This is a genomic window from Citrobacter sp. VF227 (assembly GCF_052950715.1).
On record NZ_JBRFVF010000002.1, the window covers coordinates 56,879 to 113,580 of the forward strand.

The 56,702-nt window shown below is 45.6% G+C and carries 59 protein-coding genes, 1 tRNA gene and 4 other RNA genes (1 of these 64 cut by a window edge); 20 read left to right on the forward strand and 44 right to left on the reverse strand.

Translation table 11 applies throughout. The features are described from left to right. The first annotated feature begins 70 nt into the window (after nucleotides 1-70). From ACU8YC_RS07735 to ACU8YC_RS07745, 3 genes are all read left to right on the forward strand, one after another. Nucleotides 71-991 (forward strand): Kdo(2)-lipid IV(A) acyltransferase, encoded by a 921-nt coding sequence (locus ACU8YC_RS07735; protein WP_151219668.1) that lies wholly within the window; start codon nucleotides 71-73, stop codon nucleotides 989-991. Between the two features lie 155 nt (nucleotides 992-1,146). Further along, a complete protein-coding gene (gene mdtG / locus ACU8YC_RS07740) occupies nucleotides 1,147-2,367 on the forward strand; it encodes a multidrug efflux MFS transporter MdtG (RefSeq protein WP_446895181.1) in 1,221 nt (406 codons plus the stop codon). An 81-nt stretch (nucleotides 2,368-2,448) separates the two neighbouring features. Beyond that, the gene (locus ACU8YC_RS07745; protein ID WP_446895182.1) at nucleotides 2,449-2,826 is read left to right on the forward strand and encodes a MysB family protein; all 378 of its coding nucleotides are present in this window, start codon (nucleotides 2,449-2,451) and stop codon (nucleotides 2,824-2,826) included. Here the strand turns inward: ACU8YC_RS07745 and ACU8YC_RS07750 are convergent, their stop codons facing one another. From ACU8YC_RS07750 to mdoG, 3 genes are all read right to left on the reverse strand, one after another. Continuing rightward, nucleotides 2,827-3,054 (reverse strand): YceK/YidQ family lipoprotein, encoded by a 228-nt coding sequence (locus tag ACU8YC_RS07750; RefSeq protein WP_087052693.1) that lies wholly within the window; start codon nucleotides 3,052-3,054, stop codon nucleotides 2,827-2,829. 75 nt (nucleotides 3,055-3,129) lie between these two features. Further along, a complete protein-coding gene (mdoH, locus tag ACU8YC_RS07755; RefSeq protein ID WP_151219667.1) occupies nucleotides 3,130-5,658 on the reverse strand; it encodes a glucans biosynthesis glucosyltransferase MdoH in 2,529 nt (842 codons plus the stop codon). Further along, complete coding sequence (mdoG, locus tag ACU8YC_RS07760; RefSeq protein WP_151219666.1) at nucleotides 5,651-7,186, reverse strand: glucans biosynthesis protein MdoG; 1,536 nt, start codon at nucleotides 7,184-7,186, stop codon at nucleotides 5,651-5,653. Before mdoG ends, mdoH begins: the two co-directional genes overlap by 8 nt. A gap of 271 nt (nucleotides 7,187-7,457) precedes the next feature. Here mdoG and mdoC point away from each other — a divergent pair, with 271 nt between their 5' ends. Then, complete coding sequence (gene mdoC / locus ACU8YC_RS07765; RefSeq protein ID WP_151219665.1) at nucleotides 7,458-8,618, forward strand: glucans biosynthesis protein MdoC; 1,161 nt, start codon at nucleotides 7,458-7,460, stop codon at nucleotides 8,616-8,618. Between the two features lie 24 nt (nucleotides 8,619-8,642). Here the strand turns inward: mdoC and ACU8YC_RS07770 are convergent, their stop codons facing one another. The 6 genes from ACU8YC_RS07770 to csgB all read right to left on the reverse strand — a co-directional run bounded on the left by ACU8YC_RS07770 (nucleotide 8,643) and on the right by csgB (nucleotide 12,524). Beyond that, complete coding sequence (locus tag ACU8YC_RS07770) at nucleotides 8,643-10,082, reverse strand: phospholipase D family protein (RefSeq protein ID WP_151225222.1); 1,440 nt, start codon at nucleotides 10,080-10,082, stop codon at nucleotides 8,643-8,645. Then, nucleotides 10,066-10,608: an O-acetyl-ADP-ribose deacetylase gene (gene ymdB, locus ACU8YC_RS07775; protein WP_370618564.1), complete on the reverse strand. Its 543-nt coding sequence runs from the start codon at nucleotides 10,606-10,608 to the stop codon at nucleotides 10,066-10,068. The genes ACU8YC_RS07770 and ymdB overlap by 17 nt, the downstream gene beginning before the upstream one ends. A gap of 101 nt (nucleotides 10,609-10,709) precedes the next feature. Then, nucleotides 10,710-11,030 (reverse strand): type 1 fimbrial protein, encoded by a 321-nt coding sequence (locus ACU8YC_RS07780; protein WP_151219662.1) that lies wholly within the window; start codon nucleotides 11,028-11,030, stop codon nucleotides 10,710-10,712. A 152-nt stretch (nucleotides 11,031-11,182) separates the two neighbouring features. Next, a complete protein-coding gene (gene csgC, locus ACU8YC_RS07785; RefSeq protein WP_151219695.1) occupies nucleotides 11,183-11,515 on the reverse strand; it encodes a curli assembly chaperone CsgC in 333 nt (110 codons plus the stop codon). A gap of 60 nt (nucleotides 11,516-11,575) precedes the next feature. After that, the gene (csgA, locus tag ACU8YC_RS07790; protein WP_151219661.1) at nucleotides 11,576-12,025 is read right to left on the reverse strand and encodes a curli major subunit CsgA; all 450 of its coding nucleotides are present in this window, start codon (nucleotides 12,023-12,025) and stop codon (nucleotides 11,576-11,578) included. Nucleotides 12,026-12,065: 40 nt separating this feature from the next. Next, complete coding sequence (csgB, locus tag ACU8YC_RS07795) at nucleotides 12,066-12,524, reverse strand: curli minor subunit CsgB (RefSeq protein ID WP_151219660.1); 459 nt, start codon at nucleotides 12,522-12,524, stop codon at nucleotides 12,066-12,068. Nucleotides 12,525-13,285: 761 nt separating this feature from the next. Here csgB and csgD point away from each other — a divergent pair. The 4 genes from csgD to csgG are packed head-to-tail and all read left to right on the forward strand — an operon-like array spanning nucleotide 13,286 to nucleotide 15,631. Further along, complete coding sequence (gene csgD / locus ACU8YC_RS07800; RefSeq protein WP_151219659.1) at nucleotides 13,286-13,936, forward strand: biofilm master transcriptional regulator CsgD; 651 nt, start codon at nucleotides 13,286-13,288, stop codon at nucleotides 13,934-13,936. 4 nt (nucleotides 13,937-13,940) lie between these two features. Beyond that, complete coding sequence (gene csgE / locus ACU8YC_RS07805; RefSeq protein ID WP_016152600.1) at nucleotides 13,941-14,333, forward strand: curli production assembly/transport protein CsgE; 393 nt, start codon at nucleotides 13,941-13,943, stop codon at nucleotides 14,331-14,333. Nucleotides 14,334-14,358: 25 nt separating this feature from the next. After that, entirely contained in the window at nucleotides 14,359-14,772 is a 414-nt protein-coding gene (gene csgF / locus ACU8YC_RS07810) for a curli production assembly/transport protein CsgF (RefSeq protein ID WP_003036084.1), read from the forward strand. A gap of 25 nt (nucleotides 14,773-14,797) precedes the next feature. Next, nucleotides 14,798-15,631 (forward strand): curli production assembly/transport protein CsgG, encoded by an 834-nt coding sequence (gene csgG, locus ACU8YC_RS07815; protein WP_151219658.1) that lies wholly within the window; start codon nucleotides 14,798-14,800, stop codon nucleotides 15,629-15,631. Nucleotides 15,632-15,678: 47 nt separating this feature from the next. On the opposite strand, the gene ACU8YC_RS07820 is transcribed toward csgG, so the two are convergent. From ACU8YC_RS07820 to ghrA, 4 genes are all read right to left on the reverse strand, one after another. After that, a complete protein-coding gene (locus ACU8YC_RS07820; protein WP_151219657.1) occupies nucleotides 15,679-16,161 on the reverse strand; it encodes a DUF1097 domain-containing protein in 483 nt (160 codons plus the stop codon). A 101-nt stretch (nucleotides 16,162-16,262) separates the two neighbouring features. Then, nucleotides 16,263-16,817, reverse strand: coding sequence for a TorD/DmsD family molecular chaperone (locus ACU8YC_RS07825; RefSeq protein ID WP_151219656.1), 555 nt, complete (start codon nucleotides 16,815-16,817; stop codon nucleotides 16,263-16,265). A gap of 23 nt (nucleotides 16,818-16,840) precedes the next feature. Next, the gene (locus ACU8YC_RS07830) at nucleotides 16,841-17,578 is read right to left on the reverse strand and encodes a PHP domain-containing protein (RefSeq protein ID WP_446895183.1); all 738 of its coding nucleotides are present in this window, start codon (nucleotides 17,576-17,578) and stop codon (nucleotides 16,841-16,843) included. Nucleotides 17,579-17,788: 210 nt separating this feature from the next. Next, the gene (ghrA, locus tag ACU8YC_RS07835; protein WP_151219654.1) at nucleotides 17,789-18,727 is read right to left on the reverse strand and encodes a glyoxylate/hydroxypyruvate reductase GhrA; all 939 of its coding nucleotides are present in this window, start codon (nucleotides 18,725-18,727) and stop codon (nucleotides 17,789-17,791) included. A gap of 235 nt (nucleotides 18,728-18,962) precedes the next feature. Between ghrA and ACU8YC_RS07840 the strand changes: the two genes are divergently transcribed. The 5 genes from ACU8YC_RS07840 (at nucleotide 18,963) to ACU8YC_RS07860 (ending at nucleotide 19,774) form a co-directional block, all read left to right on the forward strand. Then, nucleotides 18,963-19,050 (forward strand) — tRNA-Ser (locus ACU8YC_RS07840). Nucleotides 19,051-19,094: 44 nt separating this feature from the next. Then, a non-coding RNA gene (locus tag ACU8YC_RS07845) (RtT sRNA) lies at nucleotides 19,095-19,231 on the forward strand. Between the two features lie 44 nt (nucleotides 19,232-19,275). Then, a non-coding RNA gene (locus tag ACU8YC_RS07850) (RtT sRNA) lies at nucleotides 19,276-19,412 on the forward strand. 44 nt (nucleotides 19,413-19,456) lie between these two features. Continuing rightward, nucleotides 19,457-19,593, forward strand: a non-coding RNA gene (locus tag ACU8YC_RS07855) — RtT sRNA. A gap of 44 nt (nucleotides 19,594-19,637) precedes the next feature. Next, a non-coding RNA gene (locus tag ACU8YC_RS07860) (RtT sRNA) lies at nucleotides 19,638-19,774 on the forward strand. A 22-nt stretch (nucleotides 19,775-19,796) separates the two neighbouring features. Here the strand turns inward: ACU8YC_RS07860 and ACU8YC_RS07865 are convergent. Further along, a complete protein-coding gene (locus ACU8YC_RS07865; RefSeq protein WP_373276863.1) occupies nucleotides 19,797-19,931 on the reverse strand; it encodes a DUF4942 domain-containing protein in 135 nt (44 codons plus the stop codon). 346 nt (nucleotides 19,932-20,277) lie between these two features. Between ACU8YC_RS07865 and rarD the strand changes: the two genes are divergently transcribed. Beyond that, complete coding sequence (gene rarD, locus ACU8YC_RS07870; RefSeq protein WP_187259664.1) at nucleotides 20,278-21,192, forward strand: EamA family transporter RarD; 915 nt, start codon at nucleotides 20,278-20,280, stop codon at nucleotides 21,190-21,192. 711 nt (nucleotides 21,193-21,903) lie between these two features. Further along, complete coding sequence (locus tag ACU8YC_RS07875) at nucleotides 21,904-22,818, forward strand: VirK/YbjX family protein (RefSeq protein ID WP_210904933.1); 915 nt, start codon at nucleotides 21,904-21,906, stop codon at nucleotides 22,816-22,818. Between the two features lie 209 nt (nucleotides 22,819-23,027). Here the strand turns inward: ACU8YC_RS07875 and ACU8YC_RS07880 are convergent, their stop codons facing one another. From ACU8YC_RS07880 to ACU8YC_RS07890, 3 genes are all read right to left on the reverse strand, one after another. Beyond that, entirely contained in the window at nucleotides 23,028-23,597 is a 570-nt protein-coding gene (locus tag ACU8YC_RS07880) for a YebB family permuted papain-like enzyme (RefSeq protein ID WP_286538833.1), read from the reverse strand. A gap of 89 nt (nucleotides 23,598-23,686) precedes the next feature. Further along, nucleotides 23,687-24,070 carry a hypothetical protein gene (locus ACU8YC_RS07885; RefSeq protein WP_187259666.1) on the reverse strand — a complete coding sequence of 128 codons (384 nt, stop codon included), beginning with the start codon at nucleotides 24,068-24,070 and terminating at the stop codon, nucleotides 23,687-23,689. Beyond that, entirely contained in the window at nucleotides 24,067-24,279 is a 213-nt protein-coding gene (locus ACU8YC_RS07890) for a hypothetical protein (protein WP_286538836.1), read from the reverse strand. Before ACU8YC_RS07890 ends, ACU8YC_RS07885 begins: the two co-directional genes overlap by 4 nt. 616 nt (nucleotides 24,280-24,895) lie before the next feature. Between ACU8YC_RS07890 and ACU8YC_RS07895 the strand changes: the two genes are divergently transcribed. After that, a complete protein-coding gene (locus ACU8YC_RS07895; protein ID WP_446895376.1) occupies nucleotides 24,896-25,024 on the forward strand; it encodes a DUF5339 family protein in 129 nt (42 codons plus the stop codon). Nucleotides 25,025-25,718: 694 nt separating this feature from the next. Here ACU8YC_RS07895 and ACU8YC_RS07900 read toward each other — a convergent pair. From ACU8YC_RS07900 to ACU8YC_RS07910, 3 genes are all read right to left on the reverse strand, one after another. Beyond that, nucleotides 25,719-25,940 (reverse strand): YdcH family protein, encoded by a 222-nt coding sequence (locus ACU8YC_RS07900; protein WP_151218806.1) that lies wholly within the window; start codon nucleotides 25,938-25,940, stop codon nucleotides 25,719-25,721. 159 nt (nucleotides 25,941-26,099) lie between these two features. After that, nucleotides 26,100-26,351, reverse strand: coding sequence for a fimbria/pilus periplasmic chaperone (locus ACU8YC_RS07905; RefSeq protein WP_210904929.1), 252 nt, complete (start codon nucleotides 26,349-26,351; stop codon nucleotides 26,100-26,102). Beyond that, entirely contained in the window at nucleotides 26,278-26,493 is a 216-nt protein-coding gene (locus tag ACU8YC_RS07910) for a fimbria/pilus periplasmic chaperone (protein ID WP_353655348.1), read from the reverse strand. The genes ACU8YC_RS07905 and ACU8YC_RS07910 overlap by 74 nt, the downstream gene beginning before the upstream one ends. Before the next feature lie 725 nt (nucleotides 26,494-27,218). Between ACU8YC_RS07910 and ACU8YC_RS07915 the strand changes: the two genes are divergently transcribed. Further along, nucleotides 27,219-28,517: a phosphoadenosine phosphosulfate reductase gene (locus ACU8YC_RS07915; protein ID WP_151218803.1), complete on the forward strand. Its 1,299-nt coding sequence runs from the start codon at nucleotides 27,219-27,221 to the stop codon at nucleotides 28,515-28,517. Between the two features lie 2 nt (nucleotides 28,518-28,519). Beyond that, nucleotides 28,520-29,149 (forward strand): IbrB-like domain-containing protein, encoded by a 630-nt coding sequence (locus ACU8YC_RS07920; protein WP_151225212.1) that lies wholly within the window; start codon nucleotides 28,520-28,522, stop codon nucleotides 29,147-29,149. A gap of 504 nt (nucleotides 29,150-29,653) precedes the next feature. Here the strand turns inward: ACU8YC_RS07920 and ACU8YC_RS07925 are convergent. The 8 genes from ACU8YC_RS07925 to ACU8YC_RS07960 all read right to left on the reverse strand — a co-directional run bounded on the left by ACU8YC_RS07925 (nucleotide 29,654) and on the right by ACU8YC_RS07960 (nucleotide 37,193). Next, a complete protein-coding gene (locus tag ACU8YC_RS07925; protein ID WP_187259671.1) occupies nucleotides 29,654-30,346 on the reverse strand; it encodes a hypothetical protein in 693 nt (230 codons plus the stop codon). 223 nt (nucleotides 30,347-30,569) lie between these two features. Beyond that, entirely contained in the window at nucleotides 30,570-31,505 is a 936-nt protein-coding gene (locus ACU8YC_RS07930; protein WP_446895184.1) for a LysR family transcriptional regulator, read from the reverse strand. Nucleotides 31,506-31,705: 200 nt separating this feature from the next. Beyond that, on the reverse strand, nucleotides 31,706-32,458 hold the full coding sequence (locus ACU8YC_RS07935; RefSeq protein ID WP_446895377.1) for a MipA/OmpV family protein: 753 nt from the start codon (nucleotides 32,456-32,458) through the stop codon (nucleotides 31,706-31,708). 514 nt (nucleotides 32,459-32,972) lie between these two features. Then, on the reverse strand, nucleotides 32,973-34,115 hold the full coding sequence (ompC, locus tag ACU8YC_RS07940) for a porin OmpC (RefSeq protein WP_151218005.1): 1,143 nt from the start codon (nucleotides 34,113-34,115) through the stop codon (nucleotides 32,973-32,975). A 1,485-nt stretch (nucleotides 34,116-35,600) separates the two neighbouring features. Further along, nucleotides 35,601-35,996, reverse strand: coding sequence for an ion channel (locus tag ACU8YC_RS07945; protein ID WP_151218004.1), 396 nt, complete (start codon nucleotides 35,994-35,996; stop codon nucleotides 35,601-35,603). Between the two features lie 294 nt (nucleotides 35,997-36,290). Continuing rightward, the gene (locus ACU8YC_RS07950; protein ID WP_151218003.1) at nucleotides 36,291-36,587 is read right to left on the reverse strand and encodes a hypothetical protein; all 297 of its coding nucleotides are present in this window, start codon (nucleotides 36,585-36,587) and stop codon (nucleotides 36,291-36,293) included. Nucleotides 36,588-36,644: 57 nt separating this feature from the next. Continuing rightward, entirely contained in the window at nucleotides 36,645-36,920 is a 276-nt protein-coding gene (locus ACU8YC_RS07955; protein ID WP_151218002.1) for a hypothetical protein, read from the reverse strand. Between the two features lie 42 nt (nucleotides 36,921-36,962). Further along, on the reverse strand, nucleotides 36,963-37,193 hold the full coding sequence (locus tag ACU8YC_RS07960; RefSeq protein WP_210904926.1) for a hypothetical protein: 231 nt from the start codon (nucleotides 37,191-37,193) through the stop codon (nucleotides 36,963-36,965). 499 nt (nucleotides 37,194-37,692) lie between these two features. Here ACU8YC_RS07960 and ACU8YC_RS07965 point away from each other — a divergent pair, with 499 nt between their 5' ends. Continuing rightward, entirely contained in the window at nucleotides 37,693-37,854 is a 162-nt protein-coding gene (locus ACU8YC_RS07965) for a hypothetical protein (RefSeq protein WP_353655354.1), read from the forward strand. 680 nt (nucleotides 37,855-38,534) lie between these two features. On the opposite strand, the gene ACU8YC_RS07970 is transcribed toward ACU8YC_RS07965, so the two are convergent. The 11 genes from ACU8YC_RS07970 to ACU8YC_RS08020 all read right to left on the reverse strand — a co-directional run bounded on the left by ACU8YC_RS07970 (nucleotide 38,535) and on the right by ACU8YC_RS08020 (nucleotide 49,680). Next, the gene (locus tag ACU8YC_RS07970) at nucleotides 38,535-40,082 is read right to left on the reverse strand and encodes an EAL domain-containing protein (protein WP_446895185.1); all 1,548 of its coding nucleotides are present in this window, start codon (nucleotides 40,080-40,082) and stop codon (nucleotides 38,535-38,537) included. Between the two features lie 177 nt (nucleotides 40,083-40,259). Further along, nucleotides 40,260-41,201, reverse strand: coding sequence for a fimbrial protein (locus ACU8YC_RS07975; protein WP_446895186.1), 942 nt, complete (start codon nucleotides 41,199-41,201; stop codon nucleotides 40,260-40,262). Between the two features lie 465 nt (nucleotides 41,202-41,666). After that, nucleotides 41,667-42,977 carry an O-antigen ligase family protein gene (locus tag ACU8YC_RS07980; RefSeq protein WP_446895187.1) on the reverse strand — a complete coding sequence of 437 codons (1,311 nt, stop codon included), beginning with the start codon at nucleotides 42,975-42,977 and terminating at the stop codon, nucleotides 41,667-41,669. A 7-nt stretch (nucleotides 42,978-42,984) separates the two neighbouring features. After that, nucleotides 42,985-43,536 (reverse strand): fimbrial protein, encoded by a 552-nt coding sequence (locus ACU8YC_RS07985; RefSeq protein WP_247604985.1) that lies wholly within the window; start codon nucleotides 43,534-43,536, stop codon nucleotides 42,985-42,987. Between the two features lie 9 nt (nucleotides 43,537-43,545). Further along, nucleotides 43,546-44,007: a fimbrial protein gene (locus ACU8YC_RS07990; protein WP_187259677.1), complete on the reverse strand. Its 462-nt coding sequence runs from the start codon at nucleotides 44,005-44,007 to the stop codon at nucleotides 43,546-43,548. Nucleotides 44,008-44,066: 59 nt separating this feature from the next. Continuing rightward, the gene (locus tag ACU8YC_RS07995; protein WP_187259678.1) at nucleotides 44,067-44,573 is read right to left on the reverse strand and encodes a fimbrial protein; all 507 of its coding nucleotides are present in this window, start codon (nucleotides 44,571-44,573) and stop codon (nucleotides 44,067-44,069) included. Nucleotides 44,574-44,617: 44 nt separating this feature from the next. Beyond that, nucleotides 44,618-45,166 carry a fimbrial protein gene (locus ACU8YC_RS08000; protein ID WP_187259679.1) on the reverse strand — a complete coding sequence of 183 codons (549 nt, stop codon included), beginning with the start codon at nucleotides 45,164-45,166 and terminating at the stop codon, nucleotides 44,618-44,620. A 97-nt stretch (nucleotides 45,167-45,263) separates the two neighbouring features. Beyond that, nucleotides 45,264-46,010, reverse strand: coding sequence for a fimbria/pilus periplasmic chaperone (locus tag ACU8YC_RS08005; RefSeq protein ID WP_151217995.1), 747 nt, complete (start codon nucleotides 46,008-46,010; stop codon nucleotides 45,264-45,266). Nucleotides 46,011-46,026: 16 nt separating this feature from the next. Beyond that, nucleotides 46,027-48,510, reverse strand: coding sequence for a fimbria/pilus outer membrane usher protein (locus tag ACU8YC_RS08010; protein WP_278238795.1), 2,484 nt, complete (start codon nucleotides 48,508-48,510; stop codon nucleotides 46,027-46,029). Nucleotides 48,511-48,514: 4 nt separating this feature from the next. Beyond that, nucleotides 48,515-49,072, reverse strand: coding sequence for a fimbrial protein (locus ACU8YC_RS08015; protein WP_187259681.1), 558 nt, complete (start codon nucleotides 49,070-49,072; stop codon nucleotides 48,515-48,517). A gap of 65 nt (nucleotides 49,073-49,137) precedes the next feature. Further along, nucleotides 49,138-49,680 (reverse strand): fimbrial protein, encoded by a 543-nt coding sequence (locus ACU8YC_RS08020; protein ID WP_151217990.1) that lies wholly within the window; start codon nucleotides 49,678-49,680, stop codon nucleotides 49,138-49,140. Between the two features lie 730 nt (nucleotides 49,681-50,410). Here ACU8YC_RS08020 and ACU8YC_RS08025 point away from each other — a divergent pair. Beyond that, the gene (locus ACU8YC_RS08025; protein WP_151217989.1) at nucleotides 50,411-50,704 is read left to right on the forward strand and encodes a YciI family protein; all 294 of its coding nucleotides are present in this window, start codon (nucleotides 50,411-50,413) and stop codon (nucleotides 50,702-50,704) included. Between the two features lie 55 nt (nucleotides 50,705-50,759). On the opposite strand, the gene phoH is transcribed toward ACU8YC_RS08025, so the two are convergent. The 5 genes from phoH to putP all read right to left on the reverse strand — a co-directional run. Beyond that, nucleotides 50,760-51,548 (reverse strand): phosphate starvation-inducible protein PhoH, encoded by a 789-nt coding sequence (gene phoH / locus ACU8YC_RS08030; RefSeq protein WP_003036052.1) that lies wholly within the window; start codon nucleotides 51,546-51,548, stop codon nucleotides 50,760-50,762. Nucleotides 51,549-52,070: 522 nt separating this feature from the next. Next, complete coding sequence (gene efeB / locus ACU8YC_RS08035) at nucleotides 52,071-53,354, reverse strand: iron uptake transporter deferrochelatase/peroxidase subunit (protein ID WP_446895188.1); 1,284 nt, start codon at nucleotides 53,352-53,354, stop codon at nucleotides 52,071-52,073. A gap of 5 nt (nucleotides 53,355-53,359) precedes the next feature. Then, complete coding sequence (efeO, locus tag ACU8YC_RS08040; RefSeq protein WP_446895189.1) at nucleotides 53,360-54,487, reverse strand: iron uptake system protein EfeO; 1,128 nt, start codon at nucleotides 54,485-54,487, stop codon at nucleotides 53,360-53,362. 57 nt (nucleotides 54,488-54,544) lie between these two features. Then, nucleotides 54,545-55,378: an iron uptake transporter permease EfeU gene (gene efeU / locus ACU8YC_RS08045; RefSeq protein WP_446895190.1), complete on the reverse strand. Its 834-nt coding sequence runs from the start codon at nucleotides 55,376-55,378 to the stop codon at nucleotides 54,545-54,547. 212 nt (nucleotides 55,379-55,590) lie between these two features. Beyond that, nucleotides 55,591-56,702, reverse strand: the 3' portion of a protein-coding gene (putP, locus tag ACU8YC_RS08050) for a sodium/proline symporter PutP (protein WP_446895191.1). It continues 397 nt past the right edge of the window; the window shows 1,112 of its 1,509 coding nt (coding positions 398-1,509); its start codon lies beyond the right edge, outside the window; it ends in the stop codon at nucleotides 55,591-55,593.

Sequence of the window (56,702 nt, forward strand, 5' to 3'; positions counted from 1 at the left end):
TCGCAAATTTTTGATACGCGCGAAAAAATGCGACAATACAGGGAATTGGTCGTTTGAAGACAGGATAGACATGACGAATTTACCCAAGTTTTCGGCTGCGTTACTGCATCCACGTTATTGGTTAACCTGGCTGGGCATTGGCATCCTTTGGTTAATCGTGCAGTTACCCTACCCGATTCTTTATAAGTTAGGCTGCGCATTAGGTCGACTGGCGTTACGTTTGATGAAACGTCGGGCTAAAATTGTTTCCCGTAATCTTGAACTGTGCTTTCCACAGATGGGCGAACATGAACGCCAGCAGATGGTCGTCAGGAACTTCGAGTCTGTGGGCATGGGCGTGATGGAAACTGGAATGGCCTGGTTTTGGTCCGACAAGCGCATTTCACGCTGGACAGAAGTTATCGGGATGGAACATATCCGCGACGTTCAGGCGCAAAAGCGGGGAATTTTGTTAGTGGGCCTGCACTTTTTGACTCTGGAACTGGGTGCGCGCCAGTTTGGCTTGCAGGAGCCGGGGATCGGCGTGTATCGCCCTAACGACAACCCGCTGCTCGACTGGCTACAAACCTGGGGGCGTATGCGCTCGAATAAATCAATGCTCGATCGTAAAGACCTGAAAGGAATGATTAAAGCGTTGAAAAAAGGCGAAGTGGTTTGGTATGCGCCGGATCATGACTACGGTCCTCGCGCCAGCGTGTTTGTCCCGCTTTTTGCTGTTGAGCAGGCCGCAACAACCTCCGGAACATGGATGCTGTCACGCATGTCGAACGCCTGCCTGGTACCGTTTGTTCCTCGCCGCAAGCCGGACGGCAAAGGATATCAATTGATTATGCTGCCTGCGGAGTGTTCACCACCGTTAGACGACGCGGAAACTACGGCGGCGTGGATGAATAAGATCGTTGAACAATGCATCATGATGGCGCCAGAGCAGTATATGTGGCTGCACCGACGCTTCAAGACGCGTCCCGAAGGCTCCCCTTCCCTGTACTAAAGCACTGTTGCAGTCCACTGGACTGCAACCCCTTTCCTACCCACTTTAGGTTTAACTGCTATCCGCATTGCAGCAACTATCTACCAGGCGCATAATTAGCCTGCTTACTTATATTCAATCGATAGCGCAAACAGCGCGCCACACTGCGGAACGCTATGTCACCCACAGAAGCTCCCATAAACTGGAAACGTAACCTCACCGTTGCCTGGCTGGGTTGTTTTTTAACCGGCGCAGCATTTAGCCTGGTTATGCCCTTTTTACCCCTCTATGTCGAGAGTCTCGGCGTCACAGGTCATAGCGCCCTGAACATATGGTCAGGCCTGGTCTTCAGCATCACTTTTCTCTTTTCCGCCATCGCCTCTCCTTTCTGGGGTGGTCTTGCCGATCGCAAAGGGCGAAAAATCATGCTGCTGCGTTCCGCGTTGGGCATGGCTATTGTGATGCTGCTGATGGGCCTGGCGCAAAATATCTGGCAGTTCTTGATCCTGCGAGCACTATTGGGGCTACTCGGCGGTTTCATTCCCAACGCCAATGCACTGATCGCCACCCAGGTTCCGCGCAATAAAAGCGGATGGGCGCTGGGAACGTTATCAACCGGTGGCGTCAGCGGCGCACTCCTCGGACCGCTGGCAGGAGGCTTACTTGCCGACCAGTATGGGCTACGCCCCGTTTTCTTTATTACCGCCAGCGTGCTGCTACTCTGCTTTATTCTGACGTTATTTTTTATTCGCGAGCATTTCCAGCCGGTGAGCAAGAAAGAAATGCTGCACATTCGCGAAGTTGTAGCCTCGTTAAAGAACCCCAAACTGGTGCTGAGCCTGTTTGTTACAACGCTGATAATCCAGGTAGCAACCGGCTCCATCGCGCCAATTCTGACGTTGTACGTTCGGGAACTGGCCGGCAACGTCAGTAATATCGCTTTTATCAGCGGCATGATTGCCTCTGTACCTGGTGTAGCTGCGTTAATTAGCGCTCCAAGGCTTGGCAAACTCGGTGACCGAATTGGCCCAGAGAAGATCCTGATTGTTGCTTTGGTCATTTCCGTGCTGCTGCTTATTCCAATGTCGTTTGTACAATCGCCCTGGCAACTTGGCGTGTTGCGCTTTTTATTGGGTGCAGCCGACGGGGCTCTGCTCCCGGCGGTACAAACGCTGCTGGTCTATAACTCGACCAATCAGATCGCCGGGCGTATTTTCAGTTATAACCAGTCATTTCGTGATATCGGCAACGTAACGGGGCCGTTAATGGGGGCGGCAATATCCGCCAACTATGGTTTTCGCGCCGTGTTCTGCGTGACCGCGGGCATCGTGCTGTTTAACGCTCTCTACTCGTGGAATAGCCTGCGCCGTCGCCGAAGCGCTGAGGCCGCTGGATGAATTTCGTGTATTCATACTTGCAATATCGCAGAATCAACTATTATTTCCCTGAATGCTTCATTAAATCAAAGGGAGACTCCGATGACCATGTATGCCACGCTGGAAGAAGCCATTGATGCCGCTCGTGAACAATTTTTGGCAGATAACCCCGATCTTGAACCTGACGAAGCCAGTGTCGGGCAGTTAAACGTACAAAAATACGTGCTACAGGATGGGGACATCATGTGGCAGGCGGAATTTTTTGCTGACGAAGAGAGTGATGAAGGCGAATGTCTGCCAATGCTGAGCGGTGAAGCGGCGCAGAGCGTTTTTGATGACGACTATGACGAGATTGAAATCCGTCAGGAGTGGCAGGAAGAAAACACCCTTCATGAATGGGATGAAGGTGAATTCCAGCTGGAACCTCCCCTTGATACTGAAGAGGGTCAAACCGCAGCCGATGAATGGGATGAGCGATAGTTACTCGTAAGGTCCATGATGAATATCGAGCGGTAGCAGCAACGTATCAAACACCAGCGAAAAAGGCAGGTCGAGAATGGTGACGTAGCGCCATGCGGAGTCGCGGACATCCCATTGCACGCCCGGATAGTATTGGTTTCCGTGCCCTTGTCCTGGGATGGTTCGGCTAATAATACTGCCGCATCCGCTCAGGAAGAACACCATGATCCCCACAGCTAATATTCGCACCTGATACCTCCCGACTCTTTTATTCAGTATAAAAAAATACCGGCACCAGGCCGGTATTTTCACGTCATAGAACGCTTATTCTTTCCTGAGCGCCAGCGGGTTCAGAGTCAGCCCCTGATAGTAATTCACCCAAGAAGAATACTTATCAGGTGAATTCCAGACGCGGTAATGTAATCGCGCCATCGTTACTGGATCGCTCAACAAGACCAGGCGGCGGTCACGGTTCAGTTTCTCCGGCGTTTCGTTCAGCGCCTGCTCCACATGACGGTCGCGGGCTATCTCAAGCACGTTGCTGGCACGGTGACGCGCAGTCGCCATTGCCGTTGCCAGAGCGTTAAACGACGGGTTAAACACCGCATGCATAAAGCCGTCGTTCAGCGTACGATTGCGGTTCATCACCAGGTAGGTATCTGTATCTACCAACACCTGCGGCGGAGAATATTCTTCCGGGATCAGGAACAGCTTCCAGCGCTTGGTACGTAACCCAACCGTGGAACGACTGGAAATCACGGAAACAAACGGCGACAGGATCAGCGAGAAAACGATCGGTGCCAACCAGAACAGGAAACGCAGATCCAGCCAGGCCATACCCACAGCCCACACCAGCCCCAGTAGTAACTGAGAGCCGTGACGCATAAACGCTTCCCCCCACGGGGTGGAATCGTCATCACGCTGCGGGGAATTCCACACGACTTCCCATCCGAGGAAAGCGCTCACGACGAAGACGGTATGGAACAGCATACGCACCGGTGCCAGCAGCACGGAGAACAGAACCTCCAGCAGCAGCGACAGCGTAACGCGGATGAACCCACCGTACTCTTTCGTCCCTTTACACCAGATGAGCAAAATACTCAGCAGCTTCGGCAGGAACAGCAGCACCATCGTCGAAGCAAACAGTGCGATCGCCAGTTCAGGACGCCACTGCGGCCATACCGGGAACAACTGGCGTGGTTGCAGGAAGTACTGCGGTTCCGTTAACGCGTGAACCACCTGTAATGCCGTAGACAGCGCGAGGAACATAAACCAGAGTGGCGCGGACAGATAGGACATAACGCCGGTCAGGAATACCGCGCGGTGAACCGGGTGCATCCCCTTAACCAGGAACAGACGGAAGTTCATCAGGTTGCCGTGGCACCAGCGTCGGTCACGCTTGAGTTCATCCAGCAGGTTCGGTGGCAGCTCTTCATAAGAGCCCGGCAGATCGTAAGCAATCCACACGCCCCAGCCGGCACGCCGCATCAACGCCGCTTCCACGAAGTCATGGGAGAGGATCGAGCCCGCAAACGAGCCTTCGCCCGGTAACGGCGCAAGCGCACAGTGCTCGATAAACGGCTTCACGCGGATAATTGCGTTGTGGCCCCAGTAGTGTGATTCGCCTAACTGCCAGAAGTGAAGTCCGGCAGTGAACAGCGGCCCATACACACGGGTCGCAAACTGCTGGCAGCGCGCATACAGCGTATCCATACCGGAAGCCTTCGGTGAAGACTGGATAATCCCGGCATTCGGATTGGCTTCCATCAGGCGTACCAGTCCGCTCAGACAGTCACCGCTCATTACGGAGTCCGCGTCCAGCACTACCATGTAGCTGTACTGATTTCCCCAGCGACGGCAGAAGTCATCAATGTTGCCGCTTTTACGCTTCACGCGACGACGACGACGACGGTAGAAAATTTGCCCCTCGCCCTGCACTTCGGCAATCAGCTCCATCCACGCTTTTTGTTCTGCTACGCAGATATCGGGGTTGTAGCTGTCGCTCAGGATGTAAACATCGAAATGCTCAGCATTGCCCGTTGCTTTGACCGACTCCCACGTGGCACGAAGTCCCGCGAAAACGCGGTCAACGTCCTCGTTACAGATAGGCATAATCAACGCGGTACGGTGTTCAGGATTCAGCGGTTCATCCCCTACCGTTGAGGCAGAGATACTGTACTTATCTCGTCCAATCAGCAGTTGCAGGAAGCCCATCAGCGCGGTCCAGAACCCCGCTGATACCCAACAGAAAAGCACGGCAAACAAAATAAGGATGCCGGTCTGGAGCATGTAAGGCAGCAGTTGCATAAAGGAGACCCACAAATCCTGCCCCATCATGTCTGCAGGATTAATGAATGCCCACCCCTGGTACGGAAGGATTGTCTTCATATACCAGGTTGCGACGACCGTTTGCGCCAGTGTTAAGATCAACAGCGTATAGCGACGAATGGTGCCAACGGTACGCCATTTTTGCTCGCTCACTTGTTCTTCTTTCGTCAAACGAGAAAGATAACGCGGCGTCACATCACGCCCTCGCAGACGATCCCAAAAACGGCCGACCGGGTTGGTACGCCAGGGATCGGGGAACATAGAGGTGCGCGTTGCTTTTGGCATCGCCTGTAGCTGATCGCGCCCTTCATCGTCCTTAATCAACTGATCTTTAGCCACAGAATCCGGCCATGCTTGCTCAAGGCGAGCTTTTACAGAACCCTGCGGTGAATCATCTTCGCGCGAGTACGTACGATGCTCAGCATCCAGCGCCTGATGAACGGCGCGGATGTCAGTTTTCGGCAGTGCCGCTTTTTCGATATCCGAAAGCGGCATTGCATCAATATACTCAGTTGTCTTATTCATTGGCAGGTAACTGGTAGCTCCAGGTTTCACTCAGCGTCTGATCGGCATTTACCAGGGCAGCACGCATTTCAGTGGTTTTCTTCACGTCTTTCACTTTCACGCGCAATACCAAACGCCAACCTTTAGTGACCGGATTGTAGCGCACGGTGTTTTCAACGATTTCACCGTTGTCGCCAATACTGGTTTGTGCGGTAACAGGCGTATCCTGCGGCAGCTTTTTCATATCGGTGCCAGTAAAGTCCACCACAAACGCGATGGTACCGTCAGGCTGACGAATCAGGTTGGACTGTTTAACATCACCGGTAGAACGACGGGTCTGTTGTACCCAGGCATTATCAGGCGCATGAAGCTTGTCTTCATCGCGCGTGAACGTCAGGGTATATTTAAAGTTCATTTCTTTACCGGCTTCAGGCAGCTGATCCGGCGTCCAGTACGCAACGATGTTATCGTTCGTTTCATCGTTAGTTGGAATTTCAACTAACTCAATCTTACCTTTGCCCCAATCGCCTTTTGGCGTGATCCAGGCGCTTGGGCGCAGATCGTAGCGATCGTCGATGTCTTCAAAACGCGAGAACTGACGGCCACGCTGCAACAGACCGAAACCTTGCGGATTTTCCATAGCAAAGCTGCTCACCGCGAGATGTTTCGGGTTATTCAGCGGACGCCAAATCCATTCGCCGTTGCCAGCGTGGATGGACAAACCGTTAGAGTCATGCAGTTCTGGACGATAGTTAGTCGTCGGAGAAGGCTGGTTTGGTCCGTACAGGAACATACTGGTTAACGGTGCAACGCCAAGTTTGCCCACTTTGTCGCGCAGATAAACCTTGGACTGAACATCGACTACCGTGTCACGACCAGGAATGATGACAAAGCGATACGCTCCGGTTGCACGCGGAGAATCCAGTAAGGCATAAATGGTTAAACGTTTATCAGTTGGTTTCGGACGCTCGATCCAAAACTCACGAAAGCGGGGAAATTCTTCACCAGAAGGCAGAGCGGTATCTATCGCGAGACCGCGCGCAGAAAGGCCGTAGACCTGGCCTGCACCCAGAACACGGAAATAGCTGGCACCGAGCATGCTGACGATTTCGTCGTTTTTATCTTTGCTGTTGATCGGATACAGCACTTTGAACCCGGCGAAACCGAGATCTTTTACCGTGTCTTTATCATGCTGAACATCGCCGAAATTAAAGTAATCTGGGCTGTATTTGATTCTTTTCACCGCAGTAGCGGTCACTTCGTTGATTTTGACCGGCGTGTCGAAGTACATACCCTGGTGGTAGAACTCGAGCTTAAATGGGGTCTTAAGATTGCTCCAGTAGGCTTTATCATGATTAAACTGGATCTGCTGATAATCCGCATATTTCATGTCGCGGAAAACGGAGGGCAAGTTACTTTTTGGCGCCTCATAGCCTTTATCGGCTAAGGATTGAGCTTGTTTTGCAACATCATCAATGCTGAATGCCCAGCTCGATGATGTGTACAGCGTTAACATGACTGCTGCACCCAACCAACGCATTTTCATCATTTGTAGTTTATGTTTCATAATTAGTAAGCACTTCCCCCTTTGTGTGCTTATATTGATCCGATCCATTTTAATGGATAATCGGGTATTCCGACAACTGAATCCCTGTATTGTTCGCGCGCTGGCTTATGGTTTAAGCAGGTTCGTCTGCCTGTTTTCACTTTGCGTGCTTATCCTGGAGACAGGTTGTTAGACTTCGTGTAGGGTTGCCTTCGAATGTAACCATTATTCGTCTTAGGGATAAGACGAAAAGTCTGAGAATACATAACTGTCTATGAGCTCTGTATCACCACCACGCGAATATTTTCTTGACTCCATCCGTGCCTGGCTAATGTTGTTAGGGATCCCGTTCCATATTTCATTGATCTACTCCACCCACACCTGGCATGTGAACAGCGCAGAACCATCGTGGTGGTTGACCTTGTTTAATGACTTTATCCATGCTTTTCGCATGCAAGTCTTCTTTGTCATTTCGGGTTATTTTTCCTACATGCTATTTCTACGCTATCCGTTAAAGCGCTGGTGGAAAGTACGTGTGGAACGCGTGGGGATCCCGATGCTAACTGCGATTCCATTGCTTACGCTACCGCAATTTATCATGCTGCAGTACGTGAAAGGAAAAGCAGACAGCTGGCATACTCTCAGCAGCTACGAGAAATACAATGCGCTGGCCTGGGAGCTGATTTCCCATCTGTGGTTTTTACTGGTTCTGGTGGTGTTAACGACCGTAAGCATGTGGATGTTCACCCAGATGAAAAACAGATTAACGCAAAGCGACATCGGCAGTTCGCCTTCGGTGTCGATGACAAAATTAACGCTGATTTTTGCAGTGCTTGGTATCGGTTATGCCGCCGTCAGAAGGACTATTTTCATCTTTTATCCTTCGATTCTCAGCGACGGTATGTTCAATTTTGTCGTTATGCAAACGCTGTTCTATGTGCCTTTCTTTATGCTCGGCGCGCTGGCGTTTATCAATCCTAATTTGAAAGCGCTGTTTACCACACCGTCGCGCGGTTGCACGCTGGGAGCCGCATGCGCATTTGTCGCCTATCTGCTCAATCAGCGCTATGGTAACGGTGATGCCTGGATGTATGAATCTGAATATGTCATTACCATGGTCATGGGCTTGTGGATGGTGAACGTCGTCTTTTCACTTGGTCACCGCTTACTGAATTTCCAGTCAGCCCGCGTGACCTATTTTGTCAACGCATCCCTGTTTATCTATCTGGTGCATCATCCGTTAACACTGTTTTTTGGCGCTTACATTACTCCGCATATCTCGTCGAATCTGCTGGGTTTTCTCTGTGGTCTACTGTTTGTGGTCGGGATTGCGGTAATACTGTACGAAATCCATTTACGCATACCGGTGCTGAAGTTTCTCTTTTCGGGTAAACCACCCGTTAAGCAGGATAAAAACAAGGCCGTAGCCCGTTAGTTTTTCTTTCAACCATTGAGTGATTCAGAGCAACCACTCAATGGGTAACACTGACGCCAGCTTGACCAGCACCCGCTTCCAGAATCCTGTGGCGGGTTCTTTTTTCAGTACCTGTTCACTGCCAGAAAGTCGGTCGACCCAATTAATTCTTCCCCAACGGTCGAGGCGTAGTTGCCAGGCCATATCTCGCTGGCTTTGCATAAACCGCTTATGAATCAACTCTGCCAGCACTTCACTTTCAATCACAAATCCCATTTCCGTATTAAGCAGTGTTGAACGGGGATCAAAATTAAGCGAGCCAATAAACACTTTGCGATCGTCAATGCTGAAGGTTTTCGCATGCAGGCTGGAACCTGAATTACCGGTTAACCCACGATCGTGAACGACCGGGACGCGATCAAGGTTCGGTTTGAGTTCGTATAATTCCACGCCGTAGCGCAGCAGTTTTTTTCTCCAGCGTGCATAGCCAGCATGAACGATTGCCACATCATTCGCCGCCAGTGAATTGGTTAAAATGGCGATCTTGACGCCTTTTCTTACCAGTTTCAGGAGCTGCGCTACACCGGCGCGAGTCGGCACAAAGTAGGCTGAAATGATATCAATACGTTCGGTCGGCGAACCCATCACGTCAAACAAACGCTGTGGTAACAGCGAGTGACGCGGTGCTTTCCCTTCTCCTTTTGCAGGATCATCACTCAGCAAACGCGTTTTTGCCCAAACCAGCGGCAGCGACCGTTGATCAAGATGGGTCATAAACTGGCTGGTTTCCAGCTTATGCTGATAACGACGGGTAATATCATCGTTATACCAGGATTCGGGCAGCTCAATATGGCGCACAGAATCTGGCTCAGACATCTCAAGCACATTTTTTAACGTTGAAACCGAGCGGCAATGCCAGTAACGCTCAAAATCATCGGCAACATCTTTAACCACCGGCCCAATAGCCATGACGTCCAGATCCGAAAACAGCGGTTGTTTTCCCGCGCCAAAATAGGCATCGCCAATATTACGCCCACCCACGAGGGTCACCACGCCATCAGCGGTATAACTTTTATTGTGCATACGCCGATTAAGTCGGGCAAAGTCAGTTAAATAGCCGAGGGCACGCAGAATGCGAAACGAAAAAGGGTTAAACAGGCGAACTTCTATATTCGGGTGGCTATCCAGCAGGCGCAGCGTGTCATCCAGCCCTGGCGTATTATTATCATCCAGCAGCAAACGCACACGTACGCCACGCTTCGCCGCAGCCAGCAGCACGGAAAAGAGCAATAGCCCGGACATGTCGCTTTCCCAGATGTAATACTGCACATCCAGAGTACGCTCTGCCATTTCCGTTAACCGATAACGAGCAGCAAACGCATCGAGGCTGTCATCCAGCGCAAGAATGCCGCATTCTCCCGGGTGGTTTTCACAAAGTGGCGTGATCGCACGCTCAAGTCGCGTCATATCAGTCCGTGTTAGCATCGTCTTGCTGGGTCAGCAATCTCTTGTAAAGTTGGGCGTTTTCTTCATCAAAACACACGAAGAAGATTTGATCGGGCAGTGCGCGGCGGGTAATAAATTTCAGCACCGTATTTACCGCTATTTCTGCTGCCGCCGCGCGGGGATAACCATAAGCCCCGGTGCTGATTGCCGGAAAAGCAATGGACTGATAGCCATTGGCTAAGGCTAGTTGCAAGCTATTCAAGTAAGCCTCTTCGAGGCGTTCAGCTTCATGATGATCGCCGCCCTGCCAGACGGGCCCCACTGTGTGGATCACCGCTTTGGCGGGCAAATTTCCCGCCAGGGTGATCACCGCATGACCTGTTGGGCATTCACCCTGTTGCTGGATAACCTGCTTGCAGGCCGCCAGCAACGCAGGTCCGGCAGCGCGATGGATTGCACCATCGACGCCACCGCCGCCCAATAGCGATGGATTCGCTGCGTTGACAATCACATCAACAGCGATCGTTGTAATATCGCCATGTAACACATGAACACGTGATTGCATAAGTTCCCCCCTGACAAAACACTATTTGCTAAGTGTACAGCAGGGTTTTCCCGGAAATCTCACTTTTTAACCACACGTGTGCATATGTACGCCAGAATGATTCATTTATATTCAATGTTAAGAATTGCCATGTTTTTCTGTTCATTGAGATAGTGCATTTTGACTGTGGCAATTTGCTGCACATTTTGAGGGGCAGTCGCGACCTGTTGCTGATTGTAGAGACTATTACGAGTGGTGCCGTCGCGCATACATGACAATTCAATTTGCTGATGCCGAGCGTTAACATCGCAAGGTGATTCAACTATTGCACCGCGAAAATGAATAACCCCACCGGTTGAGATTTGCTGCGCCATTGCGGGGAGGGTAAAAAGAGAAATGCTGCACAAGCTGATACTTAGAAAACGCTTTAATAATGTACACATAAGGGTTCCTCAATGATTAGCCATCCTTGAGGGATCGAAATGATCCTTCACCGCTGTGATTAACGATCAAATTAAAACGTTTACACGTTTCTATATTCATAGAACAGCAGTGCATTCCCAGCCACACCCTTAATGCAAATACAGCAAAAAAATCATGGGTGACTGTTTGAGTCTGGCCATTGCTGAGACAGATGCAGAGACTGCCCATCCGAAACGGTAACGATAATTTTGACCGAATCCTCAGGTGAAATATTAAAACTCAGTTTGGTTAATTCAATCGGCCGATTAGCGGGGACTGAAAGGCTTGTTTTCTGCTGCGATTGACTTTGCCCCCCCTGCCCTTTACGTATGGCAAGGACTTGTACCTCACATACGCACGGTTGAGTTAACGTCACCTGAGGAATAATGGTGTAGATATCACCTTGCTGAGTTGTATTGAATGTTATTTGATTTGCCAGCGCGGCAATGAGTAAGAGCGTATGCATCATATTCTCCCGAAAAAAAACAGGGCTCACGCCCTGTTTATTATCAGTCAGAAAACTGAATTAGTGTTGGTTAGCAGTAGCGTTGTTGCCAAAGCCAACCTGCTGAATCAGCACATTGGAGTCAGAAGCTGTCTGATTAACCAACGCACCGTTGCGGCCCCCGAACTGGGTCACGCTAATATCAGCATTTTTTGCATTCCACTGATCGATAGTGGCACTGTTCTGGAAGCCGGTCTGTTTCAGGCTGATAGTACTGTCATCAGCACCCTGGCCAACAACAGCTCCGTTACCACGCCCGTGTTGTGTGATGGTGACATCTGATTTACGCGCATCACTTTGCAAAGCATTCGCAGAGTTGCTTGACCCATATTGATAGATACTCAGTGAAGAGTCTGGGCCATAATTACTGCCGCCACCATGATGATTGCCGCCCCATTGCGGAACAACACCAGCCAGAGCACTGCCAGAAACAACGATTGCTGCGAATGCTGCCACTTTTAAAAGTTTCATGGTAAACCCCCATCGGATTGATTTAAACGTCGTTAATGGATTAGCGTTGAGTCACGCGAATTGCCATTTGCGACTGTCTCTGCACCACAACTGCTGTTTTTTGTGTACCGTACTGGGTAATATTGGCTTTATTACCAGAACCTTTCTGGATAATCACCGCCGTATTACCGTATGAACCTTGTTTAATACTCGCATCATTGGAACTACCCGCTTGATCAATATATGCAAAGTTATATGATCCCGTCTGGTCTGTTTTCGCCCGATTACCAGAACCTTCTTGCGAAATGACTGACAATAACTTCGAGCCCCCCTGGCGAGTATTTGCACTGTTCGCAGTGCCAACCTGACCAATAATGGCTGCCTGATTAAATGAAGACTTACTTAATTCATTTACCGCAAAGTTATATTCTGAATTAGCCAAATCATAACTTGTCGTCGCGGCTGCAATCCCAGGCACACCCAGCATTGTAAACATCATAAATAACAACTTGTTTTTCATGTTTTCACCCTGGACCTGGTCGTACATAAAGTAAAATTAATTACCACTCAAATTGTTGTTAACATGACTTACATTTGTTAACGCCACGTTACGATGAAGAGTATGTCTGCGGAAACATTTTAAATAACTCACCCGCCAGTTGTATTTTTATATTAAGATTCACCCCAAAGTACTAATTAACAGTGAACAACACCGTTGCAGCTCTGGATTTTATTTCTTTTTTAACCCGGAAAATGAATTTCTATGCAGTAACACAAAAAACGCGCTTTCCGTGTTTTCTGGGCTTCGTAGCGAGGTACTTCGATAGTTAATGGTACAAGTCGTGACAACTGTCATTTTTTTTCATCTAAAATTGTCCAACTTCAAGTGAGACAAAAAAACCTGAATTCACTAGAAATAAAAAACCATCTAATCATAAATTTAATCATTATTAATCAATAACATATTATAATTTGTATGATTTTTTAAATCTATGCAATAAAGCTAAAATGTACAACTTTACTATCAAATCTAAACTCCTGGAAAACTCAAAAATCACATTTTAATATATAAATTTACATCCTGTAACATGTTTAACACTTGCTTTAAGATTTGTAATAGCTAGATTGAAATCAGTTGAAGTCCATTTGTTTTAATATTTTCACCCCATTGGGTCGATATTTTATTTCTACACAGCAGTGCAACATCTGCCAGTACTTCTGGGGTCTCTATTTTAGGTGAGGCAACTGTCAGGTGTGCGACTAAAAAAGTGGAGTTTCATCATGTTTAATGAAGTCCATAGTATTCATGGTCATACATTATTGTTGATCACAAAACCTTCCCTGCAGGCAACTGCGTTGTTACAGCATTTAAAACAATCGCTGGCGTTAACCGGAAAACTACATAATATTCAACGTTCTCTGGATGATATTTCCTCCAGCTGCATTGTTCTACTGGATATGATGGAGGCAGATAAGAAACTGATCCATTACTGGCAAGATAATTTGAGCAGAAAAAACAACAGCATAAAGACTTTATTATTGAATACCCCAGATGATTATCCTTATCGGGATATTGAAAACTGGCCGCATATCAATGGCGTATTCTACGCAACGGAAGATGAGCAGCGTGTCGTCAGCGGATTACAAGGTGTATTGCGTGGCGAATGCTACTTTTCACAAAAGCTCGCCAGCTACCTAATCACGCATTCCGGGAACTACCGCTATAACAGCACGGAGTCGGCATTACTTACGCACCGTGAAAAAGAGATCCTTAATAAACTGCGTATTGGCGCCTCAAATATTGAAATCGCGCGTTCACTATTTATCAGTGAAAATACGGTGAAAACACATCTTTATAATCTTTTCAAAAAGATAGCTGTCAAAAATCGTACGCAGGCGGTTTCGTGGGCCAATGATAACCTCAGGCGATAAAGCCATGAAACGCTATTTGACCTGGATTGTGGCAGCAAATCTGTTCCTTGCTGCCGGGAATCTACACGCGGCTGTAGAGGTGGAGGTTCCCGGACTGTTGACTGACCACACTGTCTCTTCCATTGGCCATGATTTTTATCGGGCCTTTAGTGACAAGTGGGAAAGTAAGTACACAGGAAACTTAACCATTAATGAAAGGCCCAGTGCACGTTGGGGAAGCTGGATCACCATAACTGTCAATCAGGACGTTATCTTCCAGACTTTTTTATTCCCGACGAAAAGAGACTTCGACAAAATTGTGGTCTTCGCATTGGCAGAAACTGAGGAAGCATTAAATCGTCGGCAAATAGATCAAACACTATTAAGCACGAGCGATTTAGCGCGCGATGAATTCTAAAACATGATTTTGTCCGGAGGCTTTCATGCGTGTCAAACATGCAGTGGTTTTGCTCATGCTGATTTCACCATTAAGTTGGGCCGGAAACATGACGTTCCAGTTCCGCAACCCTAACTTTGGTGGCAACCCAAACAACGGCTCTTTTTTACTGAACAGCGCCCAGGCGCAAAACTCGTATAAGGATCCGAGTGCTGGCGACTACGGGATTGAAACCCCATCAGCGCTGGATAACTTTACCCAGGCGATACAGTCGCAAATACTCGGTGGTTTGCTCACCAATATCAATACCGGTAAGCCGGGAAGGATGGTAACCAGCGATTTTATCGTTGATATCGCCAACCGGGATGGACAACTGCAATTGAATGTCACGGACAGGAAAACGGGGAGAACGTCGACTATTGAAGTGTCGGGTTTACAAAATCAGTCGACGGATTTCTAAATTATAGCCACGAAAGGAAAAAATCATGCAGCGCTTACTTATCATGGTGGCAGTAATTTTACTCAGCGGATGTTTAACAGCCCCGCCGAAAGAAGCCGCGAAGCCGACATTAATGCCCCGGGCTCAAAGCTATAAAGACTTGACACATCTGCCCATGCCTACAGGTAAGATTTTTGTGTCGGTATACAATATTCAGGATGAGACTGGCCAGTTCAAACCTTATCCGGCAAGTAACTTCTCAACCGCCGTCCCGCAAAGCGCCACGGCGATGCTCGTCACCGCATTGAAAGATTCTCGTTGGTTCATACCGCTGGAACGTCAGGGGTTACAGAACTTATTGAATGAACGAAAAATTATTCGTGCGGCGCAGGAAAACGGTACCGTTGCCGTGAATAACCGGATACCACTGCAGTCATTAACCGCGGCTAACATCATGGTGGAAGGGTCCATTATTGGATACGAAAGCAACGTTAAATCGGGTGGCGTTGGGGCACGCTATTTCGGTATTGGTGCCGATACGCAATATCAACTCGACCAGATAGCGGTAAACCTGCGCGTGGTTAACGTCAGTACCGGTGAAATCCTCTCATCGGTGAATACCAGCAAAACCATCCTGTCTTATGAAGTCCAGGCTGGGGTATTCCGCTTTATTGACTACCAGCGTTTGTTGGAAGGTGAAATTGGCTATACCTCTAACGAACCGGTTATGCTTTGCCTGATGTCAGCGATTGAAACCGGCGTTATCTTCCTGATTAATGACGGGATTGATCGCGGGTTGTGGGATTTGCAGGATAAGAAACAAGTTGATAATGACATTCTGGTAAAATACCGCCATATGTCGGTACCTCCGGAATCCTGAGTGGTCGGGAAGGTACAAAAAGCGTGAGGCATACCCTCACGCTTTTTTTATTTACTGGTCAGCGTCGACGATATTCGATTCTCACGACGAGACGCCAGCCACAATCCGCTGTTTTTCATCGCATAGCCGAATACCAGACCCAGCGCCAGAGATGGCACGACCAGATGCCAGTCCCCCTGCCCTGCAAACGTCGCGCATGCGCCAATAAACGTGCCTGGCACAAATGAAAGCAACCATTGCTTTGCCTGAATACACATCAGAAACGCGACAATTCCCGTCATGACATAACCAATGATGTCCATATGCGGGGCGAGCGCGCTACCGTTAATAATCACCAACGCCCACACCACACCGCTTAGCAGCGTACACGCCGAGATCCACAGCCCTTTCAGTCCACCCTGCGGACAGGCGAAATAGGCCGTGCAGCCCAGAAAGCCAGCCCAACTGAGTAAGCCAAGAGAAACAGCCACCCATCCCCAGATCCCGGAGAGGATGCCCGTTGTGATTGCAATTGAGAGAAGTATGTTCATGCCGCGTATCTTAGCAGAAAAACGGCATAGGAATGAGATCGTGCACACAAATTATGCAAGAGCCTAATTTGTGTTGCAGTTTAAAGTGATCTAAATCACATTTATTCGTCCGTATCTTCCTGCAATTCGTCCCACATTGCACTAATCGCATCGCGCGTTAATGGCGCCATCGTACGCCAGAACGGCGTGCTGGCGTGCGCTTCAACTTTGCCAAGGAACGTACCACACCAGGGCAGCAGGTATTCTACAAACAACGTTTCAAGCGCTTCGCTTTCATCTTCCGCAGACTGGTCTTCAAGCCAGGATGCCGCCAGCAACAACGTACCAATGTGATCTGCCGGCGTATCTGCCAGCGGCATTCCGCGAGCAGAAAGAAATGCGCGAACATCGGATTCTTTCGCCCCTTCTACCCAGGCGCTACGATAAGGCGACACCGCACACTCGTCACCGACAAACAGCGCATTGTAATCCGCAGCCAGCTGAGACATATCGCAGCTCTTTTGCAGACGGGCCAACAGTTCATCCTGTTCCAGCGGCCAGCTGGCGGACAGTTTACCTTCACTAATCAGGGTAAACAGGGGAACCAGTAAAGGGTCCTGCGGTTGGCGGTAAAACAGCGAGCCCAGTACACGGCACAGGATAGAAAACTCGTTCATTGATATATTCCAGTTAGTAACAATTACAGTTCAGCAAATTCCGCGATCGGCTCCATGCCTCGCGATTCCAGAAACGCCAACAGGCGTTTGGGTGTGACGTTTAAAATTCTGTCTTCCGGGAAATTCACATCATCGAGAATTTTACGGCATTCGCCAAATTCTCCCAACGTGAAAGCAGTGTGTGAATCCGATCCTAACGCTACCCAGCCGCCGGCATCCCGTACTGCCGCAGCAACCGCGCGACAATTATCCTCACTACCCTTACGCGAATGTAAAAACGAGGAGTTATTGATTTCCAGCGCGACCTGATATTTTGCTGCAGCCTGTGCAATTGCTGTTATATCAACGGGATACTTTGGATTCCCCGGATGGCTGATGATATGCACATTGCCGCTGGTCATCGTGGCTATCATCGCCTTGGTATTCGTGTCTTTATCGTGAGGTGCAAAAACCGGCTCATGGAAACCCGCAATGATCAGATCCAGAGAGGTAAACATAGGACCTGAACAGTCAATTTCACCTTCAATATTCTTAATATTCGCCTCAATGCCGCGCAGGATCCCTACGCCATCTACAACACGTGGCCAAATGCGCATATTAATAAAGTGCCAGTGATGAGGCGCATCCGCCATATCCGGTCCATGATCGGTAATGGCAAACAACTTGATGCCTTTGCGACGGGCTTCAGCGATGTAATCACTTAAGGTGCTGTAAGCGTGGGTGCTGGCGACGGTATGCATATGCAGGTCAACGGGATACATAACTCTCTCCTGTAGTCATTTTCCGTCAAGGATAGCAGGTATCGTCGCCAATAATACCCTAAATAATTCGAGTTACAGGCTGGCGGCAAGGGGGTGATACCCGATGAGCTTACTGAAGTAAGTTATTCGGGTGAACAACCGCAGCCAACGCACATGCAGCTTGAAGTATGACGGGTATTTAGCTGAAACCCGGCATCGACTGGCTTGGCTTTAGTAGCCTCGCACGCGATCGACCTGACCCGTAACAGATTTCCCGCTCTCAAGATCCAAAATCGTGCGGGAGATATAGTCCACCGCCTCTGCCGGACGTGTTACGGCAGCAATATGCGGTGTCATGGCCACACGTGGATGTTTCCAAAGAGGGCTGGTTTCCGGCAGCGGTTCACGGCTATAGACATCCAGCATGGCACCTTTCACCTTGCCACTGTCCAGCGATGCCAGGAGATCGTCTTCATTGAGATGAACGCCACGCGCCAGGTTCAGCACGTAAGCGCCATCCTGCAATTGGTTGAGTAACTCCGCGTTAATGATGCCCACGGTTTCTGCCGTATTGGGTAGAAGGTTGATAAGCACGCGTGTCTGACTCAGAAACGCGCCTAACTCTTCAGTACCGGCAAAGCTTTCCACACCAGACCAGGATTTACGCGTACGACTCCAGCAGCGCAGCGGGAAGCCCCATGTTTGCAGACTTTCTGCAACTTTCGCCCCTAAAACACCGGCACCCATGATCCCGACGGTAAACTCATCGCGGGTATATTCTGGCAAAGGTTGCCATTTCGCCTGGTTTTTTAATGCCTGGTAATCATCAAAGCGACGAAACCAGTGCAGTACCTGACTGACCGCATATTCCTGCATTTGCAGGCCCATACCCGTATCTTCCAGACGGAAAAGCGGGATTGAGGCATCCAGCATTTCCGGATGAGTGTTGAGTTTACTGAGGATAGAATCGACGCCCGCGCCCAGCGCAAATACAGCTTTTAATTTTCGTCCGGCGAGCATTTCAACCGGAGGATGCCAGACCAGCGCATAGTCTGCATGGGCATTATCACCCGCTTTCCACTGCCGAACGTTCGCTCCAGGAATGGCCTTTATCAGCGCCTTAAGCCACCAGTTCGTATCGAATGTTGGGTGATAGAAAATTATATCCATATTGTCTCCTGAACATTGTTATGCGGAGCTTTCTCGCACTTATAATCATCATTTTTAGAGGGAACATCAGAGTAGCAAATTTTAGGATGCTGGCAAAAAAAACAATTCCCGCTTATTTAAGCTCCATATTGATTGAAGTTTGTGTAAATGCACGTTTTTTTCAAAAAGTTGATTGACGCCGCAGCGGTATTTCCCTAAATTAGCGCCCGTTCCGGTAGCACAGGAACAACAATATGGTGAGGTGTCCGAGTGGCTGAAGGAGCACGCCTGGAAAGTGTGTATACGGCAACGTATCCGGGGTTCGAATCCCCGCCTCACCGCCATATTTAAAGAAGAGCTCGTACGCAAGTACGGGCTTTTTTTTCGCATAATGCACAGCATGGCGGGGATGAGAAGCCCGGACCGGGGTTCGACTACTGGCGCAGCCAGTTGGACAGACTGCGAGTGCAGCGAGCAGGCTGCCCGCAGGGCGAGCTAAGCGAGTCAATCCCCGCCTCACCGCCATATTTAAAGAAGAGCTCGTACACAAGTACGGGCTTTTTTTTCGCATGTTGCACAGCATGGCGGGGATGAGAAGCCCGGACCGGGGTTCGACTACTGGCGCAGCCAGTTGGACAGACTGCGAGTGCAGCGAGCAGGCTGCCCGCAGGGCGAGCTAAGCGAGTCAATCCCCGCCTCACCGCCATATTTAAAGAAGAGCTCGTACACAAGTACGGGCTTTTTTTTCGCATGTTGCACAGCATGGCGGGGATGAGAAGCCCGGACCGGGGTTCGACTACTGGCGCAGCCAGTTGGACAGACTGCGAGTGCAGCGAGCAGGCTGCCCGCAGGGCGAGCTAAGCGAGTCAATCCCCGCCTCACCGCCATATTTAAAGAAGAGCTCGTACGCAAGTACGGGCTTTTTTTTCGCATAATGCACAGCATGGCGGGGATGAGAAGCCCGGACCGGGGTTCGACTACTGGCGCAGCCAGTTGGACAGACTGCGAGTGCAGCGAGCAGGCTGCCCGCAGGGCGAGCTAAGCGAGTCAATCCCCGCCTCACCGCCATATTACGAGTGCATATTATTAATTAACATAGGATTTTTATTTTATCTTTGCTGCAATGCAACGGCTTAAAGGTACTGATAATGTTCTCTTCGCTGATGGCGGGGATATCGTCCCACTCAAGGTTTCTGCTCCACTTATCGCGGGCAACAGAAGCCATCACCCATTGCCCAGTCCTGCACAGTTGGCCCGCCAATACTCCCGATTAGTGCTGAGATATCAGCAAGCTGTTGGGTCAGCGAGAATGGCCGCATTACCTGTGGCTGCTCAGAAATGTCCTCCATCAGTCCGCGATACAAATCGGAAGTCTTCCCATTGATTTTTATCATCATTTACCGATACGACTATGATAAAATTGACCTTATTTTTTATATCAACCTGACTGTAAATGAGATTGAGTTCTGTAACAGAAAACTTTGCTCTTAAGAGCAGGTACGAGCCAGAATGAAGGGCTAAAAATGCTCTTCAGAAGGACATGTCGGTATGGCAAGCAAGGATACACATAAATGGTAAAGTTTCTGCGAAATGGACCCGCAGTTGTTGTTCTGGCATTTATATTATGGGGCCTGATCCCATTGTTTTATCAATATCTGTCCGGCGGAGCCCTTGCTGAGATTTTGATGTACAGAGTTTTCTGGTCTATACCTCTATTACTGCCAATAAGACTGTTATTTCGTAAGAGAACGTTTTTTCGCGATTTACTGAAAGATAAAACATCCTTCATATCCTGCATGATAGCAGGTTTGTTAATGGTAATTTCGTGGTCAGCTTTTATTTATGCACTAACAAATCATAAAGTACTTGATGCCAGTCTGGGATATTTTATCAATCCACTTATTGTCATTTCCCTTGGCTGTATTTTCCTTAAAGAAAAACTATCATTATTTCAGCTTATAGCGGTAATATCCGGGGTATGTGGTCTTGCCTATCAGATTATTTCCGCGAACAGTTTCCCTTCACTGGCGCTAATCATGGGGTTTTCTTTTGCATTGTACGGACTGGCGCGTAAATTTATCCATTACGATGCAATAACGTCAATCACACTTGAAACATTCTGGGCTCTGCCTGTCGCTATTATCATTTTTATATATACTGACTCTAGTATAACAACATCATCTGATATCCCTGTCTTTCTTTATATATTAACCGCTCCCGTTACAGTCATCCCGTTAGTGTTATTTGCGGTAGCGTTAAATCATACATCCCTTATTGTGACAGGTCTTGCACAGTATATAGAGCCATCACTGCAATTTCTCATTGCCATACTTATATTTAGAGAGGTTATTAATTACCCCGAGTTATTGTGTTTTTCAGCAGTATGGTTTGGATTATTGCTATGTATATTTGAGAGTCTTTACTATCATTACCGACGTTATCCTCCAGGAGCTAAAAGGAATCATCCGGAAGGCACTTTACGGTAATGTACATGCTGAGTGTATAACTCAGTATGCATTTTCGTTTTACTGGAACACGCGCTCAGATATGAATGAGTAAACAACTCGAGTTTGTTTACTCAAGATTACCCCGTCATTTATCGAGATTATATAAAACGCCAACGAATCAGGTCTCCCCTGGTATTTTTTTTGCTGACCAGTTTCATAAACATACAAAGCGAACGCCTTTCAGCACAAAAAGTTACCAAAAATATACAGGGCATTATATCCGGAAAGAAGTCAGGAATGACGCCCCCCCCATTTAAGATATTCAATTTGAACTTAATCTACGAAAATCGGCATATTTCGCGGGATTACATCCAATTAAGTTAGCCGTCATCGTTCGGAAATTTGTCCTGTCGTTCAAAATCGTGCATTCCCCCCATGTTCGCTGAAGCACATGATTTACTTCGCTATGTTGTTGACAACTCAACTCACCAGTTTACTCAATGAACAGCGATATGTTTGTAAAACACATTTTGTTTAACAAATATATATGTTCTTCTCTGTAGAATGAAAAATTGTTTTATCAGGACAGGCTAACGAGAGAGCACCCTAATGATTATCAATAAAACTGGCATGTCAGACATGAATTCATTTAACAGTAATTTTTCGCATTAACAAAACAGTGTAGAGACTCCAGCATTTACACCTTGCACGTAAATGAATTTATACATCCTGGCTTAATGATAAATACTTATGAAAAATACATCATACCTAAGCTTTTTTAACAAAACTTTATTGGCACGTGACCCGTTACATGGCAAATGGAAGAACAAAAAATTTCGACTCATGTATCTTTTACGCTCTATGATAAGTCCAGTCTCCAGTGTTCGATATTATCAAGAATTACTTTCTCTTAAATCAATTGATAAGATTCTGGAGATGCAACCTACGTTACCAGCAAAAATTCATCGTCCCTATTTGTATAAAGGAGGGTTGGCACGAAATCGAAGGAAAAACATTGTCGGACACTACCGTTTTGTCCAAAGTTTACCAATGAAACAACAGGCGTTTTTATTACCAGACAAAGATGTGCTATTGGTTCAATTCACCGGAAAAAATGGTGAGGATTTTAATATTCACTGTTCTTCAGGCGGTTTTGATCGTGAAGGCGAACTGATGTTGTCTCTTAGTTTTAACAACATCCCGGTGGCCCGATTGTCCTTCTCGGTTATCCCGTCAAAAAAAGGACATTGTGCATTTATTGGCGGTTTGCAGGGGGCGCCAAAAAATATTGGTCCAGACATTATTCGGGACGCTACTAAAGCCTGCTATGGACTATTCCCTAAGCGGATCGTTTTTGAGGCACTTTGTTCATTGATGCGTTGCTGTGAAATCACTGATATTTTAGCAGTCAGTGAACAGAGCCATGTTTTCAGGCAATGGCGATACCGGTATAAGAAACGTAAATACTTTGTTGCCCTGTACAGTGATTTTTGGGAATCAGTTGCTGGTCGTCCATACGGTAAGTGGTATAAGTTGCCAATTTCTGTAGAGCGTAAGTCATTTAATGAGCTTGCCAGTAAAAAACGCGCGGAATACCGGAGACGGTATGCCTTGTTGGACCATATAAATGAGGAAATCATGATTCTTCTGCAAAATCAGATGTAAGATAATGACGTTACTCTGCTCGGAAACAGGCTGATGAATGCGACGTCCCATCAAAAGCGCTGCTGCCATTCCACGTCGGCCAACAATTATACGAACGTCCGCTGAGAGCAGTGATTTCAACGGGTCTATGCAACGCTATCCTTAATCAAAGGGGGACGTTGCAATAAAACGAAGAACGCTCATTTACTACACGCCCGAACAGAAAGCGACTATCTGGGACTGTCATAAATCCCCTCAAGCCCCGGATGCTGCCATAAACTGGCGGGTGTGACCGTTTTTCTGTCCCACGGAATGGCGCCCAGGAACCAGAACCGCCAGAACAGCAGATCGGCTCCCGGGTTATTTTTCAGTAACTGGCCAAAGGTCTCCACGCTGCCAACCTGAACACCCAACGCATCTCTGTAAATATCAAACACGAACTTTGAACAAAATTGCCGGGAACACTCGTAATCAAACCCCGTATGGTACAGTTTATGCAGACGTGTGGGGACCTGCTGCATCACTGCCAGCTTTTGTTCCACGGTCAGCCCTCCCTGCAGACGACGCACGGCATAACGTTGTCCGGCAGAACGCTGAATGAATGCCGACAGAGTAGTGATGCCGGAGAGGGGAATACGGCTTTCAGCCACCTGATAATCATCACCATGATATCCGGTGATGATCCCGACATGGTTGCACCAGCACCGCGAGGCGGTCGACACTTCACGGAACAAGGACGCTCCGATACAGGTAAAAACGATATCACCCGTTTCAAAAACGGCTGGGTAATTATTCTTCATGTTTTTTTCCATTCTTTTTCTAAACACGTTAACCGGTTTCAGCGCTGTTTTCCTGTATATCCCGCTATTAGCATGGCGATATTCCTCCATTAGCCTTTTAAGAATAAGAAAATAATGTCAAACATAGATTTAATGTCATACACAATTAATGAAAAAGTGATTAGATAAAATTCAACATTATCAAATATTGCCGCAACAACCTCTCCTTTTGATACATTTTGAATTTTCCTTCTTATTGGCTCAAGATAGTTATTAAGATAGAAAGAATATAGAACAGAAAATATAGCCACTAAAAACAGAGGGATAACTATTGTTTTTAAAATTATTGAATCGCAAAATTCATTAATAATTGAACCGATTACTTGCGAATAGATTGCAGTTGCAAAAAAACAATCAAATCGCTTATCAAAAAAATTGTATTTTTTGAATTTAATACCATCTTTAATATCTTCATTATTACTTGCCATCATCATTTTATCTCAATAACATTGTATTTCTCTTTAATTTCATATAAGGCAGCGCCAGAATCAGATTTTCTCTTGAAGCATGCTTCACCATGGAGTAGCCGCAGCGGTGGAAGTGGTTTTTCCAGGCGTGAGTGATTGTGGAAAGCGACTTGCTCACGCCCAAAGTCATTGCGGGCGCGGCCTTCGGGGAGTAATTTCTCGTAAACAAAAACCATGACTGAATTCTCAGGAAGGAAATATAACGATACCGTAGCGACCTGGGACGAGATTTGACAGAGGGTCAATAAAAATCAGACTAATTCAAATGATGGTTATCTCTGCTATATGTTAATGCCATTGAAGTGTCAGCACGGGAGTTCATGGGCAGCAGGTCTTGTTAATGTCGAGAGCTACATGGTGCAGAATGCCGCCAGGGTGTCCAGCTATCCGGGCCCAATATGGTACTGCAGCGCCAAACACCGCGGCTTACAATTTTCAAATATCGGATTAATGAAAAATCAATAATACCAGGAGTTTTCCTGCTCATCTGATCACCTTTGAACAGAATATTAATTTGCGGCATATCATATTTTTTTTGCTATTAATTTGGCATATAAGTATTACCCAGACTGGATTCTGGGTGACAAACTAACGTTATCCCATACATGTTGCAGATTTACTCTTATCAACAAGGAAATAATCAGTGAAAAAAATCATCATCCTCTCCCTGAGTTTATTATTTGTAAACAGTGCCCTTGCTGCCACTTCAGAATCATGCGAATCTTATAAAAGCAGATGGATTCATACTTAATTAAAATGAAAGAAATGGGTACTCAGCAAACTCAGATAGATATGTTGTCACAGCAATTCGAACAGTCTTTTACACAGATTAAAAACCTGCCAGCAGAAAGTCAGGAAATGACATGTAAACAAGGACTTGACGCGCTCAAGCAAACAATGGAAGCCGCAAATATTAAATAAAAACCTAACTAAAACCACCTGTTAACGGTGGTTTTAGTTTAAAATTCTTTATGAATATACTGTTTAATCAAACTTTTATATTTCTTAATAATTACAGTTTCAGTTTATTTAACTCTTTGACACATAAGAAAACGGGACGCGCTGGTAAGATCACTCTCGAGCCCGGCAGGCACTTAAATCACATCACGGTTATCCTCAGAAAGATATAAAGAAAAAGGCGTGTAAACACATCATTGATAGTGTCCAGGCATTTCCAGAATGACAGGCGTCGTGGAACGGTTAATTCCTGCCCTCCGGCCAGCCATCGCTGCTCCGTGTGATTGTCTCCAGCTTTTCAACACAGCCACCTCTTCTTTCATTTACCGCTACTCTTCGTGGCAGAGCTGTCAGCCTGGAGTACTTTTTAAAACAGGGTTCAGTATGAGGAATGGAAAGGTCGAGTGGCAGCATCGGTAACTGGTCACCAGGATTAATTCACCATCAAATGATAATGATTGCCATTTATTATAATAATTTTTATCTTTAAAATTCAGTCTCTTTCCTGAGCCTGTCAGGCCCCCAGTCAAAAAATTTCCCTCCGTTTTTTTCTTCAACTGTCAGAGTTGAATCGAATGAAAAAAATCCATCTTATTTTCGCTTCAGTATCAAAAAAGCCCCGCGATTGCGGGGCCTCAGGATAGTAGAAATTTCGCTATCAGGATTTTGAACTCACTTCGAGGAGTATCTGATACATTGCATCTTTAGTTTGTAGCTTTTCTTTTTTCAGCTTTGCCACCTCCTGTCCATACCCGTGTCCATCTTCACCTTCCAGTCGTGCTATTTCATGATCAAGCGCGTTGTGCTTCTCAAACAGTGACTGAAAACGTGGGTGCTGTGTTTTTAAACGTGTAATTAACTCTCGATACTCTGGAAACATTAAACATCCCGGGATACGTTAAACACATCGCAGATAGCTCTCTTCTGCATCTCCAAACTATCGCCATCTGTGATATTTATGTGTGAGCATTGCCACATAACAGAAATCGTTTGAGGCTCCGTCGATACAGATTTTCACCAGCAAAAAACAGTGGCAATGCTATCTGCAGGCACTGGCAACAGGATAAGTGATGGTGATCTGCCTGCCATTACGGCTGAAGGTCAGTTTTGACACCGCTTCTTTCGGGGACGGTTTCAGACCAGCCGGACGGACAAACAGCTTTATACGGGTGGCGGCCGACAGCATCAGAACGTTTTTCCCTGCAGTCCCGGATTTATCAACAGCCGGAATGGCTTTGACCGAGAGATATAAAGAGGGTTTCACGGTCAGACGGTAGAGCGGGACCGGCATTCATCAGACGCAGGGTGTTCTCACTCCCCGGATTGCTGACATAAAGCGGTGGAGTGATGATAAAATCGTCAGCCTTTTTACCGTTGCGGTCTTCTGCCCGGGACTGCACCAAAAAGCGGGACGTGTCCGACGTGTTACGCACCGAAATGCTGGCTTCTTTTTGATCGGCAGGATAGATAATACGGGTTCAGCCCAGCACGATACCGCCGCCTGCATAGGCCATTGCCGGGAACCCCCCGGCCAGTAATACTGATACCACCCACTTTTTAGTAAAAAATGAGACAGACATGATTTATTCCTGAAAGAGGAAGTTCTTCCAAATTGTCGACGTCTTTGCAATTGTTATGTCACAGTCGTCCAGTACGATAGAGAATGCCGTGTCCCTGGTTGTGGTGCCGGTGCCTGTAAATGCATTTGCGGATACATCACCCAGAGGAACAGACTGATTTTTTGACGCCGAGGCCAGGCTGCGGGTATCCACAACGACATTACCCTCGAATTTGATAACGCTAGTTTCCCCCGCAATATTCGACGCTGAAGATGCAAAAATAAAGAGTAAAAAAGAAACTAAATTTAAACGCATAACCGGATATAATCTTAGATTGTTAATTAATCATTATTATTCAACCCATTAAAGATAGAATAAATATTCAATACACGTACTGAGTTAAGTATCAATAAATATCGCGTGATAATATAAATATTATTTATAGCATTCTCATCATGATGATATATTTTTTTTCTTCGTACAGAGAATCAGTCATCATCAATATAAAACAATGAGTAACTCACAAAATAAAATCTTATATCCTCGGTGATTCTACCACACTCCGACATGAAGTAATGTTATTTATATTCATGCTCTCTATGAATACAAATAACATTGAAATAAGAAAAGTAATAATTTATTTTATTAAAATCTTCAAAAATGCCAGGTGTTTATTTGTGAACAAAAGTTTCAAAGGAATCACTGTTCTTTCCGCTGCCCGCAAACGCATCTCATGGACATTTGATACATTCAGGCATATCTGTGTTTCTTTTTCTGGGGGCAAAGATTCGACAGTACTCCTGCATCTTGTCGCTGAGTCTGCAAGAAGACAAAAAAGGAAAATATCGGTACTGTTCATCGATTGGGAAGCGCAATTTTCTCTGACTATTGAGCATATCGAAAAGATGAAACATCTGTACGCTGATGTTATTGATAATTTCTACTGGGTGGCACTCCCCATGACGACTGTCAGTGGAGTATCCCAGCATGAGCCCGAATGGGTGGCCTGGGCACCGGGCGCTCAGTGGGTTCGAAAACCACCACATGGTGCTATCACGGATGAGTCTTTTTTCTCCTTTTACAAACATGCAATGACATTCGAGGAATTCATCCCCGCATTCTCCCGCTGGCTGACAAAAAAGAATGGCGATTATTCCCAGATTATACTCGTGGGTATACGGGCTGATGAATCACTGCACCGAATGATGGCCATCAGCTCGCACTCGAAATTGCGCTACGCCGATGACAAACCGTGGACAACAGCATCAGTTGAAGGTACGTATTATACTGCCTATCCCCTTTATGACTGGAAAGCCAGTGATATATGGACGTACTGTGCCAAAGAGAACAAAGCATATAACTCACTGTATGATTTAATGTACCAGGCAGGAGTTCCTCTTGGAAGTATGCGCGTGTGTGAACCTTTTGGACCTGAACAAAGACGAGGCCTCTGGCTTTACCATGTTCTGGAACCTGATACCTGGGAGCGGATGTGTTACCGGGTAGCTGGCGCGAACAGTGGAGCCTGTTACGGAAGTCAGAGCGGGGAATTTTTTGCACTACATAAAAGCATCACCAAACCAGAACATCACACCTGGGAAAGTTATGCCTATTTTTTACTGGAAAGCATGCCCGAACACACAGCAGAACATTACCGGAACAAGCTGGCGATTTATCTCAAGTGGTATCTGGAGCACGACTGGCCGCACGGCATTCCTGACGAGCAAGAAAAGGACCTGGGTTGTAAAGATATTCCGTCCTGGCGAAGAATATGCAAGACACTAATAAGAAATGATTTCTGGTGCCAGCGACTTTCTTTCAGCCCCAACGCCCCCCGACATTACAAGCGTTACCTTGAGCGAATGAAACAAAAGCGTCAGCAATGGGGAATAATATAATGATGTCTTTAAAAGATTTACTGGCTGAAGTTGATACTTTTTTCGAAAATATAATTGACGAGAAGCAAAAAATTGAAGTGCTTAACACCTTTAAAAAAGCACTACATCAACATAGTCCGTTTTCAGGTGAACCGGTTGACTGTGTGCTCTGGATTCAGTCAACGGCACTACATCCCAATGATTATAATCCAAATGTCATGGCTCCCCCGGAAAAAAAACTGCTTCAGCGGTCCCTTGAAACCGATGGGTATACCCAGCCTGTTGTTGTGACAGCGTGTGCTAAAGGCTATGCCATCATTGATGGCTTCCATCGTTATTCTCTGGGCAAATCTAAACCTGTGCTGCGGAAAAAACTGAATGGTTATCTCCCTGTTACGCTGGTAACGGAACGAAACCTGAAACCGGCCGATCGCATTGCAGCAACCATCCGTCATAATCGTGCCAGAGGAAAACATCATATAGCCGCAATGAGTGCGATTGTACAGGACCTGTATAAACTGGGCTGGGGTGATGCCCGAATTTCTGAAGAGTTAGGCATGGATGCTGACGAAGTGCTGAGACTAAAGCAAATCAGCGGGCTGGCGGAATTGTTCCAGGAAAAGGAGTACAGCGAGGCGTGGACCGTGAAGTAGTGATGGCTGGTATGTGCGCCAGTTTAAATGGAGATTTGAATCGGCGCTAAATTTACTGTTCTTTAATTTAACGTCAAAGCAGCATAACTGCGTATTACCATGAAGGAGATCGGTGAGCAACGGCGTTTGTCATAGAAATTGTCGCTTAATGCAATAAAATTACGTTATGACGTTTCTTTTTCAGGGTTCAAATAAACTTCTGATATGTAGTCCCAGTGACGTAGTTGCTTACTCTAATGTTCAGGATGAGCGCCCAGGCTAATTAACAGACCGATTTTCTGGCTGCCAGCATTTTCTCGTCCAGACTTTGATGGCGTTCTTCTGGCGTGATATATTTTATCCCACTATGTTTATGTTCAACGTTGTACCAGTTTGTGAAACTGCCACCCTATGCTCTGGCATCATCTCAAGTGCGATTATGCCGGAGGATCTCTAAATGTGAATGGCACGATTATGCGGGATACTTACAACAGTTTTTGATAGTTTTAGATATACGTTTTTTTATTAAAGATCGCGAAGAACTTTGATGCCTTCAAGAGTAATTAGATCTTGCAATATCCTTGCATAGTATATTGAACTGGCAGTACCCTTCTCATTAAATGTAGCCTTTACAATATTATTTTCGAGGGCACTATCCACACAGAGTTGGGCATGTAATAATGCTGGACTACATGTACCAAATTTTACAATCACGTTCCGCCTGTCCTCGCTGACCGACCTTATACTGAGCCCATATGTTTCAGCATATAATTTGCAACTTTGATTAGAAAGCATTCCCACAATGGACGCTTTTTCGGCAATGGTAACTCTATCGACAATAGATTGTTCCGGCAGTGCCCCAAAGTTATTTTTTACTTCATCCGCAACACTATTCAAAATGTTTTTAAGATGACTGGTGATCGCCTGAAGACTAATTGTTCCATCCAAATAATAGACATAATCACGCTGAAGGTGCAGATGATAGTTTGATAATGCTCTAGATCTAAGCTCAATAATGATTACTATCATGGAAGGATCTGTGATGACTTGTGTAATAATTTTATGTTGTTTTTCAGTATAAGGAAGCCCACCAGTCATAACAAAAATATGTTTATTAGACAAAATGCTACGCGACGGTAGATTCTCTAAGATGTTACAAACCCCTATGGCTGCTGGAGAATTATCATTCGTTAATAATAATCTCATATTTCCCATCATATTATACTTCTCCTGTTCATCTCATCAAGAGAATTAGTAACTCATTACAAAAATACCACCAACCACCATGCTTCGTATTATCACACTTGCACTCAGTGAAACACCCACCATCATAGTTAAATATAATAAATCAACTTCATCAATAGCATTAATTACTTCTTTGGTAGCGCCTGAAGCTACCAAAGAAGTAATAGAGAAATAGTTGGTAAGTTCTGTGTGCTATTTATTTTTTTGCATTGATATTTTCAGAAACATACCTACTAATTAACCCCTCACGAATATAACGATGAAAAATGTCATCACCCATAATTTTATGCCAGTAAAGATAATTTGTGATTTTTATTTTATTCTTAGTTTTTACTTGGGCAAGCCCACGCTTATTAATAATATCATCAGATAATGAACATATTGCATCAGAATGACTTAGCAACGTAATTGCCGCATTCGCTGAAGATGTTTTTAATACACACCTCATGTTATTAATTGCCTCTCCCCAATGTTCATTCGCATAAGAATTGGCTTTTTCTCGAAAAAGAATATCTATCCAAGGATATTTAACTATATCTGCAAGTTGAACTGTTTTATTTGCCAGAGGGTGATCTGCTCTAACTGCCAGGCAAAATTCTGTTTCTATTAATTTACTGGAGCATATAGCTCCTGATAAATTGTCGCTGGAACCAAAGAAAAAGTCAATTTTCCCCTCATTTAAATCTGAAATGCAAGAATCATATCTATTAAAAACTTCGAAGGTTACATTATCACGAATATTTTCATCATGAGCAAAATCATAAAATAGTACAGATACATCCTCAATATAAGTATCTTCAGGCACACATATTCTATAGATATCCTTTATTGGATGTGGATGTAAATTTTTATTCTTCTTTTTTAGCAATACCTCAAGGTCAGCAACAACATTTCCAAGTGTCGGATAGATTTGTTCAGCAAAGGGAGTTAGCATCATCCCTGCTGCGGTTCGAACTAATAATTGATCATCAAACATTTCACGCAAACGATTTAGCTGATGGCTAACTGCAGACTGACCTATATATAGTTGTTTTGCAGTTCTACTCACTTGCCTGTTTTCCAATAAAAAATATAAAGTAACTAATAAGTTGATATCACTCCTGATTACTTTTGAAAAATTATTTTGCAACATATGATTCCCTTTGCACTAGAAAATTTATGTTATGAAGCATAACATTTTATTAATTATTATCAGCATATTTTCTTAAAACTAAATGTAAGTATCATTTACATCATTGGTAATGGAGGGTTTATGCACCCTTTATCATGAGTATGATAAAGGGTGCAGAACATCTTAAACAGTATACTCGTAAGTCGCTTGCTAAAAAATACTCAAAAGGTATATGTAATGCCCATAGACAATATACTATCCCAAGAATCTTCCACCATTGGACTGTCAGTTATTTCATCACTTAAACGTGTCCAGCGACCTACACCATATATATTCCAGTTGGATAAAAACTCATAACTGACTGATAATTCAGCATAAGGATTGATACTTGCATCTGGAGTATACGTGTTAATTCCACTACGATTTGATTCGTATTTTGACACTCCATAATAATAATCATTCTGATTATCACTGTTCCATTTGAAACCTATTGCAGGGGTAATTGTGAATGCTCCATTTTCATAGCGGTACAACCAAGCCATGTCGACAACCATCCCATCGCTGTTATCGAGTACATCGCCAGCTAAGGCAGCTCTTAACGATCCATAACGCGTTTTGTGAACATATGAAAGCCCGGCCATCATTGTTCCTTTACGTGTTAGTAAACGCCGCATTTCCCGGCTATCGCTATCGTCATGCTTAAATTGTGTAGGATCATAATAACCAATAATCGACAATTTATCTGTGGCATCATTGAAGAGATAGTAACCCGCCCCCAGTCCATTTATCCAGAAATTGTCGCCTTTGTAATTAATGACAGGAAACGGGGTGGTTTGCATGTCATAGTCCTTATAGGGAGTATTTAATGCAATAATCCCGGTACCTAATGACAGTTCCGCTCGCGCAGAAACAATGATGCAGTTTGTAAGTAACAATGTTAATGGTAATATAATGTGCCTTTTTTTTAAATTCATTTTACTACCTATTAAATAGTTTTCTTTCACAAATATTCTTATATGATATTTTTTTATGCTCATTTTGCAAGTCATTAATATTCATTATTATCATGAGTACAATTAATAATTCTATACATAACTTATATTCATTTAATAAAACACATCACTCTTTAATATTGCTGGAAATGTATTTTGCATAAAAATAACTCATAACCAACCCAAGAATCAAATAAAATAAATGACATTGTTTTTATATGATTAGAGAATATAAAAAAGCCTCAAACATACGTTTGAGGCAAAAATAAAATAAACATCAAAATATATAGCAAACAGTGGCAAAGACAAGCTTAACGTAGAGTATTCCAGCTGTAAAATTATTAACATTCATAGCTATTATGCTTAACCACGCCAACAAAAAATCAATTAAACTGTATTTTCTAACGTTGGCGTCCATCTTAGGGGTGACCATAAAAAAGAAGAACCACTGGTTCTTCTTTTGATAATTGCTTTAAATGAATAATTTTCTTGGAAACTAGAACTGGTAAACCAATCCTAATGCAACAATATCATCAGTACCGATACCATTACTCTCGTAGAATGAATCATCTTCGTCCAACAGATTGATCTTGTAATCAACGTAGGTAGACATATTTTTATTGAAGTAGTAGGTTGCGCCTACATCAACATATTTAACAAGATCTTTATCGCCGCTGGTTCCCGCAGGGCCTGTTGCATTTCCTCGCAGAGTCAGATCTTTACCTTTAGACATCAGGAAGGATACCGCCGGACGCAGACCAAAGTCGAATTGGTATTGCGCGGTAACTTCAAAGTTCTGCGTTTTGTTGGCTATGGTATTACTGCTGTCACCATAAGGCGTCATGTTGCGAGTTTCCGAGTACATCGTTGCGAAATAGATGTTGTTTGCATCATATTTCGCACCAACGGTCCACGCATCCGCTTTGTCGCCGCCCGCAGTAGACTTGCTCGTTTGCTCACTGGTACGATCGGACGTACTGTAAGCCGCGCCGGCACTGAAGCCCATGCCAATATCATAAGTAGATGAGATACCAAAGCCGTCGCCGTTAGAGCTCTTCATATTGCGGTCACCGCCGTTACCTGTACCTTCTTGTTCAGGTGACTGATTTTCGTTAGCACCTTGGTACTGTAAAGCAAAGGCCAAACCATCAACCAGACCAAAGAAATTGCCATTTCGATAGGTTGCCAGGCCACTTGCACGATGAGTCATAAAGTTATCGGCTTTGGAGTAAGAATCACCACCAAACTCAGGTAATGTATCGGTCCACGCTTCAATGTCATACAGTACGCCATAATTACGGCCATAATCGAATGAACCGTAATCACCAAATTTCAGACCAGCAAAGGCAACACGAGTCCATGAATCATTACCGCCATTCTCGGTTTGATTAGCCTGCATCTGGTATTCCCACTGACCATAACCAGTCAGTTGTTCGGAAATCTGTGTCTCACCTCTGAAACCAAATCGAACATACGATTGATCTCCATCATTATTTGAGTCATCAGAAAAGTAATGCAGGCCATCTACCTTACCGTAGAGATCAAGCTTGTTGCCATCTTTATTGTACACTTCTGCAGCATGTGCTGTCCCCATTCCCAGTAATGCGGGAATAACCAGAGCCAGTGCTTTTCTTTTCATGTTTTAGGATCCTTTATTTTATAAAACCATGCTAGATATTGATGAGATTGAGCGAGGTGCACAACCTCTGTTATTACATCTCCTTCGTATTCCACTAACGTTAACACTGGATGTACGCTATCATTTGATAATATCCCAGCCACGCTTAATGCAATACATTACGCCATATATATAGCACAAGTTAATCTTTAAGTTCCGCACAAGAAACGGATTAATTTTAATCACCATTATTATTGAGATTAATTATAATGATTTATAATAAAACCCCATAATTTTAACTTCTTAGGTAAGTGAAACAGAAGCACCAGAAAGCAATTAAAAAATCAGTGGCAGGTAGAGAGTAGCATTGTAAAGACGCCTAAAAGAATATTAATAAGGGTACTTAACTGAGAATACGTTTGGATGTTCCAGACAACAATATAAAAAATTAGCGTAAAGCGTAATTCCGTAATGCGGTCATTAGACAACTTTGCGAAAGCAACCACATTTTCAGGTAAACGCGAACTATGTTATATTCAGAATTAGCTGGAAAGAATGAGGCTCACTACAATGAAACATTGATGAACAGGTGTTACGGTACCGAGATTAACCGGTGAGTTTTTGGTCAGCCACAGTGCTATTACGTGTTCGTTAGAGCATTGTTTTGCCCCACCGCTCAGGGGATTCACTACATATTAGTGATTTTAATCCTATCGAGCTGCCTTACCGATCATTCCACCGGCACCAGCGCCAACGGTAGCCCCGGCAATAGCTCCCCCAGCTGTTTTATCCATCGCAACAGCACCTGTTGCTGTTAATATGTAACTTAACCCAATAATTGACATTGCGTCGAAAACCAGACAGTGAAGTCATTGTGTGTTCGAATCTGAGCGGATACTCTGGCAGAGGTTTTGAAAACGGTTCTATAAAACCCGGGCTCTGATCTTCGATTACATTGAAGTGTTCTACAACTGGGTCTGACACCACTGTCACCTTGATGATATAAGCCCTGAGACTCTCGAACAGGTTTTGTTACAAGAGCATAAAATGTCTATTGTCATGAGGTCCGTCCATAAATGGCTCTGAGGTGTAGATTCATTGTTATTTACAATCCCCCCTCGCCCCAGGAATATTAATAAAGATATTTAACACAATTAATTTGCAAGATAAGCATTACACTGGCAATATAGTTTTGCGTATATGAGTAGGTGAACTGTTCTTACTTTCCTTTGAAGTTTTATTGCCTCAACCTTTTTGGGTTGAGGCTTTTTTTTCTTTTTAACTCACTGATTCAATGATGTAATTGCTGTCCAGTTTAATCCTTTCTGGCTGTCACTTGCCACAATTTCATCATATCTGATGCACAGTCAATATTGGAAATCCCTTTCAACTCCCCCCCTGTATAAACGATGTTACGTTCATATTAATTTCGTTCAGCCAAGTGAACTAAAAGGTGCCGCAAGCAATCCAAAAACCAAGCTCTTTACAAAAGGTCTGATTATCGCATTATTTTTTATCACCAAAGTAGCTAATTAATGTGGCTACCGTCCAGCTAACCATTAATGTACCAACAAGTCCTTCAGCCGCCCCAGTTAATCGGAACCCCTCAGGTAAAAGTACATCACCGTAACCAACAGTTGCATAACTGGCCAGTGAAAAATACATGGATGTTTCCATATCTGGCAAAGCATCATTAACATAATAAAATATTGCAAAAATGGATGCTTCCATACAATGAATCAATAAAACAGACACCATCACAAATAACATCTCAATTTTTATAAAAAATGAACTCCTGACGCACTTCACTGTTTTTCTTTGAAGTAAGAAGCTGCTCCACGCCGTATGCATCATGACCATAACAGAGATTAACCCTGTCAAATAATACAATTGCTTAATCATTACCCACCTACTTAGTAGTCAAAAAAACACTCAAGAGATATGCCAGGAAAAATTATTGACAGGATATGTAAATTTTTTTGGTGTTATACACTGGATATCTTGTAAAAAATCGGCCGACAACCCCATCAGTCTACTCTTGAGATACAGGTAGGCTTTCCATAGAGCAGGGATTTTGTGTTCAGTAGTTTTTTCTATGTTTACCCTGGCTTCATTTCTCATAGAAGTTAGCATTACAGCTTGTAAGATAAAATACAGTGTAACTGGCACGAATTGTAAGCAACGTTTTACCCGCACTTAGTGGATTACTTCCCCACACCTTTCCTTATGCGTTAGCACCATCTCACACACAGTGAATATATCTGTAATAAGGACAAAAAGCGCCCCCTCGCTGATATTGTATTCTCTGGATATCGCAATGATATTCTTTTTCATTTCATCATTTGAATCAGGGTTATCAACCAACCTTGCTATAACATAGGTTAATCCTTCCTTAGCCCCATCATGAAGGTTATCAATGCTATTAAGACATTCAGCTACTGTTCTCGCGACGATCCTCTTACACATATCATCTTCCTCTTTGCATGAAGACATCCTTCCCTCCTTTCTTTATTGAAAATAACATTCCCATGAGCTTTAACTGGGAATATTTTAGTACTCGAAATCTATGAAAACCATTGAAATAACAGAAAAGATGTTAAGTATCGGAATGTTGTATTCCTTTGATACCTCATGTACCTTCAGATTTATTTTTCTCCTGCTTTCTTCGTCTTCGTTAGCATTCGTCTCCATAGCTTCCACTATGATCGAAAGCAAATCGTCTTTTGCTTCATCACTGAGATCACCCATTGTGTTCATGAACCCAACCATCGTATCACTCACCATTCTACGATATACTTTTTCATCTCTGCTCTGGATATTTTTCATATTTATCCTTTTGAATGTTTTAGTTAATAAACTACGTTACGGTTACGGGATATGCTCCATTTCTTCGATTAACTCATGCCCCCAGGCAGTCCTCCTTCCTTCCTGCGCCATCACAATTTTGAACATTCTACTTTCGTGCTTTTCCGCAGTGCTTATCATCGCCTCTATCGCATAATTTAGAGTTGCTCTTATCTCATCGTTAATCCAGTCGATGTTGTTTAAATATTCTTCTACCGCTTCCAGCGCGATCGTTTCATCACGTTCTTTTGTCACCAAACTAACCCCCTTTTCTCTGGGTCACGAGTGCATAATTACCCGTTTTGCATTTTGTTTTTTAACAAAAAAATGTTTTTCATGACAAATACTTCATTCATTACATGATAATTATTAATTCCATATATTAATAAATCGCAAAATCGATGATTAATAAGGAAATTAAAACTACTAATTATACTCTTTTCCAGATTCGGCATACTGACGCAGCCATAGAGGAGCCCCAAGAGGGAAAAATGAAGATAAAAGACGGATTCCTGGCCAGAATGGCATTTTCCTCCGTAACTGTTCACTCGCAGCACTGTTCGGGATTAGGTGACATATGCCGGCTTACATAAACAGTATAATGATGCCGATACTGAACTTTGGCGTGCATACATACCATCCGAACTTGAAGGTTCGAACGAGTAAGATATCCGGATCATACAGCAGTCGCCCCAATATAAGCGCCATAATCAAACCGATACAGCGGGAATCGTCCTTCCTGAGGAAGAATTTCGTGCCGGCAGAACCGAGAAACGGTGGCCAGGGCGGTGATGATGACAATCAGCATAGCCTGGGCATTTTCGTTAACCAGGATCCCAGACAGATGATTCAGTCCGGCATTCAGCTGCAGGACGCCGTCCCCCCAGCGCTAGTGGTAACCCGTGCCGGTAGCTGAAAAAGGCCGGAATATAAAACTAGCTGACATTTGTGAAATTTTGTTGCTGTAGGAGTCTGAAGTTTTTACTCAATAAACCTTGCTTTACTCCATTATAATAATGACAATTAAAATATTTAATTTGATTACCACTTATATATCAAATTAAAATCATACGTGCTAACACATTGACGACAGATAATAACAACACAACTTCAAACACTACCTTCCCCATCATCTCCGTTGGGGATTTTTTTATCTCACACCGTCCCGTTTCGCCCGTCTGATGATTTCTGTTATTACACCGATATAGATCATCGCACGAACATCATAATAATCCGCCCGGTGCGTGATGAAAGTCTCATTGCTAAATATCCAGTCGTAGCCTGTGAAACTCTGCCAGCAGAGTGGCCGGGTGTGTACGCCCCTTCAGTTGTGCTCTGTAACAGAATGCCAGACATTGAATAGCACCACGTCGCTCTGTGTCGCAACTGCCGTCCGCCACCGGGGTTCAATAAACTCGTCAGCAATACCATCATCCGCATTCAGGACACCACCCACTCTCCCTGATGCAACGCCAGCGCAGCATTACGGGCCGCGTAGCCCCTGATTAGATTGTTCGAGAAAATGAGCGCTCATCGCGGATTTGTCGGAAAACGCGACTGGTGTAAAGACGTCATATCAGTGCGCAGTATTCCGACTTATTGTTCAGCCTGATATGCCAACGCCGGTGAACCTGTGAAAAACGGTCCGTCGCCACCACTCAGGTGGTTCTTTATAAATTGATCCAGAGACACCGGACGGCCATAGCGATAGCCTTGCAGATATTTCACATTACGCCCCTGTAAATATGCCTCCTGCGACGCAGTTTCAACGCCTTCAGCGATAATATTGATATTCAGACTTTCTGCCAGTGCAATGACGTTGTCTACAATATGCCGGGATATATCATCAACACCTGCCATCTGAATAAAGCTTTTGTCTATCTTGATATAATCAGCACTGAAATTCTGCAGACAGGCGTGCGTCGAATATCCGGTTCCAAAATCGTCAAGCGCGAACTTTATCCCCTCCTGCTTTAATTTGCTGAACGCAGTTTTCATTTCAGCAGTGCATTCAGCGGTATCCCGTTCCAGTAACTCGAGGACCAGCTCTGCCCTGCAGGGCAACAACTCGGCCAGGATATTCTGACAATCCTCCATGAGGTGACGGTCTGCAAGGTGAGACTTGCTGATATTGAATCCCAGGTGAAAACCGGCTGGAAGCCGGGCTGTGTGCGCCTGAAAAAAGCGGCCTGTATCTGCAAACAACTGCCGCGTCATGGGCACAATCAGACCTGAGGTTTCCGCCAGCGGGATAAACTGGTCCGGAGGGATGAGGCCTGCTTCCGGATGTTTCCAGCGAATTAAAATCTCACCACCTTTAATGCGATGTGTAGTGATATCGACGATCGGCTGAATATATGGCACGAATTCATGGCGTGCCAGCGCGTTTTGTAATTGCTCCACAGGCGTCAGAGGGCGAGTCAATATCCGGTAACACAGAAGTGAGGCCGCCAAAGCAAGCAGCAGGCAAACCAACACACTCCTCCAGTAGTTATGCACGATGTTGCCGAACAGTGTCCCCGTCGGCGTGACGATAACAAGCCGGTAAGACCAGTCCGGAGATGTAATGAACTCGCGTTTCCCGGCGGGGAGTTGCGCAGGTGTCAGGATTTGGCCGGATTTCGACATCAGAGTATTCCCGACCTGAAAATAAACCAAAGGGAGTGTACGAATCGCAAAGAGCGTTTCAGCAACAAAATACCCGTCAATACTAATAAGTAACGTGCCCTTGGGCCAGGTAGTACGGTATACCAGCACAGATAAATGCGGTGTGGCTGTGTTACCGGGAAGCAACTGCAGGTTGTTCCGGGCAGACGGGAGGGAGAGCCTGTCGGGTTCATCTGTTGCGCCATACAGCGAAGTGCAGTAAATGCGCCCCTGACGTACCAGGTCGATAGCGCGCACATTCGGTGTGCGGATTACATCATGACGGAGCTGGGAAAGTGTGTTTCCGGTACAGGGCATCCCGACAAGATTTCGGGTCACATTCGCCACCGCTCTGGCATTTGAAATAATGGTGTCAATGTGATGTTGTGCAAAATTTATACGTGTGAGAGTGTCTTTCCGGAGGGATTCGACAGACCACCAGGTCACAGTTGCCAGAGTTACGGCCAGTACCAGCCCCCCAGAAAAAGCGACATACAAGGCTTTTTTTCCGCAGGAGATAGCGAAAAGCATCTTGTTATTTATCATTGCTTCTGTCCCTGGCATCATTCAGCTCTGGAAGTTGGTGCTAAGACCGGTAAAGTGCATACGCTCAAAACTGGATAAACACCATATACCAGGAATACGGGTAGTTCATCATATAAAAATATGAAACAATTATTTTTCTTCAATAATTAATGTCGCATTCGCGTTAAAACTACCGGTAGCAATATCACGTGTAATTACGCTTGGATTCTTGGCTAAGGCCGCCTTTACTGTCACATTTAGCGCCCCACCGCTTGTTGACCCAAGATCGAAGGGTGAAGAATTTGCATTGACGTCCTTGCCCGCAATATTAAACTTCACACCAAGTGCGGGGTTGGAAGTCTTAAGCTGTCCACCAGCCCATGTTACTCCTGTACCACTTAATTTGGCCTGAAAAGTATGAACGGGAAGCACGGAGACCCCACTACAGTTAATACTCAATTTAACAGATTTTTCGTAGGCTCCAGTATTCGTTATACCGGCTCTATCAACCTCACCAAAATCAATATTCAGCGTACTAGTCGCTACACATTTTTCGATCGGAGGTTTACTTTCTGAGCCCCCCATATCACTCTTACAACCAAAGCCTTCCACTAAACCAGAAATACCCGTGGGATTACCAGAACCAGTGCTATAGAATAAACCCACGCAATAAACATTACCCACACCCGTAGTAATCGTAGAACCGAGCTGAGGGTAATAATAAGCGATGCCCTGAGCTAAGTAACCGGGATCGGTTTGATCTATATTAACCCATTTCATGGGTTTAAGCGGCCCCGCGGACTTAGACAAATCATGGTATGCAGTCAGCCAAGTATACTTATTTGAGTCCGTATACGTATTGGTACCCACTGAACTTTGACGAACACCAAGTGTAATTTTAATTGCGTTTGATTTAGCCCAAACAGCAGGATTACCATTCATTACTACATCGAATACATGTGGTACGGCAGTGACATAATTATTAGCTGGACCTCTTTTAACACAAGCAATTCCAGAGGTGCTCCCACACCCCGCATCACCCGGCTTACCATAAAAAAAACTTGCAGATACTGGGGGTGTGACTAAAGTCACAACCACGAAAAAAAATATATACCAATGATTTAATCACCTATAGCCCCTCCACAAGAACAAAATTGTTAAGTAATATATTAAAACTCAGTTAATGCAAATCTATCCTGGAAATAAAATATACTTTTCTCATAAATAGTGTTGAAAAACATAGTTTATGACCCTCGCTAAGGATAAAGTACAGTACACTCTCTTTTCAGTGCGGAATATTTATCTGCCAATCGAAAATGCTTCGCAATATTCACCCTCGTCCAACAGACGTTTCGATCGTTATTTCGGTCGCTATAGTCACGGGCCCAACGCTCAAACTCGATTAGTAATTGATCATTTCGCGTAGTATTATAACTCAACAACATACTGATATGTCGATCGAACTGATAGCGCTCCCATTGAAGCATGGGCATATCGATTCGTGCCAGATAGTCTTTATTCTTCATCCCACTACGCTCAAACTGATATAAATAGAAATTAGCCTGTAGCATAAAGATAAAAATCGCAGCAAAAAGAAAAAAAAACAACGCCAAAAGTTATTCTAAGCAGACGTGCGCGCCCCCTGAGAATAGGTCTTCCATCATCACGCAAGAAAGAGATGCACAGCAAAGAAATAAATAAATGCGGCATTGACAGATAAAAGGGAAACTCGGTCATTGTATGCAAGGCAATGGGAATCATCACATATAGCCATAAGTAATTCTCATTACATTTAGGTGTGGTCGCCTGACGCAGAATCCCATAGATGATACAACCGATCCCAACAAGTGCTAATATTCCTCCTTCAACCCACCAATATAGAATTTCATTATGCGGGTGTGTCACCCGCCAGGCCTCTTGCGCCTGGGGTGCAGAGAGGGTACGTAATAAGGTATAGGCGTATTCACCATATCCCACCCCGGTGAGTAAATGGGCCTTTATCATTGACCAAGTGGCAATCAAAAGGATCCATCGCAAGTGGCTCGACATCTGCTTATCAACCAATAAGCCGTCCAAAACCCACCAACCTTGTTGCACGGCATACATGATCCCGATGCCCACTCCCGCGCCGAGCAAAGGGTACAACAAGACAGCAGCAACCGTATCGTGCCGTCTGGTCAGATAACGGCCTAAATACAGTGTATAGACCACTATCCCCGCCAACCAGCCGACTCGCGATGACAACATCACCAAAATCAGAGATATCATAATCTGGCTAAGTGCCAGGAAAGCCCTCACCCAAGCTGGCTTACTCATCGAATAGAGGATAAAAGAGATGGCCAGCCCCGTCGCAAGAAAAGAAGCCAGTACGTTAACTTGTTGAAAAATTCCGCCGGGGCGGCTTCCCGCTCCCATCAGCAATTGACCGATCTGCCATAAGGAGACAACCGCTTCAATCACGGTAGCGCCGAAGATCGCCCACATTACCCTGATCTTTTGCGTGAAACATAATCTCAATTGGTATAGCAGGACGTAAATAAACAGCCCACCCCATAATGCCATTACTCGCCAGACAGCATTCATCATGCCTGCGCGGCTGGCCCAAAACAGGGGAACCGTCAGCAGAAAGCCCCCCAAAACCATAGCGCTGATGTAACGCGGATAGATAAAGCGGCCTCGATTGCCACTGAACGCAATTACGCACATCAACATACAGATCCACAGCCATGCAAAGATATTGAGAGGAAGATTCAGGCCATTTCCGCCTCGGTTTGGTAAATAGATATGCATCAGAACCAGGAAGTACAATGCAATCAGTAGGCATATTGCATTCTTATAGGTATAGCTTCGCAGTAGATTAATCGTCATACCAGCCTCAGGGGTACTCGATAGTAAAGGTTGCTACGGCGCTAAAGTTACCGCGAACAATACTATGCGAGGCAATCGCGCTAGGTATTCCCTGTATAAAAGCACGAAATCTCAACGTCGTCGTACCATTAAACAGTGGCGAGGTCGGCATAGCCTCATTAAAGGGTAATAACTGTACGATTGGGCCAGAACCGTCATTGACGACGCGCTCCATACCCACGGCGATACCCGTCTTCTCACCAGACGATGGAACAATATAACCAGGTAATTCTGTGCTCGGTGTACCGCTAAACGTCATCTGTACGATGTTTCCAGAGTCAATATCACAATCTTTTAAATTAATAACAAATTGTTGGCTATGCGTTCTCTGGTTCAAATACAAATACTTGTCGACAATGGTTCCAAAAGATACCTCAACATCAGAGGTATCTGGGTCCAGTTCACATGGATCCATAACTAAAAAACCACTAAACTTTAAGTTATCATCTGCCTGAGCCGAATGTATTCCCGCCATATCTATTAAACAAATCAACATAAGCAAACTGATTCTAATACTCATGTCTCCCCCTTATAAATACTCTGCGAGTAGCGTCGCCGTGGCGCTAAAAGCTTTCTCAGGTAGCGTTGCACCTGGTTTCTGCACGGGAACCGCCTCAAGGATTAGACTTCCCGAATCGAAATTAATCTGAACCGGTTTATTCATTTCAAAGTCTGCACCGTTAGCAAGTAATTTTAAGCCTAACCCATCTACCGTTGTCGTTAGCACGGACTTCTCGAAATAACTGGCTCCATTAATCGCCAGAGTCAGCTTTAACTCTGGAGAATACTCTTCGCATGTGATGGAGTAAGGGATTTTTTGTTTATAATTTAATCCATCTATTTTTTTGATCCTTACTTTTCCAAAATCGATATTTATCAAACTGTCACCATTAATATGGCATGGTTTTCTTTTTAATACTCCATAGAATCTTAAATTAGTCGTATCACCTGTTAGATGATTATCAGAAGTTATTGCTTGACTAACTGGCATTATTAATATCCACAGGCCTAAACAAAGCATCAACGTCCTCATTAAAACGCCCCCTTCACTTAATTAAATGCCACAGTCAAGGTTGCAGAGGTAAAAAACCTCACACCATTTAACTTAGAAACATCGGCATCACCAATAACTACCGCAGCCCTTAATTTAGGTGCTATGGATGGATCGTCACCGAGTGAAATTATTTCATCTGGCTTAAGTTGAATATTATCACGAAATAGCTTAATACCGACGCCTGGTACATTTGTTGCTAAAAGAGACCTATCACTACTACTCACAGTGCCCGATATATGTAACTGAATATCGCTATACGCATAGTCACCCGTACAGCTAAGGGTATAGCCAATGTCTTTACGGTTGCTATCTCCTACCAAATCAGCAATATATACGTCACCAAAATTGATATCGAGCTCAGTCTTATTAAAACTACAAGCTCCGGTCGAAATTACAGTCCCCGATATATTAATACCAGTAGAAAAATTTAACTTTCTCGTATCGGCCCTGCCAATAATGGTAACGCTGGATAACAGTATAAATAAAAACATCCTGTACATCATAGCACGTCCCCTCCAATAAACACCTCCCCCTGCCTTATAATTCGTCAATCGTAATCCAACTTAAAGTTAAGCGTCGCACGGTAAGGTCCGGCGATCAACTTATGGTTATTACGTACAACTTGCACATTATAAATAAGCTTATCATTGATAGAATTGATGACGTAGGGCCTATTATTATCATTCAAATAGACAGGACGATATTGCGAGTCACTCAATCGTAAAGAGATGCCCTGTGCCATGCCTTCGACCTCGATAACGTTTTTTTGCTCTTGTTCTTGTACTGTAGCAAATGAGATCTTAACAATAGGCTGCATGCTGTTCGTCGTCAGATTACCGTTACGCGCGTCACGCATATCTCCAGAATAATAAATGCAATCACGCAAGGCGATAAAGAATCGGCGAGGCTGAATATTCGCATTCTCATCAGCCAGTTCGGCAAAGTTCACTTCACCCAGCTCGATTTGTTGATACACCGAGCCATTATCGATCCAGCATGCCCCTTCGACTAACTCACCAATTACATTTAAAGTCCCATGCTCACCATCAATGGCCAGCGAGTCAAGGGCTCTGGCATTAACACTCACCGTGATCATCAGAGACGCGAGTACAATATACAGTCTCTTTATATAGGAGCTAATCATATGCCTCCACCGATAAAAGCCACCAATATCGCGCCGTTTCAATCACACATTAACCGTTAATATTCGATGTGACTTTACACTGGCTTCCGCTACAGCCAAACACCAGTTTCGGTCGGCCACCAAAGTCATTGATATACGTCAGAACTGGCGTGCTCCCCAACGCCTTCTCATCTCCCTTATAATCGGCACTCGACTTCGGTGCAATCATGATGGGCTCAAACCCGCCAAGCGCTTTTCCCTTCTCTGAATTAGAAGCATAAGCAATAGTTACGTTATAAGGTGTCGGGTTATTAACCACGAGTTTATTCCCCTTGCGCTCAATAGTTATCCCCTTTTGAAAAGGATCGCCATAGTCCTTAATGACGATAGCTTTCGGTCGATAAAAAATCTTGATTTTTGTCTGCAAGGCAATCTGCAACGTATTAGGCTTATTGCTTTTAGGTGGAATCTCTCTCAAGTTAAAGAAAAAAAGACTCTCTCTGTCTTGAGGTAACCCTCTGGCCGCCTCGTTGGTCAGCTGCAATTTTACCTGGCTCTTTGCTCCCGGTTCAACGCGCTGCAAAGGAGGCAGAATAGTCAATGGCGAGGTGATCTTTTTCCCCTGGGCATCCTCTGCCCATGCCTGCGCTAAATAGGGTAGCTGTTTATTATGATTCTGAATATTGACGCTCATAGATGAAGCGTCACCATTAAACACAATGCGCGTCCGATCCAGGGCAATTGCCGCATGAGCGTAGCCAGACAGTGCATACAGAACGCTAATCAAGGTCATCGACAGCTGTTTTTTTAAGTTCATTAAAATTCAACCTATATCATTTACATAACAACAGTAATTTAGTGTCAAACGCAGTGGGGATCTCATGCGGCAAGGTGAATTCACATGTATTCCCATCCCCCCAGGCAACTTTCATTGTTTCATCAGGGTTCATCCCGGCCAGCCATATCACGCCATTATCCGCGACCATACCTGTAGAGATATCTTTCAAATTGCTCGCCATCGCGCCGAACGGTGGATAACTCCCATCGGCAAAGCGGATTACCGCCATTGCCTTACTACCGGCTAACACATTAAAGGATTGATAACCAATAGCACCTTCCGTCAGGGCCGACTGTTTGAGCGAAACAATAGCCTCGGCGTTATCAGGTAATTTATTTAAATCGATATAATAACTATTCTTATAATAACTCTGGACATCGGGACTAACGGCCTTGCCGAAACGGTTAGTAAAGATGACCCCGCCATACTCAGCACGTACCGGGATCCCTGCCACCCCTGTATCCAACATAATCCGAGTATCACCTGGGCTATTGATGCGATGCAGAGCAATCCCTTGTGTCGTTGCAGTCACCCCCCCCTCCATGGAAAGCCCCAAACTGCGATAACTCTGGTTGTAATACCCCGCCGACGCCGTGACTGAAGCCATGTCACCATCATGTTGAAAGTAACCGCTCGCCCGCGAGCGATCGCCATTGTCTAATCCAGCTCTAACCTGGTAAGAGTTATTATCGTCAATAGCATTGTAATAACTTAAACCCGTGGATACCTTGCCTCTATCTTCTTGCAGGTTATAGCCTATACTTCCACGATCGCCGATAGGAATCGACATACCGAGATAATATGAAGTCTCATCATTTTGATAATTATTCTTGGTCTTCGTCGCCGATAAACTGACATTCACATTCTTAAAATTACCAATATCAAAATAACGAGAAACAGTCAGACTGTAGGTGCTGTCGGGCTGTCGATCCCAGTAAGTCTGGCGACTGTAGTTAAGAAAAAAGTTTAGATTTAGTTTTTTTAATTGCTGATTAAATGTGACAGTGTAAAGTTCCCTCCCCCTCGAATAGATAGCATCATCGCGTAACAGATCGATAAACTGATCCATACTCAGGAAGTCTTTATCGGAAAAGCGATATCCGGCAAACGTTATCTGGCTATCGTAATCACTAAAAGTCTTCGAATAGTTAATGCGATACGATCTTCCCGACAGGGAGTACTCCCTAACCTGCGCTTTCGACTGAGAAATATCCAGCGATATTGCCCCGAAAGTCAATAAATCGCGGCCAATCCCCACAGCACCAATTCCGTAATCCTTTGCAAAGAGCCCACCACCATAGATTGACCAACCATTATTCACCCCATAGGTCGCCTCTGTAGAGGCAAACAATGGACCTTCAACACTATGATCCATGTTGCTTGGTCGCCCGGAGGCAAATTTATAGCGTACAGTTCCCGGACGAGTCAGATAAGGCACGTAGGCAGTATCGACCTGGAACGTATTGACCGAACCATCCTCTTCCTGCACCTTGACGTCGAGCTTACCGTTCACCGTATCTCCCAAATCCTGAATACGGAACGGCCCGGCTGCCACTTGCGTTTGATAGATTATCCGACCCTTTTGGCTCACCGTTACCTTGGCGTTACTTTGCGCAATCCCTCTCACCTCCGGCGCATATCCCCGCAGGCCTGGCGGTAACATGCTGTCATCCGAGCGCACACTTAGCCCTGCAAAACGAAATGAATCAAATACATCCGAACGAAAATAATCCTCTCCCAAAACCAACTTCAGTTGCAGATCCTTTAAGGCTCGATAGGCATAAAAACGCGAAAAATCGAACTGAGAATCCGTCACGAACTTACTTTTCTCATACTGTTCCTGCCAGTCGGCACGTAGACGCCAGGGACCAGCATTCAACCCTAATACTCCATTGGCACTAACGTTCGTTGAATTATCGCCCTGATAGATATATTGCTGCTGCGCATTAATGTTGTAATCAAGCATGACACCGGAAAGTCCCTCATCCCAACGTGCGGAAGGCTCCCAGTTTTCATCCACATACTCAACATAAGCCTGAGGAACATTAATGTATAATGCCCCCGCCGACAGATCGCCTTTCGCACTAAATCCCTTGAGGCTAGACAAATCTAAGCATTGATTATCACGAACCCACTTTAGATCGCTAAGAAACTTCTTCTTAAACCCTAAAGAATCAACAATGTCTTTATTGACACAGGGTAAACTCTTATCATCGGACTCAGCATAAAATTCAACCAACTGCTCAGGCAAGGTACTCTCACCGATCTGAATAACCATCGGATATTTGCCTGGCATAATGTAACCACCAGCAGAAAACTTCGACAAATCCACTGAGGAGCGATCAGCAACATCCAAGACATCTGTATTAAATTCAATTTGTTCTTGCGCTGCATTACTACAATTAGAGTATATAATCAGAATGAAAAACATAAACAATTTTTCACCTGAAAAGGAAATGTATTGAAAATAATGAGTCATAATATTAATAATAATTCATGGCGAATCGAATCACTGCACTATAAGTACCACGCTTAATCTTTTGCCCATTTGATTCTAAATACATGGAGTACGCCAGTATGTTCTCGCCCTTAGCTATCATGTGATTATCAAAGGAAGCCCCTGGAGTAGCTTGCTCACCCGCAACTGTTCTTATCGCCAGCCCAACTCCCTTTGCCTCACCTTTTACATCAAATAATCTCGAAGGGTACGTTTGGCTGGTATTATCACCATAGAATGTAATACTATAATATCCCCATTGATGATCTGGTTTACTCACTGAAACTGTGTCGCAGTTGATTAACTTAATAAAAAAATCTTTTTTATTCTTCTTGTTTTGTCCTAATATAGAACCAACCGTCATCGTCGGCATAAGCACAGTCTGATCCTGGCTTTCGGTATCAATAGCACAAGGAGTATCAACAATCGAACCACCGACATTGACATTACCATGTCCAAAATCTGTCGCACCCACCCAAGCTGGCGTCAATAATAAAATAGGTAAATGCAGGCTAAACTTATCAATAATAAAAAGCCGCCCCATACATTTAACCTTTATTTATCAGAATTGATAAAAGGGGATTGCTCCCCTTTTCATTTACTCAGTACTTAGTTATAAGCCAGAGTGAAGTTTGCTACAGAAGTGAAGTCACCTGGAACGATGGCGCTCGAAGCATCCAACGCGGTCAGATAGGCGGCAAAATTCAGCTCGTTGTCACCGCTCATAATACCAGTGGTTGAGGCCGCTTCACCTAATGTCACGGGAACGCCATCGTCAGCAGTAACGGCAACGCCTGCGCCAGAAGCAGTACCTGCAATGGCAAACAGATCCGTTGCAGAACCGGCCGGAGTACCATCAAACGTTGTCGTTACTGTTTTATCTGTCAGCGATTCGACATTACAATCTTCCAGTTTGATCTGGAAAGGAACCGGTGTTGACTTGCCGCCACCTTCCAACACCTTGTTAGAGATCTGTCCCAGACTAACAGTCTGATCGATAGAGTCAGGGGCAATGGAGCACGGCGCATCAATAATGGTCCCCGTAAAAGTCACGGTACCATGACCAGAGTCAGCACCCGGCAAAGCTAAGGCGCTACCTGAAGCCATTACCAAACCTACTCCCACAGCAATGACAAGTTTATTAATTTTCATATATGAAATATTCCGTTAGTTTTAACTAAAAATAGAAAATGAATTAATCAAGATTAAATTCACGTCTGCATACTAATCACATCAAACAATAACATCAAGAGCATTAAAATGATGTTTTATAATATAAAACATTAATTCATTTAATATCGCCACATTTATTAAATTAAGAATCTATCTCAATTAGAGTTTATTCCACAACCGCGAATCCCCTGCATTTTCAGGACGCCAGCTGCGCAAAATCTACAACAGCCGCCAGTTTTTACAACTTGTGTATATTTCGCTTCTGAGGAACGTGAACGCGTTATTTCTTAACATGCCCTAACATTAATTTATCAGCTCCACTATTCATTTTGTGTCAACCTGTACCAGCATATCTCGTTGGTTCACCTTTCATCCCAACCGGTGAGTGTTATGCTCAGACAGTCCAGGATAAGCAGTTGTGTTTTTGACAACTGAGCAAATTGTTTTCTGTAGCTGTCATCAAGAAGAACCAGGAGGCGGAGAGTATCAGGATTGACTATCAGCGTGCCGTGTAGCACACCTTTGTATTCATATTTAGCAGTTCCCTTCACCGCCATCTTTAAACAAGATCTCGTACGCAAGCACAGACTTTTTTTCGTATGTGATCCGTCCGGAATAGCATTAAATCCCCTGGCAACCCCAATAAATATTCTATCTCTATTGAGTCGCATGCTACCGTGGTATCCCGCATGTATACATGGACAATAAAATGAGCGTTATTAGTGTGGTCGTTTTAACCTATGTCAAACCGTTAAATGAAGTTGATAGCCTACTTCCTGCACACGTCGAGTGGCTGAAAAAGGGTTATGCCGAGGGTTTATTCCTGACTTCAGGTCCTAAAATCCCACGTTCTGGTGGCGTGATATTGGCAAAATGTGATGATACTGAAAAACTTAAAAACTACCTCAACCAGGATCCCTTCCAACAGTCAGGTATCGCAAAAGTTGAGCTGATCCCATTTGAAGCAACAATGACGACGGCAGCTATAAAAGATATTCTGTAATACCGTTAACAAATAACAAAGCCCGGTTTCCCGGGCTCTGGAGACGGAGTACTTATCAGTTGTAAGCGTTGAGCGTCCGCTGACAGAGCGCCGAACGGACGCAATCGTCTTTATTGAAACGAACTATACCAACCATATCATCTTCTTCGAAACGGGCCAGCGCATCGCTTAGCCCTGAGCGAACGTGCGCAGGTAGATCGCACTGGGTCACATCCCCATTCACAATCACCGTCACATTCTCCCCGAGGCGAGTTAAAAACATCTTCATTTGCGCAGCAGTAACGTTCTGAGCCTCGTCAAGAATGACCACTGCATTTTCAAATGTACGTCCACGCATATAGGCGAACGGTGCGATTTCCACCTTACCAATCTCAGGTCGCAGGCAATATTGCATGAAGGAGGCTCCCAGGCGCTTCACCAGTACGTCATACACTGGGCGAAAATAGGGAGCGAACTTCTCAGAAACATCTCCAGGTAAGAAGCCGAGGTCTTCATCAGCTTGCAGAACTGGACGGGTTACAATGATCCGGTCCACGTCTTTGTGGATCAGGGCCTCTGCTGCTTTTGCTGCGCTGATCCAGGTTTTACCACACCCGGCTTCACCGGTGGCGAAGATCAGCTGTTTACTCTCGATAGCATTCAGGTAGTGCGCCTGAGCCTCATTTCGCGCCGTGATTGGCGTGGCATCGCGACTATCACGCGCCATACCGATCGCTTCTACGCCGCCCATCTGCACAAGCGATGTGACCGACTCATCTTCACGTTGTTTATGACTACGCGAATCCCGCCTCAGCACACGTTTTGCTTCACGACGAGCTTTGATCACTGCTTTTTGTCTTCCCATGGATAGCACCTTGAGTTGTAGGTATACATCACACGCGCCGTTGGCGGCACGATTATGCGCACGAACATCTGAGGGTTGGCTTCCTTGTAAGCCATTGCTTGCTTTCGGATAAGACGCCACACACGGCTACGCGCACCGTACAGGGTGTCAGTTACAAGGAGAAGAAGTGAATGAGTGAGAGATTTAGCGGTGACGAGGAGGCTACCGGAAGAGAAACGTCCGCGTAGGGTACAGCTGCTATTGTGAAAAACATGTCCAATGCAGGACTTTTCCATTCGCGATCTCCATAGTGAACAACCATCACCGCCGGGAACTACCGCTAATACTTATAAGTACACCATAATCTTTTGCCAATGCAACAATATTTTTACTTGTCGTTAACTTAATATCTATCTTATCACCAGAGACAGTCTCTTGCAGAGAGATGACAGAAATATTTCAGTCCCCCACCAAGCATAAAAAATAATTTGTTGATTCATCAAGATGTCAGGAAAAGCCCCGCTGTACAACGGGGCATCATCATCAGGCTTCGATCAGGGCCTGTCCCAGATAATGGTCTGCGGTTTTGACGCCCGGCAAAGCAAAGAAGTATCCCCCACCAATCGGTTTGACATACTCTTCGAGTGCTTCGCCGTTCAGACGTTTCTGCACCGTCAAAAAACCTTTTTCCAGGTCGTGCTGATAGCAAACAAACAACAGTCCCATATCCAGCTGACCGGAACTGGTCACGCCGAGTGAATAGCTATAGCCACGGCGCATCATCAAACTGGAGTCAGTCTCTTTGGTGCGAGGATTTGCCAGACGGATATGGCTGTCGAGCGCAATCACCTCACCGTCAGGATCGTTGACATAGTCAGGCACATCGTGCTCGTGCCGCATACCCAGCGGCGCGCCGGTATGTTTATCGCGACCAAAAATCGTTTGCTGCTCTTGTAGCGGCGTACGATCCCAGAACTCAACGCGGAACTGAATGAGCCTGACGGCCTGATAACTCCCACCTTGCGCCCACGCGGGTTCACCCTGCCCATCCGTCACCCACACGACCTCTTGCATCAACTTCGCATTCGTAGCGTCAGGATTCGCGGTGCCGTCCTTAAAGCCAAGTAAGTTGACCGGGGTCTCTTTACCCTTACTGCGCGCGGCGTGGTCGGAAATAAACCCTTCACGTTTCCAACGTACGCTGAGGAGATCAGGCGTATGTTTAATAATATCGCGCAGCGCATGGATGACGGTGTCCTGCGTGTTGGCACAAATCTGCAGCAGCAAATCACCATGACACAGCGCCGCATCCAGCGAATCATTCGGGAAGCGGGTCATTTTTTGCAGCTTTTTCGGCATCTGCGATTTCAGACCATAACGTTCATCAAATAGCGAGGAGCCGACTGATAACGTCATCGTCAGGTTGTCTGGTGCAATATATGCGCCGAGGATACCGGAATCCATAGGGGGGAGACGCGGATTCGGCGTATCCGGCGCCGGCCCGCCGGTAGTCAGAAACGCAAATCGGCTGGTCAGTAACCGGAACAAACGTTCAAGATCGGCTTTATCGCTGGCGAGCACATCGAACGCCACCAGCATCATTGATGCCTGCTGCGGCGTCAGGATCCCAGCCTGATGCTGACCATAAAACGGCTGCGCTTCGCTACGCGCATCAGGGGACAGCGTTCCCGGCGCGCTTTGTGGTTTTTGCGCGTGGGCAACCGGACACCCACCCGCCAGCGCCAGCGCCCCACCCAGAGCGCCCATCCCTTTCAGTAAACGTCGGCGTGACGGTTCGCTCACGCCGTTTTCATAATCTTGCTGCATAGTGCTTAATCCAGGCCCAGAACACCGCGTAATTGCGACAAGTCTTCCGCCAGCGTCGTGATCGGCCCTTTCAGCGCATTGCGATCGGCATCGGTCAGTTTGTCATAGGTTTCAAAACCGTCTTTGGTACGGTACTTACTCAGAATGCTATCGACTTTTTTGAAGTTCGCATCCACCTTCGCCAGCAGTTCAGCATTGGATTTTTGTAACTGAGGACGCAGGAGATCGACAATTTTCTGTGCGCCATCGACGTTGGCCTGGAAATCCCACAGATCGGTATGGCTGTAGCGATCTTCTTCCCCGCTGATTTTGCTGGCAGCGACTTCTTCAATCAAACCGGCTGCCCCGCCAACCACTTTTGACGGTGGGAAGGCCAGTTCGCTAATGCGCGTTTGCAGATCGATAACGTCACTGTTCAACTGATCGGCGTATTTATCCATACCCTTGGTGGTATTGTCGCCAAACAGCGCTTTTTCCAGGCGGTGGAAACCGGTGAAATTAGGATCAGCGGCTTTTTGCTCGTAGTCGTCTTCACGGGCATCGATGCTGCCGTCGAGATCGGAGAACAATTCAGCAATCGGTTCAATACGCTCATAATGCTGACGCGTTGGCGCATACAGCGATTTCGCTTTTTCCACATCGCCGGCTTTAATCGCATCGGTGAAGGCTTTAGTCCCCGTAACCAGCTGCACGGTTTCTGCTGTCACATAGGCTTTGTATCCGGTAATCGCACCGTCCAGGCTCAGTAGAGCATCGCTCTGCGCGGCATCCGCCGTTGCGCTACCTTCTACGATCAGTTTGCCTTTCGGGTTAGTCAACAGACCGCAGGTCATCTCATATTCGCCAGGCTGCAGATTAGCCGTCATTTTCTGGCTAAAGCCTGGCGCAATGTTTTCACGCTCTTCAACCACCATGACGCCTTTAAGAATTTCCCACTCCAGCGCTTTCTGACTATGGTTCTGGATGATGAATTGCGTTTTCCCGGCGTTAACCGTGAGGGTCATCGGCTCACACTGTTTGTCGTTAACCGTGACTTTTACCTGCGGAATATCGGCGGCTTGAGCAGAAAAAGCGGATGCAAACAGCACAGCAATACCCAACTGCAGCGCACTACGGCGAAAATGAAGCGTCATAACCTGGCCCTTTAATAAGTATGTTGTAACTAAAAAAAATTCTGCATCGCATTTTTATCAGGGTGCGGTACGCGATGCCGTAGTACCTGAGCGCGGCGGTAGTGCAAACATAACCAAAGCTGGAAGCAGGTAGATAAACCAAACGGCGACTTCACTGACGCTTGGCGCTTCCTGATAACCGAAAATACCTTCCATTAATGTGCCAAACAGCGAATGCGTCGAAAGCACGCTACTCATGTCGAACGCCACATCCTGAAAATGATTCCATAACCCGGCTTCGTGGAACGCGCGGATGGCCCCAGCGGCAAGACCGGCAGCCACCAGCAGAATAAACAGGCTGGTCCATTTGAAGAATGCCCCGAGATTGAGTTTGATCCCGCCGAGGTAAATCAGGTAACCCAGTACCACCGCAGTGCCCAGCCCCAGAATCGCACCTAACGGCGGCCAGATGCCGACATCCTGCTGGAATGCCGCCAGCAGGAAGAACACAGATTCCAGTCCTTCACGGGCAACAGCAAAAAAGACCATCATTACCAGCGCCCAGCCGTGATGATTACCGCGTTGCAACGCGTTATCTACAGCCTGTTCAAGCTGGACTTTGACGTTGCGGGAAACTTTACGCATCCAGAACACCATCCAAGTAAGGATCACTACGGCAATCAGCGCCACGATACCTTCAAACAGCTCCTGTTCTTTTTGCGGAAATTCGCCGGTGGTTTCGTTGATGAAAATCCCTAACGCCAGGCATAATGCCGCCGCCAGCAGAACACCAATCCACATCACCCCAATCCATCGACCACGCTGAGTCCGTTTCAGGTAGCTGGCAATCAGGCTGACAATCAGCGCGGCCTCTAACCCTTCGCGCAACATAATGAGAAATGGAACAAACATGCGAAGAACCCTTAAACGTTATTCTCGGTCAATTGATGAAAAGAAAAGTAAATTACAGTGATAGTGATTATCATTACAGCAAAGAAACACTCAAGCAGAATGTTTTGAGAATGATGACTTAATGTAAACAGTTAGGCGGGTAATGGTTATGCAGGTTTGCGGGGGCGCAATAAAAAGCCCGCGCACGGCGGGCTTCAGGGACAGGAGATAAATTATTCTGCCTGTAAACGCGATGGCGGAGCTGAGTGATAATGGGCGTCAGCCTCGGCAAAACGTTGCTGCATAGCAGTTGAAGGTGCTTTACCCAACAGGCTGAAGACCACAATACCGATGCTGCCGAAAACAAAGCCCGGGATGATTTCATACAGACCCAGCCAGGCGAACTGCTTCCAGACGATTACCGTTACCGCACCGATGATCATCCCTGCTAACGCGCCGTTACGGGTCATGCGCGACCACATTACGGAGAACAGAACCACCGGACCAAACGCCGCGCCGAAGCCCGCCCAGGCGTAGCTTACCAAGCCCAGCACGCGGTTCTCCGGGTTCGCCGCCAGCGCGATAGACACCAGCGCCACGACCAGCACCATGATGCGACCAATCCAAACCAGCTCTTTCTGGCTGGCATTTTTACGCAGGAACGCTTTGTACAAATCTTCAGTGATTGCACTCGAGCATACCAGCAGCTGGCAGCTCAGCGTCGACATCACCGCAGCGAGGATCGCAGACAGCAGAATACCGGCAATCCACGGGTTGAACAGGATTTGCGCCAGTTCAATAAACACGCGCTCGGCGTTCTGATTAACGGCACCGGCCAACGTCGGATTGTTGTTAAAGTAAGCGATACCAAAGAAGCCAACGGCAACTGCTCCTGCCAGACAGAGGATCATCCAGGCCATACTGATACGGCGAGCATGAACAATACTATGATGAGAATCTGCCGCCATAAAGCGCGCCAGAATATGCGGCTGACCGAAATAGCCCAGACCCCAGCCCATCAGCGAAATGATGGCAACAAAATTCAGCCCTTTGAACATGTCCACGTTCTCAATGCTCTTTTGTTTAATCACTTCCAGTGAATCATCGAACCCACCCACGCCAATAATAACCATCACCGGCGTCAGGAGCAGGGCGAAAATCATCAGGCTGGCCTGGACAGTATCGGTCCAGCTTACCGCCAGGAAACCACCGATAAAGGTGTAAATGATAGTCGCGGCCGCCCCCGCCCACAGCGCGGTTTCGTAGCTCATACCAAAGGTGCTTTCAAACAGACGCGCCCCTGCCACAATACCGGAAGCACAATAGATGGTGAAAAACAGCAGAA

Excerpts from the sequence above, each read along its gene's own strand:
- mdoG (WP_151219666.1), bottom strand. The coding sequence starts at position 7,186 with ATGATGAAAATGCGTTGGTTGGGTGCAGCAGTCATGTTAACGCTGTAC.
- ACU8YC_RS07990 (WP_187259677.1), bottom strand. The coding sequence starts at position 44,007 with ATGCCAGTTAGTCAAGCAATAACTTCTGATAATCATCTAACAGGTGAT.
- ACU8YC_RS08020 (WP_151217990.1), bottom strand. The coding sequence starts at position 49,680 with ATGAAAATTAATAAACTTGTCATTGCTGTGGGAGTAGGTTTGGTAATG.
- ACU8YC_RS07770 (WP_151225222.1), bottom strand. The coding sequence starts at position 10,082 with ATGCTAACACGGACTGATATGACGCGACTTGAGCGTGCGATCACGCCA.
- ACU8YC_RS07735 (WP_151219668.1), top strand. The coding sequence starts at position 71 with ATGACGAATTTACCCAAGTTTTCGGCTGCGTTACTGCATCCACGTTAT.
- csgB (WP_151219660.1), bottom strand. The coding sequence starts at position 12,524 with ATGAAAAACAAGTTGTTATTTATGATGTTTACAATGCTGGGTGTGCCT.
- mdtG (WP_446895181.1), top strand. The coding sequence starts at position 1,147 with ATGTCACCCACAGAAGCTCCCATAAACTGGAAACGTAACCTCACCGTT.
- ACU8YC_RS07950 (WP_151218003.1), bottom strand. The coding sequence starts at position 36,587 with ATGTCTTCATGCAAAGAGGAAGATGATATGTGTAAGAGGATCGTCGCG.
- ACU8YC_RS07925 (WP_187259671.1), bottom strand. The coding sequence starts at position 30,346 with ATGATGGGAAATATGAGATTATTATTAACGAATGATAATTCTCCAGCA.
- ACU8YC_RS07900 (WP_151218806.1), bottom strand. The coding sequence starts at position 25,940 with ATGTTTCCAGAGTATCGAGAGTTAATTACACGTTTAAAAACACAGCAC.
- csgF (WP_003036084.1), top strand. The coding sequence starts at position 14,359 with ATGCGTGTCAAACATGCAGTGGTTTTGCTCATGCTGATTTCACCATTA.
- ACU8YC_RS07905 (WP_210904929.1), bottom strand. The coding sequence starts at position 26,351 with ATGCCGGTCCCGCTCTACCGTCTGACCGTGAAACCCTCTTTATATCTC.
- ACU8YC_RS07825 (WP_151219656.1), bottom strand. The coding sequence starts at position 16,817 with ATGAACGAGTTTTCTATCCTGTGCCGTGTACTGGGCTCGCTGTTTTAC.
- ompC (WP_151218005.1), bottom strand. The coding sequence starts at position 34,115 with ATGAAAAGAAAAGCACTGGCTCTGGTTATTCCCGCATTACTGGGAATG.
- csgG (WP_151219658.1), top strand. The coding sequence starts at position 14,798 with ATGCAGCGCTTACTTATCATGGTGGCAGTAATTTTACTCAGCGGATGT.
- ACU8YC_RS07745 (WP_446895182.1), top strand. The coding sequence starts at position 2,449 with ATGACCATGTATGCCACGCTGGAAGAAGCCATTGATGCCGCTCGTGAA.
- ACU8YC_RS07930 (WP_446895184.1), bottom strand. The coding sequence starts at position 31,505 with ATGTTGCAAAATAATTTTTCAAAAGTAATCAGGAGTGATATCAACTTA.
- csgD (WP_151219659.1), top strand. The coding sequence starts at position 13,286 with ATGTTTAATGAAGTCCATAGTATTCATGGTCATACATTATTGTTGATC.
- ACU8YC_RS07920 (WP_151225212.1), top strand. The coding sequence starts at position 28,520 with ATGTCTTTAAAAGATTTACTGGCTGAAGTTGATACTTTTTTCGAAAAT.
- rarD (WP_187259664.1), top strand. The coding sequence starts at position 20,278 with ATGGTAAAGTTTCTGCGAAATGGACCCGCAGTTGTTGTTCTGGCATTT.
- ghrA (WP_151219654.1), bottom strand. The coding sequence starts at position 18,727 with ATGGATATAATTTTCTATCACCCAACATTCGATACGAACTGGTGGCTT.
- ACU8YC_RS08015 (WP_187259681.1), bottom strand. The coding sequence starts at position 49,072 with ATGGGGCGGCTTTTTATTATTGATAAGTTTAGCCTGCATTTACCTATT.
- phoH (WP_003036052.1), bottom strand. The coding sequence starts at position 51,548 with ATGGGAAGACAAAAAGCAGTGATCAAAGCTCGTCGTGAAGCAAAACGT.
- ACU8YC_RS08000 (WP_187259679.1), bottom strand. The coding sequence starts at position 45,166 with ATGATCACGGTGAGTGTTAATGCCAGAGCCCTTGACTCGCTGGCCATT.
- mdoC (WP_151219665.1), top strand. The coding sequence starts at position 7,458 with ATGAGCTCTGTATCACCACCACGCGAATATTTTCTTGACTCCATCCGT.
- ACU8YC_RS07830 (WP_446895183.1), bottom strand. The coding sequence starts at position 17,578 with ATGTATCCCGTTGACCTGCATATGCATACCGTCGCCAGCACCCACGCT.
- ACU8YC_RS07865 (WP_373276863.1), bottom strand. The coding sequence starts at position 19,931 with ATGGCTTCTGTTGCCCGCGATAAGTGGAGCAGAAACCTTGAGTGGGAC.
- ACU8YC_RS07890 (WP_286538836.1), bottom strand. The coding sequence starts at position 24,279 with ATGGTTTTTGTTTACGAGAAATTACTCCCCGAAGGCCGCGCCCGCAAT.
- ACU8YC_RS07915 (WP_151218803.1), top strand. The coding sequence starts at position 27,219 with ATGAATACAAATAACATTGAAATAAGAAAAGTAATAATTTATTTTATT.
- ACU8YC_RS07780 (WP_151219662.1), bottom strand. The coding sequence starts at position 11,030 with ATGTGTACATTATTAAAGCGTTTTCTAAGTATCAGCTTGTGCAGCATT.
- ACU8YC_RS07895 (WP_446895376.1), top strand. The coding sequence starts at position 24,896 with ATGTTGTCACAGCAATTCGAACAGTCTTTTACACAGATTAAAAACCTG.
- ACU8YC_RS07980 (WP_446895187.1), bottom strand. The coding sequence starts at position 42,977 with ATGACGATTAATCTACTGCGAAGCTATACCTATAAGAATGCAATATGC.
- ACU8YC_RS07875 (WP_210904933.1), top strand. The coding sequence starts at position 21,904 with ATGAAAAATACATCATACCTAAGCTTTTTTAACAAAACTTTATTGGCA.
- efeO (WP_446895189.1), bottom strand. The coding sequence starts at position 54,487 with ATGACGCTTCATTTTCGCCGTAGTGCGCTGCAGTTGGGTATTGCTGTG.
- ACU8YC_RS07985 (WP_247604985.1), bottom strand. The coding sequence starts at position 43,536 with ATGAGTATTAGAATCAGTTTGCTTATGTTGATTTGTTTAATAGATATG.
- efeB (WP_446895188.1), bottom strand. The coding sequence starts at position 53,354 with ATGCAGCAAGATTATGAAAACGGCGTGAGCGAACCGTCACGCCGACGT.
- ACU8YC_RS07820 (WP_151219657.1), bottom strand. The coding sequence starts at position 16,161 with ATGAACATACTTCTCTCAATTGCAATCACAACGGGCATCCTCTCCGGG.
- ACU8YC_RS07995 (WP_187259678.1), bottom strand. The coding sequence starts at position 44,573 with ATGATGTACAGGATGTTTTTATTTATACTGTTATCCAGCGTTACCATT.
- ACU8YC_RS07880 (WP_286538833.1), bottom strand. The coding sequence starts at position 23,597 with ATGAAGAATAATTACCCAGCCGTTTTTGAAACGGGTGATATCGTTTTT.
- csgE (WP_016152600.1), top strand. The coding sequence starts at position 13,941 with ATGAAACGCTATTTGACCTGGATTGTGGCAGCAAATCTGTTCCTTGCT.
- mdoH (WP_151219667.1), bottom strand. The coding sequence starts at position 5,658 with ATGAATAAGACAACTGAGTATATTGATGCAATGCCGCTTTCGGATATC.
- ACU8YC_RS07935 (WP_446895377.1), bottom strand. The coding sequence starts at position 32,458 with ATGAATTTAAAAAAAAGGCACATTATATTACCATTAACATTGTTACTT.
- ACU8YC_RS08005 (WP_151217995.1), bottom strand. The coding sequence starts at position 46,010 with ATGAACTTAAAAAAACAGCTGTCGATGACCTTGATTAGCGTTCTGTAT.
- ymdB (WP_370618564.1), bottom strand. The coding sequence starts at position 10,608 with ATGCAATCACGTGTTCATGTGTTACATGGCGATATTACAACGATCGCT.
- ACU8YC_RS08025 (WP_151217989.1), top strand. The coding sequence starts at position 50,411 with ATGAGCGTTATTAGTGTGGTCGTTTTAACCTATGTCAAACCGTTAAAT.
- ACU8YC_RS07945 (WP_151218004.1), bottom strand. The coding sequence starts at position 35,996 with ATGATTAAGCAATTGTATTATTTGACAGGGTTAATCTCTGTTATGGTC.
- ACU8YC_RS07885 (WP_187259666.1), bottom strand. The coding sequence starts at position 24,070 with ATGATGATGGCAAGTAATAATGAAGATATTAAAGATGGTATTAAATTC.
- csgC (WP_151219695.1), bottom strand. The coding sequence starts at position 11,515 with ATGCATACGCTCTTACTCATTGCCGCGCTGGCAAATCAAATAACATTC.
- csgA (WP_151219661.1), bottom strand. The coding sequence starts at position 12,025 with ATGAAACTTTTAAAAGTGGCAGCATTCGCAGCAATCGTTGTTTCTGGC.
- ACU8YC_RS07955 (WP_151218002.1), bottom strand. The coding sequence starts at position 36,920 with ATGAAAAATATCCAGAGCAGAGATGAAAAAGTATATCGTAGAATGGTG.
- ACU8YC_RS08010 (WP_278238795.1), bottom strand. The coding sequence starts at position 48,510 with ATGACTCATTATTTTCAATACATTTCCTTTTCAGGTGAAAAATTGTTT.
- efeU (WP_446895190.1), bottom strand. The coding sequence starts at position 55,378 with ATGTTTGTTCCATTTCTCATTATGTTGCGCGAAGGGTTAGAGGCCGCG.